This window comes from Vibrio sp. 10N.261.46.A3 (assembly GCF_041472995.1).
Lineage (GTDB): Bacteria > Pseudomonadota > Gammaproteobacteria > Enterobacterales > Vibrionaceae > Vibrio > Vibrio coralliirubri.
The window spans coordinates 1-47,335 of the sequence record NZ_JBFRRH010000014.1 but is presented as its reverse complement, the minus strand read 5'-3'; the positions used below and the strand labels follow the sequence as shown (position 1 = coordinate 47,335).

At 45.3% G+C, this 47,335-nt stretch carries 45 protein-coding genes and 1 other RNA gene; 13 read left to right on the top strand and 33 right to left on the bottom strand.

Annotated features, from left to right (window positions below):
• Positions 1–582: IS66 family transposase (tnpC, locus tag AB4484_RS04445; protein ID WP_372076609.1), on the top strand; the 582-nt coding region annotated here is incomplete at its 5' end.
• Between the two features lie 60 nt (positions 583–642).
• Here tnpC and AB4484_RS04440 read toward each other — a convergent pair.
• Positions 643–1,977: a tyrosine-type recombinase/integrase gene (locus AB4484_RS04440; RefSeq protein ID WP_372076608.1), complete on the bottom strand. Its 1,335-nt coding sequence runs from the start codon at positions 1,975–1,977 to the stop codon at positions 643–645.
• Positions 1,978–2,151: 174 nt separating this feature from the next.
• On the opposite strand from AB4484_RS04440, the gene mutS reads away from it, so the two are divergent.
• Positions 2,152–4,737 (top strand): DNA mismatch repair protein MutS, encoded by a 2,586-nt coding sequence (gene mutS, locus AB4484_RS04435; protein ID WP_372076606.1) that lies wholly within the window; start codon positions 2,152–2,154, stop codon positions 4,735–4,737.
• Between the two features lie 139 nt (positions 4,738–4,876).
• Here the strand turns inward: mutS and rpoS are convergent, their stop codons facing one another.
• The 13 genes from rpoS to rlmD all read right to left on the bottom strand — a co-directional run bounded on the left by rpoS (position 4,877) and on the right by rlmD (position 19,007).
• Complete coding sequence (gene rpoS / locus AB4484_RS04430; RefSeq protein ID WP_017059027.1) at positions 4,877–5,857, bottom strand: RNA polymerase sigma factor RpoS; 981 nt, start codon at positions 5,855–5,857, stop codon at positions 4,877–4,879.
• A gap of 98 nt (positions 5,858–5,955) precedes the next feature.
• The gene (nlpD, locus tag AB4484_RS04425) at positions 5,956–6,870 is read right to left on the bottom strand and encodes a murein hydrolase activator NlpD (protein ID WP_050634019.1); all 915 of its coding nucleotides are present in this window, start codon (positions 6,868–6,870) and stop codon (positions 5,956–5,958) included.
• Between the two features lie 34 nt (positions 6,871–6,904).
• Positions 6,905–7,531: a protein-L-isoaspartate(D-aspartate) O-methyltransferase gene (locus AB4484_RS04420; protein WP_017059029.1), complete on the bottom strand. Its 627-nt coding sequence runs from the start codon at positions 7,529–7,531 to the stop codon at positions 6,905–6,907.
• A complete protein-coding gene (gene surE / locus AB4484_RS04415) occupies positions 7,532–8,275 on the bottom strand; it encodes a 5'/3'-nucleotidase SurE (RefSeq protein WP_050644146.1) in 744 nt (247 codons plus the stop codon).
• An 81-nt stretch (positions 8,276–8,356) separates the two neighbouring features.
• A complete protein-coding gene (gene truD / locus AB4484_RS04410) occupies positions 8,357–9,403 on the bottom strand; it encodes a tRNA pseudouridine(13) synthase TruD (protein ID WP_372076603.1) in 1,047 nt (348 codons plus the stop codon).
• A 22-nt stretch (positions 9,404–9,425) separates the two neighbouring features.
• Positions 9,426–9,905, bottom strand: a complete 480-nt coding sequence (gene ispF, locus AB4484_RS04405) for a 2-C-methyl-D-erythritol 2,4-cyclodiphosphate synthase (RefSeq protein ID WP_004739053.1) — start codon at positions 9,903–9,905, stop codon at positions 9,426–9,428.
• Between the two features lie 2 nt (positions 9,906–9,907).
• Positions 9,908–10,609: a 2-C-methyl-D-erythritol 4-phosphate cytidylyltransferase gene (ispD, locus tag AB4484_RS04400; RefSeq protein ID WP_372076601.1), complete on the bottom strand. Its 702-nt coding sequence runs from the start codon at positions 10,607–10,609 to the stop codon at positions 9,908–9,910.
• Positions 10,609–10,890 carry a cell division protein FtsB gene (ftsB, locus tag AB4484_RS04395; RefSeq protein WP_010435786.1) on the bottom strand — a complete coding sequence of 94 codons (282 nt, stop codon included), beginning with the start codon at positions 10,888–10,890 and terminating at the stop codon, positions 10,609–10,611. Before ftsB ends, ispD begins: the two co-directional genes overlap by 1 nt.
• Positions 10,891–11,133: 243 nt before the next feature.
• Positions 11,134–12,432: a phosphopyruvate hydratase gene (gene eno, locus AB4484_RS04390; RefSeq protein WP_017059033.1), complete on the bottom strand. Its 1,299-nt coding sequence runs from the start codon at positions 12,430–12,432 to the stop codon at positions 11,134–11,136.
• An 81-nt stretch (positions 12,433–12,513) separates the two neighbouring features.
• Positions 12,514–14,154: a CTP synthase gene (locus AB4484_RS04385; protein ID WP_048605791.1), complete on the bottom strand. Its 1,641-nt coding sequence runs from the start codon at positions 14,152–14,154 to the stop codon at positions 12,514–12,516.
• 150 nt (positions 14,155–14,304) lie between these two features.
• Positions 14,305–15,102 (bottom strand): nucleoside triphosphate pyrophosphohydrolase, encoded by a 798-nt coding sequence (gene mazG, locus AB4484_RS04380; protein WP_048611394.1) that lies wholly within the window; start codon positions 15,100–15,102, stop codon positions 14,305–14,307.
• Positions 15,103–15,330: 228 nt separating this feature from the next.
• Positions 15,331–17,553, bottom strand: a complete 2,223-nt coding sequence (gene relA, locus AB4484_RS04375) for a GTP diphosphokinase (protein WP_050634022.1) — start codon at positions 17,551–17,553, stop codon at positions 15,331–15,333.
• A 134-nt stretch (positions 17,554–17,687) separates the two neighbouring features.
• Entirely contained in the window at positions 17,688–19,007 is a 1,320-nt protein-coding gene (rlmD, locus tag AB4484_RS04370) for a 23S rRNA (uracil(1939)-C(5))-methyltransferase RlmD (RefSeq protein WP_372076599.1), read from the bottom strand.
• Between the two features lie 165 nt (positions 19,008–19,172).
• Between rlmD and barA the strand changes: the two genes are divergently transcribed.
• Complete coding sequence (gene barA, locus AB4484_RS04365; RefSeq protein WP_372076597.1) at positions 19,173–21,986, top strand: two-component sensor histidine kinase BarA; 2,814 nt, start codon at positions 19,173–19,175, stop codon at positions 21,984–21,986.
• Positions 21,987–22,111: 125 nt separating this feature from the next.
• On the opposite strand, the gene acpS is transcribed toward barA, so the two are convergent.
• From acpS to rpoE, 11 genes are all read right to left on the bottom strand, one after another.
• Positions 22,112–22,492 (bottom strand): holo-ACP synthase, encoded by a 381-nt coding sequence (gene acpS, locus AB4484_RS04360; protein ID WP_372076595.1) that lies wholly within the window; start codon positions 22,490–22,492, stop codon positions 22,112–22,114.
• Positions 22,493–22,570: 78 nt separating this feature from the next.
• Entirely contained in the window at positions 22,571–23,308 is a 738-nt protein-coding gene (pdxJ, locus tag AB4484_RS04355; protein WP_048605801.1) for a pyridoxine 5'-phosphate synthase, read from the bottom strand.
• Positions 23,305–24,033, bottom strand: coding sequence for a DNA repair protein RecO (gene recO, locus AB4484_RS04350; protein WP_019826299.1), 729 nt, complete (start codon positions 24,031–24,033; stop codon positions 23,305–23,307). The genes pdxJ and recO overlap by 4 nt, the downstream gene beginning before the upstream one ends.
• A 102-nt stretch (positions 24,034–24,135) precedes the next feature.
• Positions 24,136–25,107, bottom strand: a complete 972-nt coding sequence (gene era / locus AB4484_RS04345) for a GTPase Era (protein ID WP_017059042.1) — start codon at positions 25,105–25,107, stop codon at positions 24,136–24,138.
• Positions 25,100–25,777: a ribonuclease III gene (gene rnc, locus AB4484_RS04340; RefSeq protein WP_017059043.1), complete on the bottom strand. Its 678-nt coding sequence runs from the start codon at positions 25,775–25,777 to the stop codon at positions 25,100–25,102. The genes era and rnc overlap by 8 nt, the downstream gene beginning before the upstream one ends.
• 26 nt (positions 25,778–25,803) lie before the next feature.
• Positions 25,804–26,700 (bottom strand): signal peptidase I, encoded by an 897-nt coding sequence (gene lepB, locus AB4484_RS04335; protein WP_017068697.1) that lies wholly within the window; start codon positions 26,698–26,700, stop codon positions 25,804–25,806.
• Positions 26,701–26,797: 97 nt separating this feature from the next.
• The gene (lepA, locus tag AB4484_RS04330; RefSeq protein WP_048615653.1) at positions 26,798–28,591 is read right to left on the bottom strand and encodes a translation elongation factor 4; all 1,794 of its coding nucleotides are present in this window, start codon (positions 28,589–28,591) and stop codon (positions 26,798–26,800) included.
• A gap of 137 nt (positions 28,592–28,728) precedes the next feature.
• Complete coding sequence (locus AB4484_RS04325) at positions 28,729–29,199, bottom strand: SoxR reducing system RseC family protein (protein WP_048605807.1); 471 nt, start codon at positions 29,197–29,199, stop codon at positions 28,729–28,731.
• Positions 29,196–30,158, bottom strand: coding sequence for a sigma-E factor regulatory protein RseB (rseB, locus tag AB4484_RS04320; protein ID WP_048605809.1), 963 nt, complete (start codon positions 30,156–30,158; stop codon positions 29,196–29,198). Before rseB ends, AB4484_RS04325 begins: the two co-directional genes overlap by 4 nt.
• The gene (locus tag AB4484_RS04315) at positions 30,155–30,778 is read right to left on the bottom strand and encodes an RseA family anti-sigma factor (protein ID WP_372076592.1); all 624 of its coding nucleotides are present in this window, start codon (positions 30,776–30,778) and stop codon (positions 30,155–30,157) included. Before AB4484_RS04315 ends, rseB begins: the two co-directional genes overlap by 4 nt.
• A 26-nt stretch (positions 30,779–30,804) precedes the next feature.
• Complete coding sequence (gene rpoE, locus AB4484_RS04310; RefSeq protein ID WP_008223963.1) at positions 30,805–31,383, bottom strand: RNA polymerase sigma factor RpoE; 579 nt, start codon at positions 31,381–31,383, stop codon at positions 30,805–30,807.
• Positions 31,384–31,772: 389 nt separating this feature from the next.
• Between rpoE and nadB the strand changes: the two genes are divergently transcribed.
• Positions 31,773–33,389: an L-aspartate oxidase gene (nadB, locus tag AB4484_RS04305; protein ID WP_019826282.1), complete on the top strand. Its 1,617-nt coding sequence runs from the start codon at positions 31,773–31,775 to the stop codon at positions 33,387–33,389.
• Positions 33,390–33,524: 135 nt separating this feature from the next.
• On the opposite strand, the gene AB4484_RS04300 is transcribed toward nadB, so the two are convergent.
• Positions 33,525–33,944 (bottom strand): protein YgfX, encoded by a 420-nt coding sequence (locus AB4484_RS04300; RefSeq protein WP_372076590.1) that lies wholly within the window; start codon positions 33,942–33,944, stop codon positions 33,525–33,527.
• Positions 33,892–34,152 (bottom strand): succinate dehydrogenase assembly factor 2, encoded by a 261-nt coding sequence (locus AB4484_RS04295; protein ID WP_004735374.1) that lies wholly within the window; start codon positions 34,150–34,152, stop codon positions 33,892–33,894. Before AB4484_RS04295 ends, AB4484_RS04300 begins: the two co-directional genes overlap by 53 nt.
• A 167-nt stretch (positions 34,153–34,319) precedes the next feature.
• Between AB4484_RS04295 and ygfZ the strand changes: the two genes are divergently transcribed.
• From ygfZ to AB4484_RS04280, 3 genes are all read left to right on the top strand, one after another.
• Positions 34,320–35,291 carry a tRNA-modifying protein YgfZ gene (gene ygfZ, locus AB4484_RS04290; RefSeq protein ID WP_372076588.1) on the top strand — a complete coding sequence of 324 codons (972 nt, stop codon included), beginning with the start codon at positions 34,320–34,322 and terminating at the stop codon, positions 35,289–35,291.
• Between the two features lie 4 nt (positions 35,292–35,295).
• Positions 35,296–35,757, top strand: a complete 462-nt coding sequence (locus AB4484_RS04285; RefSeq protein ID WP_048605859.1) for an aminoacyl-tRNA deacylase — start codon at positions 35,296–35,298, stop codon at positions 35,755–35,757.
• A gap of 562 nt (positions 35,758–36,319) precedes the next feature.
• Positions 36,320–36,526 (top strand): DUF1107 domain-containing protein, encoded by a 207-nt coding sequence (locus tag AB4484_RS04280; RefSeq protein WP_009847660.1) that lies wholly within the window; start codon positions 36,320–36,322, stop codon positions 36,524–36,526.
• Positions 36,527–36,637: 111 nt separating this feature from the next.
• Here the strand turns inward: AB4484_RS04280 and AB4484_RS04275 are convergent, their stop codons facing one another.
• From AB4484_RS04275 to AB4484_RS04265, 3 genes are read right to left on the bottom strand one after another with little or no spacing between them, the layout of a single operon-like run.
• Positions 36,638–37,861 (bottom strand): FAD-dependent 2-octaprenylphenol hydroxylase, encoded by a 1,224-nt coding sequence (locus AB4484_RS04275; protein ID WP_372076586.1) that lies wholly within the window; start codon positions 37,859–37,861, stop codon positions 36,638–36,640.
• An 11-nt stretch (positions 37,862–37,872) separates the two neighbouring features.
• Entirely contained in the window at positions 37,873–39,051 is a 1,179-nt protein-coding gene (ubiH, locus tag AB4484_RS04270; protein ID WP_372076611.1) for a 2-octaprenyl-6-methoxyphenyl hydroxylase, read from the bottom strand.
• A 24-nt stretch (positions 39,052–39,075) separates the two neighbouring features.
• Positions 39,076–39,651: a YecA family protein gene (locus AB4484_RS04265; RefSeq protein WP_050052683.1), complete on the bottom strand. Its 576-nt coding sequence runs from the start codon at positions 39,649–39,651 to the stop codon at positions 39,076–39,078.
• A 308-nt stretch (positions 39,652–39,959) separates the two neighbouring features.
• Here AB4484_RS04265 and zapA point away from each other — a divergent pair, with 308 nt between their 5' ends.
• The 5 genes from zapA to serA all read left to right on the top strand — a co-directional run bounded on the left by zapA (position 39,960) and on the right by serA (position 43,319).
• Entirely contained in the window at positions 39,960–40,268 is a 309-nt protein-coding gene (zapA, locus tag AB4484_RS04260; protein WP_004735366.1) for a cell division protein ZapA, read from the top strand.
• 11 nt (positions 40,269–40,279) lie between these two features.
• A non-coding RNA gene (gene ssrS / locus AB4484_RS04255) (6S RNA) lies at positions 40,280–40,463 on the top strand.
• Positions 40,464–40,469: 6 nt separating this feature from the next.
• On the top strand, positions 40,470–41,069 hold the full coding sequence (locus AB4484_RS04250; protein WP_372076584.1) for a 5-formyltetrahydrofolate cyclo-ligase: 600 nt from the start codon (positions 40,470–40,472) through the stop codon (positions 41,067–41,069).
• Positions 41,070–41,171: 102 nt separating this feature from the next.
• Entirely contained in the window at positions 41,172–41,828 is a 657-nt protein-coding gene (gene rpiA / locus AB4484_RS04245; RefSeq protein ID WP_372076582.1) for a ribose-5-phosphate isomerase RpiA, read from the top strand.
• A 261-nt stretch (positions 41,829–42,089) separates the two neighbouring features.
• The gene (serA, locus tag AB4484_RS04240) at positions 42,090–43,319 is read left to right on the top strand and encodes a phosphoglycerate dehydrogenase (protein WP_017059058.1); all 1,230 of its coding nucleotides are present in this window, start codon (positions 42,090–42,092) and stop codon (positions 43,317–43,319) included.
• A gap of 113 nt (positions 43,320–43,432) precedes the next feature.
• Here the strand turns inward: serA and AB4484_RS04235 are convergent, their stop codons facing one another.
• Together AB4484_RS04235 and AB4484_RS04230 are read right to left on the bottom strand one after the other, a co-directional pair.
• Positions 43,433–44,146, bottom strand: a complete 714-nt coding sequence (locus AB4484_RS04235) for an oxidative stress defense protein (protein ID WP_017059059.1) — start codon at positions 44,144–44,146, stop codon at positions 43,433–43,435.
• Positions 44,147–44,257: 111 nt separating this feature from the next.
• A complete protein-coding gene (locus AB4484_RS04230; protein ID WP_050621007.1) occupies positions 44,258–45,154 on the bottom strand; it encodes a LysR family transcriptional regulator ArgP in 897 nt (298 codons plus the stop codon).
• Between the two features lie 142 nt (positions 45,155–45,296).
• On the opposite strand from AB4484_RS04230, the gene AB4484_RS04225 reads away from it, so the two are divergent.
• Positions 45,297–45,926, top strand: coding sequence for a LysE/ArgO family amino acid transporter (locus AB4484_RS04225; RefSeq protein WP_372076580.1), 630 nt, complete (start codon positions 45,297–45,299; stop codon positions 45,924–45,926).
• Positions 45,927–46,022: 96 nt separating this feature from the next.
• On the opposite strand, the gene mscS is transcribed toward AB4484_RS04225, so the two are convergent.
• The gene (gene mscS, locus AB4484_RS04220) at positions 46,023–46,889 is read right to left on the bottom strand and encodes a small-conductance mechanosensitive channel MscS (protein ID WP_050621008.1); all 867 of its coding nucleotides are present in this window, start codon (positions 46,887–46,889) and stop codon (positions 46,023–46,025) included.
• Positions 46,890–47,335 lie beyond the last annotated feature (446 nt).

Here is a 47,335-nt window from a genome sequence, read left to right as displayed (position 1 = left end):
GGTGCCTATGATGGTCTTCAACAAGTAACCAATGTTGGCTGCTTGGCGCATGCACGGCGTAAGTTCATGGATGCTAAGAAGCTTCAAGGGAAAGGTAAGTCAGGCAAAGCAGATAAAGCGCTGGCCAAAATCCAGAAGCTCTATGGGATAGAATCGCGCTTAAAAGGTGCGAGTGTCGAAACACGAAAAGCAGAACGTCAACAGTATGCTAAGCCGATACTGGATGAGCTGTACAAGTGGATGACGACTCAACAAGTGCTAGCGTCTAGCTCGCTGGGCAAGGCGATAAAATACACGCTCGGCCAATGGCCGAAACTTATCCGCTATATCGATGATGGTCATTTATCTATCGATAATAATCGAGCTGAACGTGCAATTAAACCGCTGGTCATTGGCAGGAAAAACTGGTTGTTCTCGACTACTGCAAATGGCGCAGACGCGAGTGCGATGCTTTACAGCATCGTCGAGACTGCGAAAGCCAACGGCCTTATCCTCTACGACTACATGGTCAAGTGCATGAAAGAGCTAGCGAAAGCTGAGCCTGATATCGATGCGCTCCTACCTTGGAACTTCAAACATTAACAACATCGCCCCGTGGGTTCATGGGGCGTTTACGATAGAAAGTAAAGAGCCAAGTTAGAATTAGATGACCTCGGGAAACTGAACAATATTAGTCTTAACGTTTACTATCGAGTCTAACTCATCAGCCCAACGCTGTAGCCACTCTCGACACTCAGCTTCATAGTGGTGCAAATTATATGTTCCCTCAATGCCTTTAACACTATGCCCCAATACTGCTTCAGCAACTCCCGTAGGGCATCCCATACGTGCTAATTCCGTTCGTACTGTTCGTCGTAGATCGTGAGGAGTCCAAAGCGGCATATCAATCATTAATCCATCTCTACGCATTCGCCACGTATACTGAGTTAGTTGTTTTTGAACTACGTGGGAACCTCCTTTAGAAGTAGAAAAAACATAGATAGATTGAGGGTATGATTTAACCTCTTTCCACTTACGTAACCACTGAACAGCTTGAGAAGGCAGCTGAACATAACGAGAGTTACCATTTTTTGTTTCAGTTAAATAAATGGTGTTCTTATCAAAATCAATCTGCTGCCACTCTAAGTCGCAAACCTCTCCAGTACGACAGCCTGTCCACAGCGTCATTCGGAGAATACCTCTTATGTTTTTAGAAAAACTCGAATTCGGCAGCCATTTGATAAATCTAGATAACTCAGAATGGTCTAACACTCTCTTACCTTTATTATTAGTCAGCTTAACCTTACTCTTCTTAAACTTATTAATAGCCAACAGCGCTGGATTGACAAAGTTTTCAGGGAGATAATCCATACCAATAGCATACTCATAGGCACTGGATAGCTCTCGTAATACAGAGCCTGCTTGTACTGGCGCACCTCTATCAATGATCCCTTGAATTAAATACGTGATGTCACTTTTGCCGACTTCCATAACAGATCTATCTCCAAGAAGAGCGACAATATCAACATACAAGGTTCGTCTAACTTCTTTTTGTCCTTTTGCCTTACGAGCTCCTGAGATCACTCCACCAGAAGAAGTAAATCTGTCTTGAATATAATTTTCTAAATAATGATCGATCACATCTTTGAGAGTAATGCTATTAACACGCTCAGTCTTTAATAACTTACGCCGCTCTTGTTCTTGCCTTTCTAAGTCAGCCTTTGGACATATTCCCCGCTCTCTTATGGCCTTCATTTCGCGAAGCTTAATGCGAGCTTGCTCAAGTGACATATCAGGGAAGGTACCTAGCTTAATCTGTACAAGTTTACCACCTGACTCTGGGCTTCTATAACGATAGGTAAAAGTTTTCCTGCCCGTCTTTCCACAGGCTATTCTTAGCCCTCGGTTTTCTCCAGTATCAGACAAGATACCTTTCTTAGCCGTTAGCGCCTCAATTGTCTTATTCGTTATAGATTTGATATTCTTCTTATCAGCCATTTATCGGGGTCCCTTATCGCAATATTGTGCGGCGATTGTATTATCTAGTATAGGAAATAAAAAAACTACACTTTTACCTACACTAATGATCGCGCTGTAGTGAAATCCTTTGATACTTAGTGGGACTTGTTGAAGATCCCAAAAATCCATAACCCATTGATTTAAAGCAACTTAATGCAAAAAGAAACCACTAAAAACAAAGACATAAAAGCAGCGCATACACCTATGATGCAGCAGTACCTAAAACTGAAAGCAGAAAACCCAGAAATTCTGCTGTTCTACCGCATGGGCGATTTCTACGAGCTTTTCTACGATGATGCTAAAAAAGCTTCTCAACTCCTCGATATTTCACTGACTAAACGCGGTTCATCAAACGGTGAGCCGATTCCTATGGCGGGTGTTCCTTACCATGCCGTCGAAGGGTATCTTGCAAAGTTAGTGCAACTTGGTGAATCCGTAGCGATTTGTGAACAGATTGGTAATCCAGCAACTTCAAAGGGCCCGGTTGATCGCGCTGTCGTAAGAATTGTGACTCCGGGAACCGTAACCGACGAAGCATTGCTTTCTGAGCGTGTTGATAACCTGATTGCCTCTATTTACCACCACAATGGTAAGTTTGGTTACGCGACACTGGATATTACTTCTGGCCGATTCCAGCTATGTGAGCCGGAAACCGAAGAAGCTATGGCGGCAGAACTGCAGAGAACCTCGCCTCGTGAGCTATTGTTCCCTGAAGATTTCGAACCCGTCAATCTAATGGCAAGCCGTAATGGCAATCGCCGCCGCCCTGTATGGGAATTTGAATTAGACACCGCTAAGCAGCAATTGAATAAGCAGTTTGGCACTCGCGATCTGGTTGGCTTTGGCGTAGAAAGCGCGAAACTGGGTCTATGTGCGGCTGGTTGTTTGATCCAATATGTGAAAGATACCCAACGTACTGCCCTTCCACATATCCGTTCACTGACGATGGATAAACAAGATCACTCGGTGATCCTTGATGCTGCGACTCGACGCAATCTAGAGATCACGCAAAATCTTGGTGGTGGTACTGATAACACCCTTGCCGAAGTACTTGATCATACTGCTACGGCAATGGGCAGTCGTATGTTGAAGCGTTGGTTACATCAACCAATGCGCAATATCTCTGCACTTGATCAACGCTTAGATGCGATTGGTGAAATGAAAGATTTGGCTCTATTTACAGAGCTACAACCGACCTTAAAACAGATCGGTGACATCGAGCGTATTCTTGCCCGTCTTGCACTTCGTTCTGCTCGCCCTCGCGATATGGCACGACTTCGCCAAGCGATGGAATATTTACCAGAGCTTGCAGAGACACTGACGCAACTTAAGCATCCGTACCTAACTCAACTTGCTCAATATGCTTCTCCTGTGAATGAGGTTTCTGAACTGCTTGAGCGTGCAATCAAAGAGAACCCACCGGTGGTTATCCGTGACGGTGGTGTGATTGCAGAAGGCTACAATGCCGAGTTAGACGAATGGCGCGACCTTGCAGCAGGCGCAACCGAATTTCTTGATAAGCTTGAACAAGAAGAGCGTGAGCGCCATGGTATCGACACGCTTAAAGTTGGCTACAACAACGTACATGGTTTCTTCATTCAAGTAAGCCGTGGGCAAAGCCATCTTGTGCCGCCACACTATGTTCGTCGTCAAACGCTGAAAAATGCTGAGCGTTACATCATTCCTGAGCTAAAAGAGCACGAAGACAAAGTACTTAACTCTAAGTCGAAAGCACTCGCTATCGAGAAACAGCTGTGGGAAGAGTTGTTTGACTTACTACTGCCGTATCTAGAGCGCCTACAAAATATCGCCTCTTCAGTATCTCAGCTTGATGTTCTACAGAACTTGGCTGAGCGTGCAGATACCCTTGATTACTGTCGTCCAACCATGACAGAGTCTGCTGGCGTACAAATTCAGGCCGGTCGTCACCCTGTTGTTGAACAAGTGATGGACGAACCTTTCATTGCTAACCCTATCGACCTGAATGAGCAACGTAAGATGCTGATCATCACGGGTCCCAACATGGGTGGTAAATCGACCTACATGCGCCAAACGGCACTCATCGCATTGATGGCTCATATCGGTTGTTATGTTCCTGCAGAAAGCGCAACCATCGGCTCTATCGACCGTATCTTTACGCGTATTGGCGCATCCGATGATTTGGCTTCTGGTCGTTCAACCTTCATGGTTGAGATGACAGAAACCGCAAATATCCTGCACAACGCGACACCAAATAGCCTAGTGCTAATGGATGAAATCGGTCGTGGCACCAGTACTTACGATGGTCTGTCTCTGGCTTGGGCAAGTGCAGAGTGGCTAGCCAACCAAATCAATGCGATGACACTGTTTGCAACGCACTACTTTGAGCTAACTGAATTGCCTAACCAACTTCCAACACTGGCTAACGTACACCTAGATGCGGTTGAGCATGGTGACAGCATTGCCTTTATGCACGCAGTTCAAGAAGGTGCAGCAAGTAAATCTTACGGTCTAGCGGTTGCAGGTCTAGCTGGTGTACCGAAAGCGGTGATCAAGAATGCTCGTGCGAAGCTGACTCAGTTAGAAGCGTTAAGTATCGAGTCGCCAACATCGAAGCCAAGCGGTGTCGATATCGCAAATCAACTGAGCCTGATCCCAGAACCAAGTGAAGTGGAGCAAGCGCTAGCGAATGTTGATCCTGATGATCTAACTCCTCGCCAAGCATTAGAAGAACTTTACCGCTTGAAAAGGCTGCTTTAGTTTCTTACCAAGTAGCTTGTTATTGCCGTTTGTGATTTTGATTAGACGGCATGAAATAACAAAGCCACAAACAAAAAAACGCTGACTTTAAGTCAGCGTTTTTGTTTGTCTTCTATTTAGAGAAGCATCATCCGTTCAATTAGTCGTTTTCTACGTTGAACAGGTTTTCCATATTCAGACCTTGCTTGATAAGAATCTCACGTAGACGGCGAAGACCTTCGACTTGGATTTGACGAACACGTTCACGAGTCAGGCTGATTTCGCGGCCTACTTCTTCTAATGTTGACGGTTCATAACCCAGTAGTCCAAATCGACGTGCAAGCACCTCTTTCTGCTTAGGATTCAGCTCATCAAGCCAGAAAATCAACGAATTCTTGATATCGCTATCTTGAGTTGAAACCTCAGGATCTGAATTGTTGATGTCTGGAATAATATCCAACAGCGCTTTCTCACCGTCACCACCAATTGGCGTATCAACAGAGCTCACTCGTTCGTTTAGACGAAGCATCTTGCTCACATCACCAACCGGCTTATCTAGCTTAGAAGCAATTTCTTCTGCCGTAGGTTCATGGTCAAGCTTTTGTGATAGCTCTCTTGCTGTACGTAGGTAGATGTTCAGCTCTTTCACAACATGGATTGGCAAACGGATAGTGCGAGTCTGATTCATTAACGCACGTTCAATGGTTTGACGAATCCACCATGTCGCGTAAGTTGAGAAGCGGAAGCCACGCTCTGGATCAAACTTCTCTACGGCGCGAATTAGACCTAGGTTGCCTTCTTCGATTAGATCGAGAAGTGCAAGGCCGCGGTTGCTATAACGACGTGAAATTTTTACCACCAAACGCAGGTTACTTTCGATCATGCGTTTACGTGCTGCTTCATCACCGCGTAGAGCTCGACGTGCATATAGCACTTCTTCTTCAGCGGTTAGTAGTGGTGAGAAACCGATTTCGCCTAAGTAGAGTTGAGTGGCATCTAAACTTTTAGACGTAACTTCAACTTCTTCTTTCGCTTCGGTTTTCTTAGTGACTGTTCGTTTTGCTTTTCCAAGAGCTTCCGGTTCCGTGGTTGCTTGGTCAAGATCGAACTCTTCTTTGGTTACTGCATTGCTTATACTCATAACGCCTCCCCCTGGCGAAATTAGCATGACATTACAACTTCATATGTCGCTAAATAACTATGTCACTCCATACAATACGTAATTTTTGCATATTGTATTTAAGGTAAATATCGTTTTGGATTAACAGATTTACCTTGGTAACGAATCTCAAAGTGCAGCCTAACACTGCTGGCTCCAGAGCTTCCCATTGTTGCAATCTTCTGCCCTGGTTTCACACTTTGCCCTTCAGATACTAATAGTCGGTCGTTATGCGCGTATGCACTTAAGTAATTATCATTGTGCTTCACAATCACTAGATTGCCGTAGCCTCGTAGTGCATTACCCGAATAAACAACCGTTCCCCCTGCAGTAGATACTATTGGCTGACCTCGCTGTCCTGCTATGTCTATGCCTTTATTTCCTTGTTCGCCTACAGAGAAATTCTTGATTACTCTCCCTTTAGTTGGCCATAACCATTTGGATACTTTATCACTTGTTGGTTTGGTGGACGGTGTAACATTCTGTTTACCTTTAGAACCAACATACTCCTTTGATTTGGATTGTTCAACCTTCTTTGGTGGATCTTTTTTCACCACTTTGGTGGTAGTTTGAGCTGGAGCCGGTTTAGAGTTTTTGCTCTTTTGTGGTGTGGTTTTTGGTTTACTTGCCGTAGATGACGTTGTGGATGCGGCGACAGGCGCAGCAACTGCTGCTGCCGCTACCGTTGACTTACCATACGCTGGCGCATTATAGCTAGGACGCCACAACTTAAGCTTCTGCCCTGGGTGGATAGTGTAAGGAGCAGACAACTTGTTATAACCGATGAGGTCTTTAACGTCTTTATTGGTGACATAAGCAATGAAGTAAAGGGTGTCGCCTTTTTTAACTTCATAGTAACTGCCACGATAACTACCACGATCAATCGATGAGTAATTCTTGTTTAGGCTTGAAACGGGCGCAGGCGAATTCGCTGCACACCCAACAAGGGCACAGCTAAGCAGTAAAGTACTTCCTTTTAACAACTTCGAACGCATCGACTCTCTATCCACCTACACCATTAGTCTTTTATTAAGCTAGCTCACCAGGAACAAGAGGTACAAATCTCACCATCTCGATAACACTCGATAAAAACTCATCGCCGTGTCGAACGATCTTCAATAGTTGCTGTTCGTCATCACCGACTGGAATCAGTAAACGACCGCCATCTTTCAGCTGTTGTAGAAGCGCTTGAGGAATCGACTCTGCAGCAGCGGTTACAATAATCGCATCAAAAGGGGCTTTTGAAGACCACCCTTGCCAACCATCACCATGCTTAGTTGAGATATTGTAGAAATCGAGTTGCTTCAACCTACGTTTCGCATCCCATTGTAGCGACTTTATTCTTTCAACCGAATACACATGATCAACAAGTTGAGCCAATACCGCAGTTTGGTAACCAGAACCCGTTCCGATCTCCAATACACGGCTATCTTGTTGTAATTCAAGTAGCTCGGTCATTTTAGCAACAATGTATGGCTGTGAGATTGTCTGACCCTGACCGATAGGCAGCGCATTATTATCATAGGCTTGGTGATACATCGCCTGTGATAAAAAGCTCTCTCTCGGCAGTTGGTAAATCGCATCAAGAACCTTTTGATCCTGAATACCATTTTCAATCAGGAAAGTAATTAAACGCTCAGCTTGCGGATTACTCACTTACTTCTCCCCTAACCATGTGGCCATCGCGCCCAACGACTCATGCGCCGTCAGATCAACCTGCAACGGTGTTACCGATACAAAGCCATGCTCAATCGCGTAAAAATCTGTGCCTTCACCGGCATCTTGCTCTTTACCCGGAGGTCCAAGCCAATAGATATCGTGACCACGCGGGTCTTTTTGCTTGATCATATCTTCAGCGTGATGACGAGCACCTAAGCGCGTCACCTGAGTACCAGACAATTGTTCTAAGGCTAAATCAGGAACGTTTACGTTCAACAAGCGGTTGGTCGGGATTGGATTTGCTAAATGTTGTTCGACAATACGACGAGCAATCGCTGCCGCTGTCTTAAAATGTTTTTTTCCCACCAGAGAAAACGCTACCGATTGAACGCCTAGAAAGTGCCCTTCCATTGCTGCAGCCACCGTGCCTGAATAAAGCACGTCATCACCCAGGTTAGCACCGTGATTAATGCCCGTTAATACCAGATCTGGCATGTCATTCTTTAGCAGTTCGTTTAACGCAAAATGCACACAGTCGGTCGGTGTTCCTTGTACCGAATAGGTATTTTCAGCAATCTCTTGAACACGCAGAGGCTGTTCTAAAGTTAATGAATTTGACGCACCCGAGCGATTACGGTCAGGGGCAACAATGATAACTTCAGCAAGATCACGTAGCTCATTTGCCAGCTCATGAATACCTTGAGCGTGCACACCATCATCATTGCTGAGTAAAATCTTCATCTTGTATCCTTTCTTTTGTTCCCATGCTAAGCCAAGTCACTTAAATTCCAATATCAAGTGACCCAGCTCCAAGCAGAATCGTTATTGCTCGTAGGTTCTCTCTACGTGTACTTCTTCAACCAACTCTCGAACGATAGCAGTTGCGAAACAACCTGCGTCTAGAGAGAACTTAAGAGTGATATTATCTTCGTTCACTTCCCAAGTTAAATCGGTTGGTTTTAACGATGCTTCACGACGGTCATGGCGCATGCGGTTACCGCGAATCAGCGCCATTAGGTCAGGTTCAGAATCAAGATGTTTTTGCTCTAACGCTTGAGAATCATCAGTCGTTGGCAAAGCATTATCGCCAGCCAAAGCAACAGTAACCCATGCAGCGCCATTCAGGATGTCTTGGTTTACTGCTTCGATATTGTCCGTAGTTACCGCTAGTTGAGCGCCGTCTTTCATGACAATATCGCCAACCAATGCCGATGCAAACGCATCTTGCTCAATACGGTCTGACAGGATCAGGTTGTAAATCCACGAGCGAGCCGCAGAAAGGTACAAGCTGCGCTTATTCTGGTTACGAGTACGAACGTTATCACGGCCCCAACGACGAGCTTCAGATAAGTTGTTACCTTCATTACCAAAACGCTGAGCACCGAAGTAATTTGGCACGCCGACTTGAGCGACTTTTTCCAAACGTTTTACGACATCATCACAGTCTGTTACTTCAGACAAAGTCAGCTCGAATTGGTTGCCAACTAAATCACCCGGACGTAACTTTTTGTTGTGTCGTGCTGTCGCCAAGATCTCAATGCTTGGGTACTGTGCTAAGAAAGCTGAAAAGTCAGGCTCACCTTTTGGTAGGTGCACACTCAACCACTGCTCAGTTACTGCGTGACGGTCTTTTAAACCTGCCCAGCTCACGTCTTTCGACTTAACACCGCAAGCTTTAGCCAGCTCGTTTGCCACAAAACTCGTGTTTTCACCAGTTTTACGAATACGAACCATTAGGTGCTCGCCTTCACCAGTAAACTCAAAACCCAAGTCTTCATTAACGACAAAGTGTTCGGCTTTTGCTTTTAGTTTTGCTTTCGCAGTTGGTTTACCGTTTAGATAAGCCAATGAAGATAAAATATCTGACATGCTGTTCTTTTCGTGTTGGTGCTTACGCACTTTTAGTAATTAGGACAACCGCTTCACATGCGATGCCCTCTTTGCGACCTGTAAAACCTAAACGCTCAGTGGTCGTCGCTTTTACATTCACATTGCTAATGCTGGTTTCTAGGTCTTGAGCAATAGCTTGGCACATAGAGTCTATATGAGGCGCCATCTTTGGAGCTTGCGCCATGATAGTAATATCGGCATTACCAATCACGTAACCTTGTTCTTTTACTCGACGGTAAACATCTTTCAGTAGTTCACGGCTATCCGCGCCTTTCCATTCGTCGTCGGTATCTGGGAAATGACGACCAATATCACCCGCAGCAATCGCACCTAATAGAGCGTCACACAACGCATGAAGGGCAACATCACCGTCTGAGTGTGCAATAAGACCTTGCTCGTAAGGGATGCTTACACCACCAATAATTACTGGGCCTTCACCACCAAACTTATGAACATCAAAGCCATGGCCAATACGAATCATCATTATTCCTTATTCTGACTTAAATAGAACTCAGCAAGCGCTAAATCTTCAGGCTGAGTAATCTTAAAATTATCTGAGCGCCCTGCTACTAAAGCGGGCGATAAACCTTTCCATTCAAAGGCTGAGGCTTCATCAGTAATTGAAGCGCCTTGTTGCAACGCCTCACTTAATACCTTCCACAGAGGCTTTGCTCTGAACATTTGTGGCGTAAGTGCATGCCATAAATCGGCACGCTCAACGGTATGTTCAATCTGCCCTTGGGCACCGCGCTTCATCGTGTCACGCACTGGAGCCGCTAAAATAGCGCCCACATCATGGCTCATCGCGCCGGAAATTAGCTTGTCGATATCACTTAGCTGGACACAAGGTCTTGCCGCATCGTGAACCATTACCCAATCACTAAGCTGCTGTTCAGCGATATAGTTTAGCGCAGAGAGTACAGAGTCTGCTCGCTCGCTTCCGCCAGACACTCTGATCACTTTTGGGTTCAGGTTGAGAGCTAGCTCTGGGTAGTATGGGTCATCATCGCTGACCGCAACGACAATTTGAGCTACTTGAGGGTGAGACAGTAATTTCTCAACGGTGTGCTCTAAAATTGTTTTGCCGTGAATCTTAAGATATTGCTTAGGGCGGTCTGCCTTCATTCGGCTACCGACGCCAGCTGCAGGTACAACGGCAATCACGCTTTGAAGTTGAGTCGACATTAATGGGATTCCTCACCAATGATGCGATAAAACGTTTCACCTTCTTTGACCATTCCAAGTTCATGACGTGCACGTTCTTCAATCGCGTCTAAGCCTTGGCGTAGATCGTCAATTTCAGCAAACATTTCTGCATTTCGAATATGCAGCTTTTCATTTACTTGCTGTTGAACTTGGATTTCGTTGTTCACACCGTAGTAATCAGAGATACCATTTTTACCGAGCCACAGTGTGTGTTGTAGCCAGCCAAACACTATGAGCAGTACTAAAGCAAAAATTCGCATAACACCTTTCGCCGGTTGAAAAAGAAGGAACTAGAATAAGGCACATATATACCATAATGAGCTTATTGGTGCGAGATATGTGGTGTCAGGGAATCAATAAGTCGGGGAATTATTGTTATTCGAAACCTATGTGAGATTCCCTATTCCTTCCTTCGTCAGTCTAGGGAATGACGAATTTTAGGCAAAAAAATGCCCCGCATAAGCGAGGCATTTAAAAAGCTTAGATTAACAATTCGCTAGGAATTATTGACCTTTAACTTCTTTAAGACCGTTGTAAGGAGCTTTAGAACCTAGAGCTTCTTCGATACGGATAAGTTGGTTGTACTTAGCAACACGGTCAGAACGGCTCATAGAACCAGTTTTGATTTGACCTGCAGCTGTACCTACCGCTAGATCAGCGATAGTTGCATCTTCAGTTTCGCCAGAACGGTGAGAGATTACTGCAGTGTAGCCAGCGTCTTTAGCCATCTTGATAGCAGCTAGAGTCTCTGTTAGAGAACCGATTTGGTTGAACTTGATAAGGATAGAGTTAGCTACGCCTTTCTCGATACCTTCAGCAAGAATCTTAGTGTTTGTAACGAACAGATCGTCACCAACGATTTGAAGCTTGTCGCCTAGAAGTTCAGTTTGGTGCTTGAAGCCATCCCAATCTGACTCGTCAAGACCGTCTTCGATAGAAACGATTGGGAAGTTGTTCGCTAGCTCAGCTAGGTAGTGGTTGAACTCTTCAGAAGTGAAAGTTTTACCTTCGCCCTTCATGTTGTAGATGCCAGCTTCTTTGTCGAAGAACTCAGATGCTGCACAGTCCATAGCAAGAGTAACATCTTTACCTAGTTCGTAACCAGCAGCTGCAACAGCTTCTGCGATAACTTCTAGAGCTTCAGCGTTAGACTTAAGGTTAGGAGCGAAACCACCTTCATCACCAACTGCAGTGCTGTAGCCTTTAGACTTAAGAACTTTAGCTAGGTTGTGGAATACTTCAGCGCCGATACGTAGACCTTCTTTAAGAGTTTTAGCGCCAACTGGTTGGATCATGAACTCTTGGATGTCAACGTTGTTATCTGCGTGCTCACCACCGTTGATGATGTTCATCATTGGTAGAGGCATAGAGAACTGACCAGCAGTACCGTTTAGCTCAGCGATGTGCTCGTATAGAGGCATGCCTTTCGCAGCAGCAGCAGCTTTTGCGTTAGCTAGAGATACAGCTAGGATAGCGTTCGCGCCGAACTTAGACTTGTTATCAGTACCGTCTAGGTCAAGCATGATTTGGTCAACGTCAGCTTGTGCTTTAGCGTCAGTACCAACTAGAGCTTCAGCGATTGGGCCGTTTACAGCTTCAATAGCTTTAAGAACACCTTTACCTAGGAAACGTGATTTGTCGCCGTCACGTAGCTCAAGAGCTTCGCGAGAACCAGTAGATGCGCCAGATGGAGCAGCAGCCATACCTACGAAACCGCCTTCTAGGTGTACTTCAGCTTCTACAGTTGGGTTACCACGTGAATCGATGATTTCACGACCTAGAACTTTAACGATCTTAGACATTGAATGTTTCCTTCTCGTTGAATATATAAATGTCAAATTTAAAGGTAGCAGCACAACTTACGCAGCTACCTGTATTCCTTTTTACTTCTCTAACTCGCCGCGCTGGAACTCGCCAGCCGCTTTAACGAAACCTGCAAACAATGGGTGACCATCGCGAGGTGTTGAAGTGAACTCTGGGTGGAATTGAGCAGCAACGAACCATGGGTGGTTCGGGTTCTCAATAACTTCAACCAGTTTCTTGTCCGCAGATAGACCCGATACTTTTAGGCCCGCTTTTTCGATTTGTGGACGAAGATTGTTGTTCACTTCGTAACGGTGACGGTGACGTTCATGGATCGTCGCGCTACCGTATAATTCGTAAGCTTTCGTCCCTTTCGCTAGGTGACAAAGCTGTGAACCAAGACGCATTGTGCCGCCAAGGTCAGATGTTTCTGTACGCTCTTCAACTTTACCTTCGCCATCAGTCCACTCAGTGATAAGACCAACAACTGGGTACTTAGTTTCAGTACAGAATTCAGAAGAGTGTGCCCCTTCCATTTTCGCAACGTTACGAGCGTACTCGATAAGTGCTACTTGCATACCTAGACAGATACCTAAGTACGGTACTTTGTTTTCACGAGCGTATTGAGCAGCAAGAATCTTACCTTCAACACCACGGTCACCAAAGCCACCAGGAACTAGGATTGCATCTAGGCCTTCTAAAACTTCTACGCCACGAGACTCAACGTCTTGTGAATCTACGTATTTAATATTAACGCTTAGGCGGTTTTTCAAGCCTGCGTGTTTTAGCGCTTCATTTACTGATTTGTATGCGTCTGGTAGTTCAATGTACTTACCAACCATACCAATCGTCACTTCACCCGTTGGGTTAGCTTCTTCGTAAATTACTTGTTCCCATTCAGACAGGTCTGCTTCTGGAGCTGTGATGCCGAAACGCTTACATACAAGTTCATCAGTGCCTTGAGCTTTAATAAGCTGAGGGATCTTGTAGATAGAGTCAACATCGCGCATAGAAATAACTGCATTTTCTTGCACATTACAGAACAGAGCAATTTTCTTACGCTCGTTCGAAGGAATGTTGCGGTCTGAACGACAAACTAAGATGTCTGGCTGAATACCAATAGACAGTAGCTCTTTTACAGAGTGTTGCGTTGGCTTAGTTTTCACTTCGCCCGCAGCTGCTAGGTATGGCACTAGAGTAAGGTGCATGAACATTGCGCGTTCACGGCCTAGTTCTACTGCTAGCTGACGAATCGCTTCCATGAATGGTAGAGATTCGATATCACCAACCGTTCCACCAACTTCAACGATCGCGATATCGTGGCCAGATGCGCCAGAAATTACACGCTCTTTGATAGAGTTAGTGATGTGTGGGATAACCTGAATAGTTGCACCTAGGTAATCACCGCGACGCTCTTTAGCGAGTACGTCTGAGTAAACACGACCTGCAGTGAAGTTGTTACGCTTAGTCATCTTGGTGCGAATGAATCGCTCATAGTGACCAAGGTCAAGGTCTGTTTCAGCGCCATCTTCCGTAACGAACACTTCACCGTGCTGAGTCGGGCTCATAGTGCCTGGATCAACGTTGATGTAAGGGTCAAGCTTCATCATAGTCACTTTAAGACCACGAGCTTCTAAAATAGCCGCAAGAGATGCTGCAGCAATACCTTTACCTAGAGAGGATACAACCCCGCCAGTAACAAAAATGTAATTTGTCGTCATGTTTAACCTGAAATTGGTTGAATGAGGGAAATGGACTACTTCTGGACGGGATGAAAATATACCAGAAGCCCCTTATCGCCACAACGTGAAATCTATCACACTGCTATTTTTTATTTTTTGCTTCAAATCAATTCATGATAAAAGCTTTGGTTATCTTTTCTCCGCCACCTTGACTTCATCCCACATGGAATCAAGCTGTTGTAGTGAAAAATCGGTCAAAATTTTATCTTGCTGACGAACTTTTTGTTCCACCCCTTTAAAGCGACGTGAGAACTTCAGATTGGCTTTATTGAGCGCCGACTCTGGATTTTTACCCAAATGTCGCACCAAATTGACCGTCGCAAACAGCAAATCACCCAACTCTTCTTCAACCAAATCTTCATTTGGCGTCACTTGGAGAGCTTCTTCCAACACCTCATCGACTTCCTCTAAAACCTTATTAGCCACTGGGCCAATAGAGTCCCAATCAAAGCCATATTTCGCTACCTGTTTTTGAATCTTTGTAGCACGTGAAAGCGCAGGTAGAGAGTTTGGTATTGAGTCTAGAATACTTTCTTGAGTTTTGCCTGCCTGAGCTTTTTCTTTGGCTTTTTCAGCTTCCCAGTTGGCATTAATTTCTTCATCGCTCGCAAACTCGGTATCAGAAAACACATGCGGATGACGGCGTGTTAGCTTCTCATTAATGCCATCGACCACATCAGAGAACTCAAACAGTCCCTGCTCTTTCGCGAGCTGGCTGTAAAAAATCACCTGAAATAGCAGGTCACCCAACTCTTCTTGTAGGTTCGGCCAATCTTTGTTGTGAATCGCGTCCACCACCTCGTAGGTTTCTTCGATAGTATGCGGCACAATTGTTTCAAAATTTTGTTTCAAATCCCAAGGACAGCCACCTTCAGGATCGCGCAGCTTAGTCATGATCTGTTCAAGTTGTTCAATCGGGTGATTCATCGTTTTCTTCCTATTCACTGTCTTTGACTTTAAATTTATAACGTCTTCTAAAACTAAAAAAGGTGAGCAGCCAAAACCACTCACCTTTGTTGATACTGTCTAATTCTCTAAATAATTGAAACTGTGGCTAGGCGACAAGCAAGCGAGACTCCTGAGCATAGCTTGCCTATGTGATTGAGCGAGTGCGCGCAGGCAACAACGCCATCAGCTTTAAGTATGACGAGAATTTTAGCCTAAGCGTTTAACACTCATGACATCTTTGATTTGCTCGACTCGGCTGGTCACGCGACTCAGAATTTCAATATTAGTCACTTCCAAATCGAAATCCATTACCGATAGCTGACGCTTGTAGTCAATACGGCTCTTCATTGTGGTCACGCTGATCTTTTCATTCGAGAACAGTGAGGTGATGTCTTTCAACAAGCCATTACGCTCTAGCGCTTCAACACGCAGCGTTAGGATGTATGAACCGACAAAGCCATTGCCCCAAACAGTATCAATGATACGTTCTGGCGCATGCACACTTAGCTCGCCCAGTTGTTCACAGTCAGCGCGGTGAACCGAAATACCACGACCTTGAGTGATGTAACCTTTAATCACATCACCTGGAATTGGCTGACAGCAACGCGCTAGGTGCGTCATTAAGTTATCAACGCCCTCAACCACTACTGCATCTTTCTTCGGACGGCTCTGTTGTGCTGGCTTGTTTTCCGACTCAAGCAGTTTCTCTAGCGCTTTCTTGTCTTCTTCTTCTGCCGTAGGCTTATTCACCAACGCATTAATGTGATTAACCACTTGGTTAATACGTAAGTCGCCACTGCCGATACCAGCATAGAGCTCATCTGGCGTGTTGACGTTAAAGCGTCTCAGAGCGTATTGGTCTGCATCTTTTAAGGTTGCACCCACTTTCGCAAGTTCCGCCTCAAGGATGTCTCGACCCGCTTCTAGGTTCTTCTCACGACTTTGCGCGCGGAACCATGCGTTGATTTTCGCGCGAGCACGACCTGAATGAACAAAACCTGTGGTTGGGTTTAACCAATCACGTGATGGGTTCGGCTCTTTCTGCGTGATGATCTCGACTTGGTCGCCCATTGATAGCTTATGGGTGAATGGGACGATACGGCCTGCCACTTTGGCACCGATACAACGGTGTCCAACCATCGAGTGGATGTGATAAGCGAAGTCCAACGGAGTTGCACCCATTGGTAAGTCGACCACATCACCACGCGGCGTAAAGGCATATACGCGATCATCGAATACTTGGCTACGAACTTCATCCAGCATCTCGCCAGAGTCCGACATCTCTTCTTGCCAATCGATAAGTTTACGCAACCAAGTGATTTTCTCGTCGTAGCCACTGCGTCCGCTTGAAGCACCTTCTTTGTACTTCCAGTGCGCAGCGACACCCAACTCAGAGTCTTCGTGCATCTGCTTGGTACGGATCTGAATCTCAATGGTCTTGCCTTCAGGGCCAAGAACCACGGTGTGAATAGACTGGTAACCATTTGGCTTAGGGTTTGCCACATAGTCATCGAATTCACTTGGTAGATGTTTGTATTTGGTGTGAACCACACCTAAGCCGGCATAGCAGTCTTGAAGCTGGTCGGCGATGATACGTACCGCACGCACGTCAAAAAGCTCATCGAAGTCCAAGCCTTTCTTCTGCATTTTACGCCAGATGCTGTAGATGTGTTTTGGTCGACCGCTGACTTCCGCATTGATGCTTGAACGATTCATTTCCGCCGTTAAGTCATCAACGAAGTCTGTGATGTATTGTTCACGTACGATGCGACGCTCAGACAGCTGTTTAGCAATCTGCTTGTAGGTGTCTGGCTGTTGGTAGCGGAATGCGTAATCTTCGATTTCCCACTTAAGCTGACCAATACCCAAACGGTTAGCAAGCGGCGCGTAGATGTTAGAACACTCTTTTGCTGCTGCGCGACGCACAGCATCAGGCGCTTTTTTCACCTCAATAAGGTTACAGATTCGTTCAGCGAGTTTGATGACTACGCAGCGGAAGTCGTCGACCATCGCCAGTAGCATGCGGCGAACGTTATCAACTTGACCCGAGGCAGCACTGCCTTCAAGAGTCACGTTTAACTGGCCTAAAGCCGCCATTTCTTCAACGCCATCGATCAACTTTACGGTTTCTTTACCGTAGCTTTCTTCAAACGCTTCGCGCTCAAAAACGCCGCTTGAGACGACGGGGAAAAGTTGCGCTGCAATTAAAGTGGCACGGTCCATAGACAGCGTAACCAAGATTTCGATCATCTCGCGGCCACGCCAAAGCAAGAGCGATGCTTGCTCGTGATCTTTTAAAAGTTCTTCACAGTGACGATAAACTTTAATCAGTTTATTCGAGGTTTTTGCGTCTTGATTCAATGACGCAATCCAACTTTCTAGCTCAAACTGTTCGCTTGGGTTTAAATGTGCGCTTCGTACCGCAACCATCATGCCTTCCTAGTTATTATGTTTTATACCCAATTCAATATGACTAACTGGTTCCAAGTTAGTTCGACCATATTGATATCAGCGCAGGCTTCCCTGCGCCTTTGTGATTCATTTGAAGCCTTGTTTAAGGGCCTCTAAGCCTTGATAAAGAGAGCCATCGATTCTAGATGACTGGTGTGTGGGAACATGTCCAACATACCCAGTTTGGCTAATTGATAGCCTTGTTTTTCTAAGCTCTCAGAATCTCTAGCTAGAGTAGCAGGATTACACGAAACATAAACCACACGCTTCGCTCCTAACGCTGAAATTTGATCAACGATCCCACTCGCTCCCGCACGTGCCGGGTCAAGCAATACTTTATCGAATTTCTCTTTTGCCCAAGGCTGTGAAGATAAGTCTTCTTCAAGGTTAGCTTGGTAAAATTCTGTATTGCTTAACTGGTTTAACGCTGCGTTAGATGTGGCTTGCTGAACCATTTCATCAACGCCTTCCACACCAACCACAAACGCCGATTGTTGCGCGATAGGTAAACTGAAGTTACCTAGGCCACAAAATAGGTCGAGCACTCGCTCATCCGCTTGAGGCTCTAGCCACTTAATAGCTTGAGCCACCATCTGCTGATTCACTTTCTGGTTTACTTGGATAAAGTGGTTTGGTTCAAAAGGTAACGTCACGCCAGTTTCGCTATAAGAAGGTGCATCGCCGACTAAGCGAACCAACTTATCGGCTTCAGGCATCGAATACAGCGTAGCGCCTTCTTCTTTTGCTAACGCAATCAGCGCTTGCTCATCTTTTTCAACCAAAGGCTTAAGGTGACGTAGCACCATTACAGGGCCAGTATCGCCCAACACCAATTCAACGTGTCCTAAAGACGTAAGGTTGTTGAAAGTGTTCAGTAAATTTTTCAGTTTTGACAGCAATACATTGAGGCGAGGATCAAGCACGGCACAGTCGGTGATATTTTCAATCTGCTTACTCTGCTTCTTGCGGAAACCGAATTGAAGCTGCTGTGTCTTTTTGTCAACAAATAGGCTAATACGTGCGCGACGTCGATAACCGGTTTCATCACCGACAATAGGTTGTGCAACTTCAGTGTTAGCTGTTTGGTATTGGCTCATCAGGTGGGTCAGAGATTGCGATTTATGCTCAACCTGAGAAGAGTAACCAAGGTGTTGGAGGTGACAGCCACCACACTGATTAAAGTGCTTACAAAACGGCTTTAAACGCTGCTCGCTCGGCTTCAATAACTTGATGAGCTTAGCTCGCGAAAACTTACTTTTGCTCTCAGTCAGTTGAATAACCACCTGCTCACCGGGCAATGCGCCATCAATGAAAACCGGTTTATTCTTTTGATAAGCGATGCCAGCGCCATTGTGATCCATTCGTTCAACCAAAACCGATTGATGCTTGGTCTCGAGTTGAGTTTTCTTTTTTGGTTGGAAAAAACGTGCCATTGCTTGTGCCTAATGTATCTTTTAATAAGTAATTGGTATCCAGGACTCACTATTCTGTCTTGGAATCATTGTCGAACGTCACGGCTTTGATTAAGCTTACCGTTCACTTAACCGCCATTGTGTGCGTTATTTTCCCATATCCAGACCTCGATGTAATTAAAGAACATGACCAGATATGGCTTAAGAGCCCGTGTAATTACCTTAACTCTAGCTCCAACCCTGATTATTGGGTTGCTATTGAGTGCATTTTTCTCATTTAACCGCTATCAAGACCTTGAGGGTCAGGTGGTTAACACTGGTACTAGCATCATTGAACCACTTGCGATTGCGAGTGAATCAGGCATGAAGCTCGAAAGTCGAGAGTCTGTTCGTCAGCTTATTAGCTATGCGCATCGAAAGAATTCTAAGCTGGTGCGCAGTATCGCGGTGTTTGATGAACGTCATGAGTTGTTTGTAACCTCAAACTTCCACCCCGATTTTGAAAGCCTAACCTACCCCAAAGATAAACCGATCCCGCATTTAAGCTCATCGAATCTGCTCGATAACACGCTGATCCTGCGGACACCTATCATCGCCGAAGGCCAGTACATCAACTCAGCCAACGGTCAGTCTCAAGCCAACCAAGCGATCGGCTACATTGCGATTGAATTAGATCTTTCATCACTTCGATTGCAGCAATATCAAGAAGTGTTCTCTGCATTCTTAGTGTTGATTCTCGGGCTTGGTTTATCGGGCGTGTTTGCGTTCCGCTTAATGCACGACGTAACCCAACCGATCACGCACATGAAAAACATGGTCGACCGCATTCGTCGTGGTCACCTAGATGTACGTATCGAAGGTAAGATGCATGGTGAGCTAGACTCACTGAAAAACGGTATCAATGCGATGGCGGTATCGCTATCAGAATATCACGTCGAGATGCAGCACAGTATCGACCAAGCCACATCAGACTTGCGTGAAACCCTTGAGCAACTAGAGATTCAAAACGTTGAGTTAGACATTGCGAAAAAACGCGCTCAAGAAGCGGCTCGTGTTAAATCTGAATTCTTAGCGAATATGTCTCACGAACTGAGAACGCCTCTGAACGGTGTGATTGGCTTTACTCGTCAGATGCTCAAGACTCATCTATCGAACAGTCAAACCGATTATCTGCAAACTATTGAACGTTCGGCAAATAATCTGCTTAGCATCATCAACGATATCTTGGACTTCTCGAAACTTGAAGCCGGTAAGTTAGCGCTAGAAAACATTCCATTTGAATTCCAAGCCAGCCTTGAAGAGGTAGTAAACCTTCAAGCAACCAACGCTCATGAGAAAGGCCTAGAGCTGACACTGAAGATCGATCCTAAAGTACCGCCAGGCGTGGTGGGTGATCCACTGCGTATTCAACAGATCCTGACTAACCTAGTCGGTAACTCAATCAAGTTTACCGAGCGCGGTAACATTGATATCAGCGTTGAGCTGCGTTCACAAAGCGAAGACAACATCGAGCTGCAATTCATGGTTCGCGATACGGGTATTGGTATTTCGGAGCGTCAACAAGCCCAGCTTTTCCAAGCATTCAGTCAAGCCGATGCAAGTATCTCTCGTCGTTATGGTGGTACAGGCTTAGGTCTGGTTATCACCCAAAAACTGGTCAGCCAAATGGGCGGAGAGATCAGCCTAACCAGTCGTCTGCACCAAGGTTCCACCTTCTGGTTCACCTTGAGACTATCAACGACTGACATGCCTATGACTGAGCTGATTGAGACGCAATGTCTGCAAGACAAACAACTGCTGCTTATCGAGCCAAACATGCAAGCGGCATCGATTACTCAGCAAATCCTAACTCAAGAAGGCTTAGTGGTAACGTATCGTTCGGTGATGCCAGACGAGACCACCTCGTATGACTACGTTCTGCTGAACCTCGCCGCCAACCAAGAATATCAATTTGATACTGTAAGTGGTTGGGCGATCGGTGCGAAGAAGATTGCTCAAAACGTGATTATTGGTACACCAAGTACCGAGCTAGCGTTAGGTGAGCAACTAATGAAAGAGGTCGATGTTCAGTGCATCACTAAACCTCTTTCTCGTAAGAAATTACTGCAAACTCTGGTATCGAATCAGGCACCAACCTTGATTGCACCAGCGATTGAAACACATTCAGAAGAGAAGCTTCCGCTTACGGTATTGGCGGTCGACGACAACCCAGCCAACCTAAAACTGATCACCGCACTGCTCAAAGAGCGAGTAGAAACCGTCATCAGTTGTACCAGTGGTCAGCAGGCGATAGACAAAGCGACAGAGACGCCATTTGATATCGTCTTCATGGATATTCAAATGCCACAGATGGACGGTGTGACCGCTTGTCAGAACATCAAAAAACTGGCGAACAATGCGAATACACCTGTAATTGCCGTGACCGCACATGCCATGATTGGCGAACGAGACCGACTGCTTGAAGCAGGCATGGATGACTACCTAACCAAACCTATTGAAGAGCATGTTTTACAGCAGGTTCTGATTCATTGGAGCCCGACCTCTGAGGTTGAGCACATCGAAAAAATAGATCCAGACCACCCAGCGGTCTCTGCTGAAGTCGACAATAGTCCAGTGTCAGAAACTGAAGCCAGCGTGCACACAAACATCATCATTGATTGGCAAGCGGCGATGAAACAAGCCGCCAATAAAGAAGACCTCGCACGCGATATGCTGCAAATGCTCGTAGACTTTATTCCAGAGGTGTATGAGGCAGCAGACAAAGCGATAGAAGACAGTGACTGCCCAGTTGAAGAGCTGATACACATCATCCACAAGATGCATGGCAGCAGCTCGTACAGCGGCGTACCAAGACTAAAATCGGTATGTGCGACGATAGAGAAAGAGCTGCGTTCAGGCACGTCTGTTGAAGACATTGAACCGGAGCTTTTCGAGCTTCAGGATGAATTAGATAAGGTTCAAGCAACCGCGATTCATTACTTGAAACCGGTGAAGACTTAGCGGGTACTTGTTACTCACCAATATTCATTCGACGGTTTACCCGCCAATAAAAAAGCAGAGCTCATGAGCTCTGCTTTTTTCTGTCTAGAGCCAAGAGCACTAGATATAAAGTAGCGATAATCTGTTTACGATTCGAGTAACACCGTTGCCACTGCGTAGTGACGCTCATCCGAGATAGTCAAATGAATCGATGTTGTGCCATTCGCCTCTGCGATTTCACGCGCTTTTTTATGCAGGCTCAGAACTGGCTTGCCGTGCTCATCGTTTGAAATCTCAAAGTCGTGAAAGGTCACACCCAGCGCGATACCCGTGCCTAACGCCTTAGATGCCGCTTCTTTGGCAGCAAAACGTTTTGCAAGGTAACGCCCTTTTTGCTTGAGTTGCTGGAATACTTCAAATTCAGAATCGGTCAAAATACGCTGAGCAAAAGCGTCACCACTTCGTGACAACGCCTTTTCAATACGTTCAATTTCTGCGATATCTGTACCTAATCCAACAACAGCCATGCTTACCCTACTACTAAACTTCTATCTATTAATTCTACTAATTCGTCGCTTACGACTTAACGCTTACTGTTTAGGAAATTAAGCGTTGTTGCGTGCTGTTTCCATCACGGCTTTCATGTCTGCAACGGCTTTGTTCAAACCATCAAACACTGCACGTCCCATGATCGAGTGACCGATGTTCAGCTCGTAGATCTCAGGAAGAGCCGCAATCGGTGCAACGTTGTGGTAAGTCAGACCATGACCCGCATTGACTGTGATACCAAGATCGTCCGCGTAGCTTGCGCCTGCAGCGATCTTTTTCAGCTCGTCTTGTTGGTCTTCCTCTGTTTTAGCATCGGCGTAATGACCAGTGTGCAGTTCAATGAACGGTGCGCCACACGCTTTTGCTGCGTCGATTTGCTCACGGTCAGCATCGATAAATAGAGACACCTTAATGCCAGCAGCAGACAGTTTTTCCGTCGCAGCTTTGATCTTTTCAAGTTGACCAACCACGTCCAAGCCACCTTCAGTGGTTAGCTCTTCACGCTTCTCTGGAACCAGACAAACAAACTCAGGATTAGTATCGAGGGCAATTTGAACCATCTCGTCCGTTACTGCCATCTCCAAATTCATACGAGTTTGAAGTGTTTCAGCCAGAATACGTACATCACGGTCAACGATATGACGACGGTCTTCACGCAGGTGAACAGTAATGCCGTCAGCACCCGCACGTTCAGCAATTTCAGCTGCGTGTACTGGATCTGGGTATTTAGTACCACGTGCATTACGTAGTGTTGCAATATGGTCGATATTAACGCCTAAAAGGATTGAGCTCATTTTCCAATACTCCGTGCTCTAGAGAGGGCTATTGTTGGCATAAATAGCTCTCTACTTTTTAATGGTTTGCCGCCAAGATACGGCTTTAAGGCTATGCGTGTAAAGCGTTTTGCCGCTTTTAACTGCTCTTTAGTGATAAACCTACGTTCACTGATTGCGATAAGTTCATCGCCCATAAAAGTCAGGTTGTCTCGACGCACCGAAGCGATGAAACCTTTCTGCTCTCGATAGCGATAAGTCATGCTCGGATCGATCGCTTCGCCAGTGCCCGCGCAGTGTAAAAAGTCGACGCCATAACCCATAGCGGATAATAGAGCCAGCTCAAAGCGACGCAGTGCTGGCTCAGGGTTATCATTATGCGCCAGCTCTGTTAAAGCATGAAGATAGTCGTGAAAAAGCGCAGGCATCGGTACTTCTGCCATCAATACGCGACCGATAAGCTCGTTCACGTACATGCCTGAATACAGATTAATACCGGCGAGAGGAAGCCCCAAGCTAATCGGTTCAGCTTGGCGTAAGGTTTTCATCGAACCATTACCAGACCACTTAAGCAGTAGCGGCGTAAAAGGTTGTAATGCACCTTTCAAATTGGAACGCTTGCTGCGAGCGCCTTTAGACATCAACGTCACCCGACCGAACTCTTCGCTGAAGACGTCCAAGATCAGGCTCGACTCACTGTATGGTCGACGGTGCAACACAAAGCATCGCTGTAACCCTTCGCTCAATCACTTACCCTTATTACAGATACAAAAAGAGAGAGTTCGCACTCTCTCTTGGATTTATCTTCAGTTCAACTTTCTTAATCTCAGAAAGTGACGTTCAATATATTATAGATCGTCGATGTAGCCTAACGAGCGAAGTGCACGCTCATCATCAGCCCAGCCAGATTTAACCTTGACCCAAGTCTCTAGGTAAACCTTACGGCCGAATAGCTCTTCCATATCGATACGCGCTTCACGACCAATCGTTTTGATCTTCTCGCCCGCTTTACCAATCACCATTTTCTTCTGACCTGTACGCTCAACAAGAATCAGTGCATTGATGTGGAAGCCATCGTTATCTGGGTTGTAATCGAAACGTTCGATTTCAACCGTTACCGAGTAAGGTAGCTCATCACCTGTAAAGCGCATCAGCTTTTCACGGATAATTTCAGAGGCCATAAAACGTTGCGAGCGATCAGTCACGTATTCTTCAGGGAAGTGGTGTGTCGCTTTAGGTAAATGTTCACGTACGTGCTTACGCAGTACATCAATGTTTTTACCTTGCTTCGCTGAGATTGGCACTACATCAATGAAGTCCATCTTCTTAGAGACTTCCATCATGTGCTGCATCACGTTAGTACGGTCTTGAACGTTATCTACTTTGTTGATGCAAAGTACAACTGGGAAGTCAGTCTTCTTCAGTTTGTTCAGAACCATCTCATCGTCGTCAGTCCAGTGAGTACCATCGACAAGGAAGAATACTAGGTTCACATCACTCAGTGAGCTGTTCGCCGCACGGTTCATCAAGCGGTTGATGGCACGCTTTTCTTCAATATGAAGTCCAGGAGTATCAACAAAGATCGCTTGGTAATCACCCTCAGTTTCAACACCCATAATACGGTGACGTGTCGTCTGTGGTTTACGTGATGTAATAGAAATCTTCTGACCCAGAATATGGTTCAGAAGCGTCGACTTACCTACGTTTGGGCGACCGACAATAGCGATGAAGCCACAGTGTTGGTTTTCCGGTAGGCCTGTTTTTTTGCTATCAGATGAAAAGAATGCATCGATATCGAAATCTTGGTTGTTATCAGACATTGCTTAATTGCTCTAATGCTGTTTCAGCAGCCGCTTGTTCTGCCTTGCGGCGGCTAGTGCCTTTACCGATAACAGGTTTATCCACACCTGCCACTTCACACTCAACCGTAAACTCTTGGTTGTGTGCTTCACCTTTAATATTAGTCACTGTGTAGACAGGTAGAGGATTTCTTCGACCTTGCAAAAACTCTTGTAGGCGAGTTTTCGGATCTTTTTGAGATACTCCAGGCTGAATAGCATCTAGGCGAGATTGGTACCAGCTTAAAATAATGCCGCGAACCGTCTCGGTATCACTATCTAAATAGACAGCGCCGATGATCGCTTCAACCGCATCCGCTAGAATAGAATCACGACGGAAACCGCCACTCTTCAACTCACCTGGACCTAATTTTAAGTAATCTCCTAGTTCGAATTCACGACCTAGTTCTGCCAATGTATGACCACGTACTAATGTTGCGCGCATGCGGCTCATATCACCTTCGTTTACCTTAGGAAAACGGTGGTAAAGATCATCAGCGATAACAAAACTTAAAATTGAATCGCCCAGAAACTCAAGACGTTCGTTATGTTTACCTGCGGCGCTGCGGTGAGTCAGCGCCAAGTGGATAAGATCGGCATCATTAAACTGATAGCCAATCTTTCTCTCTAGTTTATCAATTGGAGAATTCATGCTCTCTCGATGTGTTATGTGATCGATTAATGAATCCCACCGATGCGATTAAAACGCACACCAGTAGGAATCCATGTTGGAAGTACACTGTCTGAACCGCGTTCAAACTCGAAGCTGATCCAAATAGCAACGGCCTTACCAACAAGGTTTGCTTCAGGGACAAAGCCCCAGTAACGGCTATCGGCACTGTTGTCACGGTTATCACCCATCACAAAGTACTGGCCTTCTGGAACGACCCATTCGTTAACACCATTGCGAGGCTGATATGCTTGCACACGATCACGGCGTAATGGGTTAACTAAAATCTGGTGCTCTACGTCTCCAAGCTGTTCGTTCAGCTGAATCAGAGGCACACCATCTTGAATAAATTGGCTCTCTTCAACATTACTTAGTTTCACTGGTTCACAGCTACTTGTACCCTTCGCCTGAATACAGATTTCTTTACGACTGCTGTAGCGAATCGTGTCACCAGGCATACCAACAACACGCTTAATGTAGTCGATGTTTGGCTGAGGTGGGTACTTAAATACGATTGAATCACCGCGTTCTGGCTTGCCTGTTTCTACCAATTGAGTGCGCCATACTGGGTCTTTTAGACCGTACGCGTACTTCTCTACCAAGATGAAATCACCAACCAAAAGGGTTGGCATCATCGAGCCAGAAGGGATTTGAAACGGTTCATAAATAAATGAACGCAGAACCAAAACAAATGCAATTACCGGGAAAATGGACACACTGTTCTCAACCCACCAAGGCTGAGCCGTAACTTTTGCGCTGGTTTCAGCGTCTAGGCCATTCGATTGTGCTTCAACGTCAGCAAGTTTTTGCTGGCGCTTCTTCGCCCACACAAACTTTTCCAACGCCCATACAATGCCGGTCACTAGAGTTACGATCACTAAGATAAGCGAAAATGTATTAGCCATTGATATCCCTTAAATTTCATTTCTTTAAAAATAACGAAAGTGAAAGAATAGCGAGCTACTCTTCCACTTTCAATTATTCGTTTAATGCTGGATAAAGTTAGTCTTTACCAACATGAAGAATTGCTAAGAATGCTTCTTGAGGCAGTTCAACGTTACCGATCTGCTTCATACGCTTCTTACCTTCTTTTTGTTTCTTAAGAAGTTTCTTCTTACGACTGATATCACCACCGTAACATTTTGCGATTACGTTCTTACGCAGTTGTTTCACTGTAGAACGAGCAATGATGTGGTTACCAATCGCTGCTTGAATCGCGATATCGAACATCTGACGAGGGATGAATTCTTTCATCTTCTCTACCAGTAGACGACCACGAGACTGAGCAATATCTTTGTGCGTAATGATCGCTAGTGCATCAACCGTTTCGCCATTCAGCAATACGTCTACACGTACCATGTTTGATGGCTCGTAACGTTGGAAGTTGTAATCCAATGATGCATAGCCGCGAGACGTTGACTTCAGACGGTCAAAGAAGTCTAGAACAACTTCTGCCATAGGAAGGTCATACGTCACAGCAACTTGGTTACCGTGGTAAACCATGTCGACTTGCACGCCACGCTTCTCAACACACAGTGTGATTACGTTACCTAGGTAATCCGAAGGTACCAGAATATTACAGCGTGCAATTGGCTCACGAATTTCTTCTAGGTCATTAACCGCTGGCAGTTTAGCCGGGCTATCAACGTAAAGAACCGTTTTATCTGTTTTTACAACTTCATACACTACTGTTGGAGCTGTTGTGATTAGGTCTAGGTCGTATTCACGCTCTAGACGCTCTTGGATGATCTCCATGTGAAGCATTCCTAAGAAGCCACAACGGAAACCAAAACCAAGTGCTGCTGAACTTTCTGGTTCAAAGAACAGTGATGCATCGTTCAGGCTTAGTTTGCCTAACGCATCACGGAAGTTTTCGTAGTCATCAGATGAAACAGGGAATAGACCAGCGTATACCTGAGGCTTCACTTTTTGGAAACCAGGTAGACGTTCAGTGCTGCCGCCTTTTGCAAGCGTCAACGTATCACCAACTGGTGCACCTAGGATGTCTTTAATACCACAAACAACCCAACCTACTTCGCCAGTATTTAGCTCTGTAGTATCGATTTGCTTAGGCGTGAAGATACCTAAACGGTCAACACCCCATACTTGGTCTGTCGACATTACTCGAATCTTGTCGTTCTTCTTCAGCTTACCGTTTTTAATACGAACCAAAGAAACTACGCCAAGGTAGTTATCGAACCAAGAGTCAATGATCAACGCTTGTAGAGGCGCTTCAGGATCACCTTCCGGTGGCGGGATTGCCGTCACGATGTTTTCTAGAACATCATCAACACCCAAACCTGTTTTCGCAGAACAGCGAGTAGCTTCCATCGCATCGATGCCAACGATCTCTTCGATTTCTTCAGCAACACGTTCTGGTTCAGCTGCAGGTAAGTCAATCTTGTTCAAGATTGGCACTACTTCCAGTTCCATTTCGATTGCTGTGTAACAGTTTGCTAGAGTTTGTGCTTCAACACCTTGGCCAGCATCCACTACAAGTAGTGCGCCTTCACAAGCCGCCAGAGAACGAGATACTTCGTAAGAGAAGTCTACGTGTCCAGGAGTGTCGATAAAGTTAAGTTGGTAAGTTTCACCATCTTTAGCTTTGTAATCTAAAGTCACACTCTGCGCTTTAATTGTAATACCACGCTCGCGTTCTATATCCATAGAATCGAGGACTTGAGCTGCCATCTCACGTTCACTTAATCCTCCACAAACTTGGATTAAGCGGTCAGAAAGGGTCGACTTACCGTGGTCGATGTGGGCGATAATCGAAAAATTACGAATGTGCTTCATAGGCTTGGTGTGACTAAACTCTTTGAATAGGGATAATAAGAAAGCCGCGACGCGTCCAATCTACAGTCAGCATTGGTGGCGGCATTTCAATCAAGTTGGCAGATTCTACCCAATTTAAGGGCAAGAAGCATCATAAATTAGACGAGAGACTCACCTAGGATTCGAATCAAGACGACTTCTTGCTTGGATTTGTCTTCCATGGGTTTGGCTAACCGCTTCGCTAAGGCAATTCCACCAGCAGTAAACAGTGCTGCACTTAAGATAACAATGCCCTCGCCCCCTTGGAGTAAGGGTTGTAACAAGAGTTGTCCAAAACCAGCACCAATCATCAACATGAAAAGTGGGATGAGATAAACAATGGCTGCCGATTGAAGTAGGCTTTTTTCTGGAAAGCCAATTTCTACGATTTGCCCTGCTTTGACTAAGCTTTTGGTTTTAAGCTGCCAAAACAAAGATTTATTGCCAACAGCCTTGGTCACAATACCGGTGCCACAGCTTTTTTGAGAAGAACAGCTACTACAACTGGTTTGTTGTTCGCAGCTCAGTTGAACAAAGTATTGCTTACCTTTTTGTTCAACCGAGCTAACGGTCGCCAACGCGGTCATCATTGCGCTTGTACCGATTTATTGAATGTAACTGACTGAGCAATACGTTTCGCAGTTGCTGGCGGAATGTCACCAACCACAGAGATCTCTTTGTCGCCAATCACTAAGCTGTGCAAGGTTCTACGCCCTTGACGCACTAGCTGCCCTTTCAATGAATGTTCGTCTTTTTCAGCAATATAAACCGAAAAGCTAAACAGTCCATCACTGAAAAGCTGACTTTCAACCATTTTATCGGTCGCAGCCATTTGATAGCGGCTAAGCTCTTTTGACTTAAACCCTTCAGGAATCCACGAGGCTTGCCAGTTAGTTTCACTCACTAAGCCTTCCGGCAGTGATAAAACTTTCGGCAATTGAGCTTGGTTCAAGCCCCCCATTGCCTCAGCAATCTTATCGTTCACCACGTAAGAGATAGTGCGGTACTGTTCAAGCACTTCGCCATCACGATCCAAAAGGTCGGCACGCAAAGGAAGACTCGTTTTTTCATCGACCCAAACCACGTAAGAGTAGCGAAGGCCGTCTTTCGGCACGACACGTAGCACTTGAGTGGTGCTGCCCGCTTCACGAGAGCGCCCAACTTTCACAAAGTCGTAGTACTGATTCAGAGATTCGATATCTCGATTAATCATCGGAATAACAGGTGCGACCATGCTGCCAGACTGAATCGTAAATGGCTCTGTACCCGGTTCGATGTAGCTAACTTCGTTGCCACGTCGAATGACTTCACGAACAGGGCCGCTTAGATAAACAAGGTGTGCAAGTTGTTGGTCGTCGTTAACCGCATGGCGATAAACAAGAGGCTCAATACTGCTCTTCTTTATCAAAATGTAGGAGAGTTCGTAATTTAGATGCTGACTGGCCTCGTTCATTTGATGCAACAACGCCTTTGCAGTGGTTTCCTCTGCAAAGGCTGTTGGAGACATCAAGCTGAACAGTGTCAGTGCACTGACCAGGATTTTCTTCATTCAATGTCCGATTCTAGATGTGCATCTTGCATTGGCGATGCATCACTGTTTAATCTTAGCTGCAGCTCATAATCTTCTAGCATTGCATGAACGCGTTTGCGCTGCTCTTGCAAGTTAGCTTCAGATGCTGGTTTCTCAACAGAGTCACGCGTTAAGCTTACTGGTTCCGCAGAACCCGCAAATGGAATCGTCTGGAGTACAGGCAACTGCTCTGGTGCTGCAGGATCGCTGCCACCATATTGTTGAACACCTAGTACAACGGCTAATGAAACACACGCTGCCACGGCAACTTGTCCAAACTGTTGTAACCACGCCGGAAGCTGACGCTTCGCTTGCTGAGGTTTAGGTTGCTCTTCAATTGGAGCAACAGTAGGTTCAACATTCGCTTGGTGCAGGTTCGACATTGAACCATGTGCAGGCTCGTTCTCAAGCGCTGCCGCTACACTATTAGCAATGTTCCACTCTGGAGTTTCTGGCGCATCCCCACGCATAACATCACCAATTAAATGGTAACTCTGCCAGGTATCCATGCTTTCTTGATCGGATTCGAGATCTACAATGAGAGCTTTATCGATCGTTTCACCATCCATGAGTGCCGAAAGCTTTTCTTTATCAGCCATTATTTTCACCATAATTATTACAAGTTCTAGCGTTGCAAAAGAGGTTTAATTTTCTTTTCCACCGCTTCACGAGCTCGGAAAATACGCGAACGTACGGTTCCTACAGGGCAATCCATTACTTCTGCAATCTCTTCGTAGCTCAAACCTTCGAGCTCTCGCAACGTCATTGCAGTTTTTAAGTCTTCTGGTAGCGCTTCAATCGCTCCAAAAACGACTTGTTTCAATTCTTTTGACAGCGTTAAGTTCTCAGGGTTCGATATTTCTTTTAACGCGCTGCCTGTTTCGTAATATTCTGCATCTTCTGCATCTACATCTGTTGCTGGCGGCCTACGGCTTTGGGCAACGATATGATTTTTAGCGGTGTTCACGGCAATTCGGTACAACCATGTATAGAAGGCACTCTCGCCACGAAAGTTAGGTATCGCGCGGTAAGCTTTAATAAAAGCTTCTTGTGCTACATCAGGTACATCACCGGAATTATTCACGTATCGAGAGATAAGATTACAAACTTTGTTTTGATACTTAACCACTAGTAAGTTAAATGCCTGCTTATCTCCACTCTGAACTCGCTCAATCAACACTTGATCGGTTAGCTGCTCGTTCATTCGAGCGGGTACTCCTATTGTTATAACCCTCACCTTCACAGATATGGGTACTAATTATGCGAAATGTAGTATTGACACCACCGTCTACAAGAGCACTATTGTGACTAAGCCAAATACCGAAAGTTCCAACTTTCTTAAAATTATTTGCCATTATTGTTTCACAATGTGATGTAATAAAAATAGCTATCCCTATCAATTTGGGGAAACTTGAGCAAAAGCAATGGTATTGAGCAATTAAATATTTCTAGATAGCTGTCTATATATTGATTTTGCATAGCGTTTAAGGATGACTCTGGAGAGATTATAACAGTCTTACCCAAACTCCTAAAACAAGACAAAGTCAATTGAGAGTGGACAACTCGACTATAGCCCGGGATTTAATAAGTTTTATGAACGCAAACCGTGAACATCAGTGTGATGTATTAGTGGTAGGAAGTGGTGCGGCAGGCTTGTCATTAGCCTTACGCGTAGCAGAACATGCAAAAGTAATTGTATTAAGCAAAGGACCACGCAGCGAAGGATCGACGTATTACGCACAAGGTGGTATCGCCGCGGTGTTCGATGAGTCGGACAGTATTGAGTCTCATGTAGAGGATACTCAAATAGCTGGGGCTGGGTTATGCGAAGAAGATACAGTTCAATTCATTGCTGAAAATGCGAAAGAGTGTGTGCAATGGCTGATTGATGGTGGTGTTCCATTTGATAAAGATGAGAACAGCACAGAAGGCCAACCAAAATATCACCTCACTCGTGAGGGTGGTCACAGTCACCGCAGAATTCTGCACGCTGCCGATGCAACTGGCATGGCGATGCAAACCTCACTACAAGATAACGTCAACAACCACCCAAATATCGAGATCTTCGAGCGCCACAATGCGCTGGATTTGATTACTGAAGATAAGATTGGTGGTTCAAAAGACAAGGTGATCGGTGCCTACATTTGGAACCGTAACCAAGAACACGTTGAAACCGTGCGCGCTAAATTTGTTGTATTAGCAACAGGCGGCGCTTCAAAGGTTTACCAATACACCTCTAACCCAGATGTTTCTTCAGGTGATGGTATTGCTATCGCTTGGCGTGCGGGTTGTCGTGTGGCAAACCTTGAGTTCAACCAGTTCCACCCAACTTGTTTATTCCACCCAGAAGCGCGTAACTTCCTACTAACGGAAGCACTGCGTGGTGAAGGTGCTTACTTGCGTCGTCCAGATGGTTCTCGCTTTATGAAGGACTTCGATGAGCGCGGTGAACTGGCGCCACGTGATGTGGTTGCTCGTGCAATTGACTTCGAAATGAAGCGCTTGGGTGCCGACTGCATGTATGTTGATATCAGCCACAAACCTGAAGAATTCATCACAACGCACTTCCCGATGATCCATACTCGCTTGATGGACTTGGGCATCGATATGACCAAAGAGCCGATCCCTATCGTGCCAGCTGCTCACTACACTTGTGGTGGTGTCATGGTGAATAAGCAAGGTCAAACCGACCTAACGAACTTGTATGCGATTGGCGAAGTGAGCTACACCGGCTTACACGGTGCAAACCGTATGGCTTCTAACTCACTGCTTGAGTGTGTGGTTTACGCATGGGCAGCAGCAAAAGATATCGTTGAGAACATCGACCAATCTCAACTGTGCGCTGAACTGCCAGCATGGGATGAAAGCCAAGTCACCAACAGTGATGAAGAAGTTATCATTCAACACAACTGGCACGAACTGCGCCTATTCATGTGGGATTACATGGGCATTGTTCGAACGGATAAACGACTAGAGCGTGCATTGCGTCGTATTCAGATGCTGCAACAAGAAACTCATGAGTACTACAGCTACTTCAAGGTTTCGAATAACCTATTAGAACTGCGTAACTTGCTACAGGTCGCAGAGCTAATGGTTCGTTGTGCAATGCAACGCAAAGAGAGCCGCGGCCTTCACTACACGTTGGATTACCCTGAACTTGCAGAAGACAGTGGCCCAACGATTCTGACGCCAGAGAAACGCCAATCATAATAATTGGTTAAACGTACTTAGCGAATTAGCCGTCAGCGGAAAATGATTAAACGAAAGGGAGCCGAGTGCTCCCTTTTCTTTTGTCTAACGCTTTCTTTTATCTAATACTTTCTTTCATCGAATAGTTTGGCTTCTCTAGCGTGCTCGTTGTAAGTTCGCCAGAAAATGACGATATTCGCGCTCGCAACAACTGTCTCGCCAAAGCAGTACCGAATACCCGCATTCAAACTGCAATTTAACGAAAAACTGCGCCCAGATCTTATCAACGGACTTGAGTCGGTAAGTTCGGTTATTGAGTCGAATATCACCATCCTCTTTGTAATCAAAACGCCCATAGGCACTATTTAGAATCACACGGTTGTTTCTAAATAAGCGGATCATTAAAGCTAAGCAATAAAGGCTGGCGGCAAGTGGAATAGAAGACAGGACGATGAAAAACAAAAGGCACCCAAAAATAGTGCCTTTTGCAAATAATGCGGAATACGAAGGGTTAAGCTGAAGCTTAACGAACCTTGCTGAGGTTGTGTGCGACAATTTTATCAACCATTGATGCATGGCCTAGGTTTTCACTGCGTCCGTGTCCCATTACCCAAGTAAACAAATCTGGATCATCACACTCTAATAGAGAAACAAACTCGCGCTGTTCCTGCTCTTGCAATGAATCAAAACACTCTTCGAAAAATGGCATGATGACTACATCAAGTTCTAACATGCCGCGACGGCAACCCCATTTAATTCGTGCTTTCTGCTCTGCAGTGTACATTGGCTATCCTCACCTATAATTTTTCTTTCTCGGAGTGTAACAAGTCATACGCCCTGCAACTACTGTGTGAGTCACAGTCCCTATCTAAGCTCACAAAAAAACCTAGGCTGACAAAGAAACAGAACCGGATTAACATAGAGCCAAATAAAATTCTTAGGAAAGATAAAATGGATTGGAAAAACACATTTCAGCCACTCGCTCATACGCAAAATGAATCGCTTCCAGAACTGATGATGACACACGTGTCAGACTGGAGCGCAATCACCATGATAGGCGATGACAAAAAGTCGTACCTACAAGGTCAAGTAACGTGCGATGTCGTCACTCTTCCTAATGATGAATCCACGTTAGGCGCGCACTGTGATGCAAAAGGAAAGGTATGGAGTATCTTCCGCCTGTTCCATCACAATGGCGGTTACGCGCTCATGCAGCCTAAATCTGCGATTGAAGTAGAACTGGTCGAAATCAAAAAATACGCCGTGTTCTCTAAGGTTGATATCGAGCAAACGACAGATGTTGTTATCGGTGTGATGGGCGCATCTGCGGATCAATACATTGATTCAATTTCAGAAAACCAAGGTAACGTGCGTGCTATCTCTGGTGGCACAGCGGTTAAAGTCTCTGACAATCGCTGGGTGTTGCTTATTACGGAAGAAGTTGCTGCAACTTTAGTCTCAAGTAGTTCAGCAGAAAAAGTATCAGAAGCACTTTGGCAATATCATGAAATTCTAGATGCTCAGCCTAACCTATCGAAAGCAGAGCAAAACGAGCACATCCCTCAAGCGCTTAACCTGCAAGCAATTGGTGGAATCAGCTTTTCAAAAGGCTGCTACACAGGTCAAGAAACGGTAGCTCGTGCCAAGTACCGTGGAATGAACAAACGTGAGATGCGTATTGTTTCAGGAACGACAGCAGAAGTATTGTCTCTAGAGAACCCAATTGAACTAGAACGTAGCGTGGGTGAGAACTGGCGTGGCGCAGGCCGACTATTAAACGTCTATCAATTTGCTGATAACCAAGCGATTGGTTTGATGGTACTGCCAAACAACCTTGATGACGATGTTAAGCTTCGACTGACCGCGCAGCCTGATCAAACATGGAATATCCTGCCACTGCCGTACAGCCTTGACGACGAGTAACCACGTGGAAACGCTGATTACACAATGGCTGGATCAACAGCAGGTGAACTATCGCCTGCTGATGCAAAGCAAGCCAACCACCAGCATTGAAGAAACCGCACAAGAGCGAGGCATCGACGCCTCTCAAATGGTGAAGTGCATCCTGCTCAAGGATATGGGCAACCAGTATGCGTTAGCCTGTACTGCTGGCGATCGCTCTGTCGACCCCAAGAAAGTACGCTCGGTATTGAATTGCCGTCGAATGACCTGCGTGTCGCTCGCTGATGTTGAAGCGATCACTGGCTTTAAAGTGGGTTGCGTTGGCCCGCTTGCTCTCAAGAGACACATGCCGATCATTTTTGATCCTTCCATTCAAAACAACTCGACCGTAACCATTAGTTCCGGCGACCGAATGGCTGGCGTTGCGTTGGATCTCAATGATCTTATGGCGTTATGTGCACCGACCGTCGCGGACATCAGTCGATGATCGTTTCGATCAGATCATGCTTCGCAAACTTCATTTGAATATTTCATTGAGTACATTTTTAGTGTGAACTTCGTCATAAGAAGAACACACCATTAATAAATAGTTACTCAAAATAAAAGCATAAGTAGTCACAAAGTTAAATTTGCGTTATTGTAAATTTACTGACTAGCTATTAAGCAAATCAGTGCAAGTGAATCCACTGAGTAACATCAGTATCCACTTTTGTGTAATGCATCTGTGACTATTCGCCCGTTTTAGACGGGCTTTTTTTTGTCCGAAATTTACAATTTGATTACACAAACCAAAAAATCCCGCCTATTCTTATACTTGTAACATTATCACTGCTTAATACCGAACAGGAAAGTTCACGGCAGTTCACTACTCAGTATTATTTTGGGGAGGAGCTCACGTAAAAATAGATATTTACTGAAGAAAGTGCTTAGAACAGCACAAATATCTAATTAACGTCAACTCTACTGCATATAACTCCATGCTTATCACAATTATTATCTCGGAGTTTTTCTATAATATGCAGGCTAGGTAAATATAAGGATAATTAAGAATGAGACTGTTTAAGCGCTATACACCGAGTATGATTGCTAAACATGTAAGTCGACTTTTCAAAGGACGAATCTACATTTACGGCGTAGGAAAATTTGAGTTTGATAACGGTAAGCTAGTGCTACCAGACCGAGCAGAAAAACGTCACTTTCAAACAGTGAAAGAAATAAATAGTGAAATCATGAAACTGCGCTGCGCGTACGCATGACCTAATTATCTACAGAATTAAAAACAAAAAGGGTTGGCATTATGCCAACCCTTTTTTCGTACCAAGTTTCGTATCAATGATGATTCGATAAATCACCAGAACACTATGTCATTATCGATGAATCACTGGACGCTTAGCTAAGTCAGGAAGATTGCCTGACAAACCCAATGCGCGCTTCATGATCTCATCTTTCGCACCCGGTAATTGTCCCGCAAGCTTCATACCAATGCCACGAATCAGCTTCTTGGCTGGGTTATCGCCTTCAAACAGATCTTTAAAGCCCTGCATTGAAGCAATCATTTTCGCCGCCTCTGCTTTTCTCCAGCGCTCGTAGCCGCGAAGATTACGCTTGGTGCCAATGTCTTCACCCGCAGCCCATAGCTTTAACAGCTCTTGCGCTAAGCTTGCTGCGTCTAATAGGCCAAGGTTCACGCCCTGCCCTGCTAATGGGTGAATGGTATGAGCAGCATCACCAACCAAAGCCACACGCTCTACCGCAAAGTCACGGGCATAACGCATGCGCAGTGGGAAGGCAAAACGGTCACCAACCACTTCGCACAATCCAAGCTTTGAGTCGAACTCTGCCGTTAGCTGCTTATTAAAATCAGCATCCGACATGGATACCAGCTTCTCGGCACGGTTTGGTTCCGTAGACCAAACAATCGAGCTCATGTGGCTTGGTTGCATTGGTAGGAATGCCAATGGACCTTGAGGCGTGAATATTTGACGAGCAACGCTGTGGTGCGGCTCTGTGGTTTTGATGTTCGCGACAATCGCACTGTGTCCGTAATCCCAATGTGTTAATGGGATATCTTGCTGCTTACGAACCCAAGAGTTTGCGCCGTCTGCTCCAACAACTAACTTAGCTGTCAATGCTTGACCATTATCTAGCGTTAACCATGCTTCGCTTTCACCAATCGCCATCGTTTTACACGTTGCGGGCATATACAGGCTGACGTTGTCTTGCTTCTTAACCTGATCAAGCAGCGCTAATTGAATCACACGGTTTTCAACGATATGGCCAAGGTTAGGCTGAGCCAAGCGTGTCGAGTCAAACTCAATACGAGCAAAGCTGTCTTGCTCCCACACTTCCATCGCTTGATACGGTGCAGCGCGTCTTTGTTCGATACCTTGCCATGCACCTAGGTTACGAAGAATCACTTCACTAGAACGACTCAACGCGGATACACGTACATCAGGCAACTCACTCAGCCCTTCGCTGGGAGCTCTGCCTTCAATGACAGCAATTCTTAAGTCACTGTCTTTTAGGGCAGCAGCGAGCGCTAGGCCAACCATGCCACCACCAACAATCGCGATATCAACACTTTGCATCATTATTTATTACCTTATCTTTCTACTAGGCCAAGCGTATGACGCAAAAGTGGACCTTTAAGTGGTGGAAGGTTATCTATTACGGCTAACCCAAGATTACGCCCAATGCGAGCGGTCATATAATCGTTTGAGAACAGGTGAACTAGGCTTGAAGTCAACGTAATCGTGGCTTCTCTGTCTTGTTCTCTACGCTTTCTAAAGTTAACAAGACCACGGTAACGACCCACATCATCTAACTGGGTACACAACTCTTCTGCCAAGGAAGCCACATCTCGGATACCTAGGTTAAAGCCTTGCCCCGCAATGGGGTGAAGCGTTTGAGCAGCATTACCAACAATGGCAAATCGATGAGATATATTTTGCTGTCGGTGACGAAGAATCAGAGGGTAGCTCGCACGCTTGCCTACTTTCTCTAATCGGCCAAGTCGCCAGCCAAAGTCACTCTGCAGCTGATCAAGAAACTCATTGTCGTTTAGCGTCATCACTTTTTGTGCTTGCTCTGGTGTTAAACACCAAACCAGCGATAAACGGTTGTCACTCATCGGTAATAGAGCAACTGGCCCATGATGAGTAAAACGCTCAAATGCGCGACCTTGGTGGGGCTCACTCGAAACGATATTGGCAATCACAGCGACTTGCTCAAAGTCGTGCTCACTCAATGAGATATTGAGCTGTTGGCAACAGGTTGAGATTGCACCGTCAGCTGCAACCAATAACTTGGTGGTTACTGTTTGCCCACTTGTCAGTTCAATCGTCGTCAACGCATCTTCACGTTCAACTTTACTGACAGACTCAGGACAAAGCATGGTAATGGCCGCTTCTGATTCCAGCTTCTGTTGATAGATTCGACCCACATCTGCTAACTCGACCACGTAGCCAAGCGCATCTACAGCAAGCTCTTCACTGTAGATGTCTGTCATTCCGGCATGCCCGCGATCCGAAACATGGATATCTTTAATCGGGGTCGCGACCGGAGCGATAGATTGCCACAACTGCAAAGAATCCAGGATCTGCACCGTGCCATAGGACAAAGCGATCGAACGAGAATCAAACCCTGGGTGAGCTTGATGATCAACCTGATAAGGCTCCACTACCGCAATCGACAGTGAGCCTTGGCTTAGGTGATTCAAAGCAAGGGCTAAGGTTGCCCCTGCCATTGCGCCACCAGCAATTACAACATCATACTGAGCCATCATAACCTCAAACCGGCCAACGAATTAATGAATGGTAGGCGCCGCATCTTCAGATGGGCGAGCACCAAATTCAGCATGAATCGTTAGTGCACACGCTTTTACGTGCTCAATAACGTGTTCTAGAAGCTGCGCTTGCTCTTCCATATCATCTTCTTCGTCAATGCCAAGCTTTGCCATCTCTTCAAGATCAGCTAATGCTTCTTTGGTGCTGTCAGACGCTTTGTTCAATTGAGCGCCAACCAAGCCTAAGCCAGAAATGAAATGGTTAATCCAATCAGACACACCGTCAGCCAAGTCAAACAGGCTTGCGCTTGCGTCTTCGTCAGGCAGCAACATAGACAGTTCCATGCCTGAACCTGTGATTTCACTGGTCGTTACTTTCAGTGTCGCTTCCGCTAGCGTTAATGCGCGATCTGGCCAACCCATGCCTTCATTGGTGTAATCGAAGATCAGTGGTTGCCAGCTTTTATCTGCAAGGCTTAAGCCTCCGCTTAACATACCCGTTAATAAACCGTGCATCTCAGCAGGGGTTACGGCTAGACTTGCCGATTGAAGTTCAGTCGCAACCGTTAGGTAGTCAGGTAAAGTAGTTTCGCTCATCAGATAGCTCGCTCAGTTATTCTTTATATCGATAGTATAATCGTACCACTTCACCCCAATTCTGGTAAGCATCGATCCCCAGCAATTGAAGGATGACTGACTACCAATTGTTCAATTTGCTGAATTACTGTGTGCTCAAGCTCTCATTTACAAACAGTCACTCTGAAAAGCTTGAATCTTAATAGCGGTTTACCTATAGTTTCTCCCTCAGAGGAGATTGCTTCCTCATCGGTACTTGCACTTTTTCTTTCTCAAAAAATGGCGAAGGGCAACAGCCTTAAAATAGCGCGTTAAAGAGTTCATCCATCATGAGTAATCAAGCGGTAGACGTTGAAATATTAGGAAAACTGACTCGAGTGAATTGTCCACCAGGGCAAGAAGAGTCATTGATTGCAGCGGCGGCCGATCTTGATAATCGATTGAAAGAGATGGCTGAACGTACTAAGGTAACCAATGAAGTGAAGCTGCTGACTATCGCAGCTCTGAATATTTGCTACGAATTACAAACCAAGAAGTTTGAAGCAAATGATGAACAAAACGCACTGACCGAGCGAATGGAACAGCTCACGACATCACTTTCAGATGTCCTCAGTAAAGTTAAGCACGGACAGCAATAGCGTACACAAAATTTACCCTGGAGTGTTTGTCAGAGGATTCACGTCCCCGAGCCGATAAGCAATCCCTAAGGGTTAGTACTTGAGTGCTATTGAGCATGCTCGGCCCGACCGAGAAGCCTACGGTAATCATTGCTGATCCGCCTTGAACTCGCTGGTTCAAGGGCCATCTATTCTCAACGGCACTTTGGGGTATCCCTTCTTATGAAGACGCTCACACGCAGCGAATTTCGCAAACAGATCCGTATCAAGCGCAATGCCTTATCTGGCGACCTGCAAACTCAATCCGGTATAGATTTAGTTAAACAGTGTTCTCAGCTCAATGAGATTCAGTCAGCTCAACATATTGCCCTTTATATTTCGATTGATGGCGAGCTCGATACCCAGCCTTTAATCGAATGGTTATGGGCGCAAGGTAAGCAAACTTATTTACCAGTATTGCACCCCTTCTCTGCCGGGCACCTGCTGTTTCTGCACTACTCACCAACCACACCGACGGTCTTGAATAAGTACGGTATTGTCGAACCTCAGCTCAATCAGATGCTGGTTAAACCTTGTCAGCAACTCGACCTTATTCTTACGCCCCTTGTCGGATTTGACTCTCATGGCCATCGCTTAGGTATGGGCGGCGGATATTACGATCGCACCTTAGCGAAGTGGTTCGAGACGGGCGAAGGCGCAACTCCTATTGGTTTGGCTCATGATTGCCAACATGTTGGTACCCTACCGATTGAAGAGTGGGACATTCCGTTACCTAAAATCGTGACTCCGAGTAAAACTTGGCAATGGGAAAACAACCATTAAAGCGCTATAATCGCGCCGCAAACGTTAACCTCGATATATAAACGTTAACTTCAATACGCGAACGATTAATTCAAAGCGCAAGACCTTATTCAGGAGAATGGCATGACTCAAGATGAAATGAAAAAAGCAGCGGGCTGGGCAGCACTTCAATATGTTGAAGAAGGCAGCATTGTAGGTGTAGGTACTGGCTCTACAGTAAATCACTTCATCGACGCACTTGGCACAATGAAAGACAAAATCAAAGGTGCGGTTTCAAGCTCTGTAGCCTCTACTGAAAAACTAGAAGCACTAGAAATCAAAGTATTTGAGTGCAACGACGTATTCAAACTAGACATCTATGTTGATGGCGCAGACGAGATTAACGCTTCACGCGATATGATCAAAGGCGGCGGCGCTGCTTTGACTCGTGAAAAAATCGTAGCAGCTATCTCTGACAAGTTTGTGTGTATTGTTGACGGCACTAAAGCAGTTGATGTGCTGGGTAAATTCCCACTGCCTGTTGAGGTAATCCCAATGGCACGTTCATACGTGGCACGTGAGCTGGTTAAGCTTGGTGGTGACCCAGTTTACCGCGAAGGCTGCACAACCGATAACGGCAACGTGATCCTAGATGTGTACGACATGGCGATCGAAAACCCGAAACAACTAGAAGATATCATCAATGGTATCGCTGGTGTTGTGACGGTTGGTCTGTTCGCTCACCGTGGTGCCGATGTGGTTATCACCGGCACGCCTGAAGGTGCAAAAATCGAAGAATAAATAATAGAAGATTGAGTTTTTCTGTTACTTCATTACATACGGTGCCCTAGGGCGCCGTTTTTTTTGCTTTATTGCTGTAAAATTATGTCTTATTCCGTAATTTTCTTACCCAAAACATTTTTTTTTTGTTACTTTATTGTTCAGAAGACGCACAGGGAAAACGTTTGTCTCCTAACAAAGTGGTGAATTTGTTCCCCTTTCAGCCATTTTGTAGCACGTGCGCCGCATTTGCCCAACCTTTCCATTTTAAGGACGAGAACAATGGCCAAAGTTTCACTGGAAAAAGAAAAAATAAAAATTCTACTTCTAGAAGGTCTTCACCCTTCTTCTGTAGAAGTACTGCAAGCCGCTGGTTACACAAACATTGAGTACCACAAAGGCTCGCTACCGGAAGATGAACTTCTTGAAGCAGTTAAAGATGCCCACTTCATTGGTATTCGTTCTCGCACTAACATCTCCCAAGAAGTTATTGATGCAGCTGAAAAGCTGGTTGCCGTCGGTTGTTTCTGTATTGGTACTAACCAAGTCAACCTTCAAGCAGCAGCAAAACGCGGTATCCCTGTGTTCAACGCACCGTTCTCAAACACTCGAAGCGTTGCTGAGCTCGTTCTTGGTCAGGTTCTATTGCTACTACGTGGCATTCCAGAAAAGAACGCTCTTGCACACCGTGGCATCTGGAAGAAGAGTGCCGACAACTCTTACGAAGCTCGTGGTAAACGTTTAGGTATTATTGGCTACGGTCACATCGGTACTCAGCTGGGTATTATTGCTGAAAACCTTGGCATGCGTGTTTACTTCTACGACATTGAAAACAAACTGTCTCTGGGTAACGCAACGCAAGTTCATACCATGACGGAATTACTGAACAAGTGTGACGTAATCTCTTTGCATGTACCTGAAACCAACGAAACAAAAGACATGATGGGTAAAGAAGAGTTCGAGCGCATGAAGCCTGGTTCTATCTTTATCAACGCAGCTCGTGGCACGGTAGTCGATATTCCAGCTCTGTGTGGCGCTCTGGAGTCTGGTCACCTTGCAGGTGCGGCTATTGACGTTTTTCCTACAGAACCAAAAACCAATGCAGACCCGTTTGAGTCTCCATTAATGCAGTTCGATAACGTGATCCTAACGCCTCACGTGGGTGGCTCAACTCAAGAAGCACAAGAAAACATTGGTGTTGAAGTGGCTGGTAAGCTAGCGAAATACTCTGATAACGGCTCTACGCTATCAAGTGTTAACTTCCCAGAGGTATCACTACCGCTACACACGGGCACGTCTCGTTTGCTGCACATTCACGAAAACCGTCCAGGCATCCTAACTCAGATCAACACCATCTTCGCTGAAGAAGGGATCAACATCGCGGGTCAGTACCTACAGACTGCGGCTGATATGGGTTATGTCGTTATCGATGTAGAAGCCGATCGCTCTGAAGAAGCGCTGCTTAAACTGAAAGAGATCGAAGGCACAATCCGTGCTCGTCTTCTTCACTAATCATCGCACTCAAAATGCATAAAAAAAGGCTCTCATTATGAGAGCCTTTTTAGTATTTGGCCTATCGTAGGTAATTAGATCACTATGATCTAAAACCTTTTATAGCGTTATCATTACTCTTCGATCTGGTAGATCACATTCACGCGATCACGAATAGTGATCGTTGAGTCTTCATAAGAGTTCGACTCTGTTCTTGCATCCATTGCCATTGAACGCATGAGTACTGGCTGAGAAGATTGGGCGTTGTAGTCCACGCGCCATACATCACCCAACTCACGTTCAAAACCACTCGCTAATGATTTAGCTTTTGATGTCGCATCTTTAATGGCTTCTAAACGCGCTTGCTCTTGATATTTAGCTTGGTCGCGAACTTGCAGCTGTATGTTGTCGATCTGATTAATGCCTTCTCCAATAGCAATATCCATGTACTCATTAAGATTGGCTAGCTCAGTCACTTGAACGGTCACATTACGTGAGGCGCGGTAGCCAACCAGTTCCGGTTTGCCATCTTTCGGGTAATGATATTGAGGAGATAGATACAGGTTCGAGCTGTGAACACTCGCCTCATCAACACCTGCTTGATGCAGCTTATTTAGAAAGCCTGTCACGACTTTATCAACGGTATTTTTAGCCTGTTCAGCAGTCATCGTCGATTCCACGACTCTCACAGAGAATGTCGCCATATCAGGTGTCGCGATCACTTCACCATAGCCTGTCGTTGAAATATGAGGAAAGGATGGAGAGTCAGCCAATGATGGAAAACTCACAGCACTCAACGCCGCAGTAAGAGTAAGAGACGTTGCTAACATCTTTGGTACAAGCTTCATTAGGTATGACCTATGCTAAACAAATGTACTTTCATCATAGAGCAATTTATCGCTTAGCCAATCCAGAGCACGCACTTCTAACAGAACTTTGACGCTGAAAAAACCAACAATTTACTGAGGTAAGTGATTGTGAGCAAAACTCAATATTGCTTGGGATACCTCTTTTAATACCCCACTCTCAAGCTGCCAATGGTGCCAATAGATGCGATAAGAGAGCAGAAAGCCAGGGGTAATATCAATCAGAGCACCAGACTCGAGCTCATCGATAATCTGTAATCGAGGAATCAAGCAATAGGCGACACCCGACAACGCTAAGCGCACAAACGCTTCTGAACTGCCGACTGTATGATTGATCACACTGTCTCTCGGGACGTTAAAATGATCATGCAGAAACTTCTTATGCAGATCATCGTATTGATCATAGGAAACCGCAGGCGCTTTGCTTAAGGTGGCGTAGTTTACGCCCTCTGAGAAATAACGCTGATGAAAGCCAGGGCTAGCCACGCACACATAATCCATCCTACCGAGATAGTCAGCACTGCAGCCAGGAATCGCTTGAGACTCCAAACTGATTGCACCGGCCACCTCGCCACTTTTTATCTTTTCAATGGTTCTCGACTCACCATGAATCGCGAGGTTCAACTCGACTTGGCGAGATTTCATCACATCCGACAAAGCCGGTAGCAGCCATGTCGCCAAACTATCAGCGTTAGTGGCTATGGATATCGATAGTGGCTGAGTTCCCTCTTCATTCATCAACTCAGGCACAAGTTCGTGCTCTAACAAACGAACACGACGATATAAGCCCAGTAATTTTTTACCCGCAGGCGTTGGCCTAGGCGGGCTTTCTCTCACTAAGGCAGGCTGAGCCAACCACTTTTCCAGCTGTTTGATGCGCTGAGATACCGCCGACTGGGAGATATATAACTGTTCAGCAGCCCTTTCGAAGCTACGTTGTTTTACTACGGCATCCAGTGCTTCTATCCATTTATAATCCAATCCGCGCATCAATTTGCTTCCTTTTTAAGCTAACTCCCCACCACATTAGCAACTCTAATAATGGATTAAAATCATTAATTATACTTATTTGAAGGGTCGGAGTATCTTCGCCATATAGCACGTAAATATCGTTAAATAAGTGGAGGTTAAAATGAGTTTTTTGGTTTTATTACAAGGTTTTGGTCTAGGGGCAAGTATGATTATCCCTATTGGCGCTCAGAATGCGTACGTCCTAAATCAAGGGATAAAACGCAATCATCATTTAACGACAGCAACGATTTGTAGCCTGCTCGATACTCTGTTTATCTCATTAGGTATTTTTGGCGGCGGAGCGATCTTGTCGCAAAATGAATTACTACTGACCTCCGTAACATTAGGTGGCATCGCTTTTCTGACTGTGTATGGTTTGCTATCACTACGCAGTGCATTCAAAGTGCGCACCAGTGATGAATCGAAAGGTGAGATATTGGCGCGTGGCAAGCGCACCGTTATTTTAGGGGCATTGGCAGTAACAGTATTAAACCCACACCTCTATTTGGATACCGTGGTAATTCTTGGTTCGATTGGTGGGCAATTTGAAGGCAACGACAGAATTGCGTTTGCTATGGGGACTATACTGGCTTCGTTCGTCTGGTTTTACTCCTTGTCACTGGGCGCTGCAAAGCTAGGCCCGACGCTATCTAAACCTAAGGTTAAGAAAGGCATTGATATCGCAGTAGCAACCATGATGTTCGCCATTGCAGCAGTGCTTACCAATGGACTGATTGAGCAATACTGGTAAATCTATTTAGCTTCATGAAACCAACAAAAAAGGCGGATAACCTAAGTTATCCGCCTTTCCTTATAAAAGCTTATAGCTATAAAAACTAACTAAAAATTAAGCTTCTACTTTATTCATGTGTACATCCATTTGCGGGAATGGAATTTCGATACCTTCGTTATCCAAGCCTTCTTTGATTGCTTGCATAAGGTCAAAATACACATCCCAGTACTCTGCTGTGTTAACCCATGGGCGAACAACAAAGTTTACTGAAGAGTCCGCTAGCGTGTGAACACCAACTTGAACGCCTGGTTCTTTCAACACGCGCTCGTCAGATTCACAGATCTTAGTCAGAAGTTCTTTGGTCTTTTGCAGATCAGCGCCGTAAGAAACACCGATCATTAGGTCGATACGACGTGTGTCATGACGAGAGTAGTTAGTAATTGGGCTACCAATAACGCTACCGTTTGGTACCACTACCATTTTGTTATCTGGCGTTGTTAGAACAGTTTGGAAGATCTGAATTGAATCCACTGAACCTGCTACACCACCAATTTCCACATAGTCACCAGACTTAAATGGACGGAATGCAACGATAAGTACACCAGCAGCAAAGTTAGATAGTGAGCCTTGTAACGCTAAGCCTACCGCTAAACCAGCCGCACCAATAACAGCAACTACAGATGCCGTTTGAACACCTAAACGACCTAGTGCAGCAATTAAAACAATAACAAACAATAGGTAGCGAACTAAGCCGTGAATAAATTCCACAACCGCTCGGTCCATTTTCTTCTTCTGAAGAACCTTAGACACGCTATTCGCTACTGCTTTAACAATAAGGTTACCAATAAATAGAATTATCAGTGCTGAAATGATATTTACGCCATATTGGATAAATAAATCTGAATTATTTGTTAACCACTGCTCTGCTTGAGACAAACCATCCACAAGTGGAGTCTCAATCGCTGTCGAACTATCAGCCATAATGTGCATCCTCTATATAATATGCTATGGGCTAAACTGCCTTAAGCCTAATTTACTCTGCAATATAATAAACAGTTTAATGACCGTTAAGTCATTGTGTTCAAAGTAAATTAAAGCCAAGTCCTTTTTATAAACTGAACCAAGTTCAGTTTTTCGGCACGATATCCTATCTTTGACAGATTGCAAAGTCATATTTATGTAAGCTTTTGAATTACTAAAACTTACCGATAAACACAAATACCGATAACTAAAAGACTACGAAATTTATTCACCGTAGGCTAGGTTTTTCACATATTTAATAGAACCGGCGACGTTGTCGCCTGAGCGGCCTACGGCCGAAAACAAAGAGACTCAACCGACTAGGCCGCTTTGCATGAATCGTTTATCCTATAGCAATTTGAATCAAATTGCACATAGGCTGCATTTGTTTATTCCTGTTGGTGCGG

Bases quoted from the DNA above. Each gene is read 5' to 3' on its own strand.
- AB4484_RS04235 (WP_017059059.1), bottom strand. From the start codon at position 44,146: ATGAAGCTTGTACCAAAGATGTTAGCAACGTCTCTTACTCTTACTGCG.
- AB4484_RS04315 (WP_372076592.1), bottom strand. From the start codon at position 30,778: ATGGCTGATAAAGAAAAGCTTTCGGCACTCATGGATGGTGAAACGATC.
- rlmD (WP_372076599.1), bottom strand. From the start codon at position 19,007: ATGGCACGTTTTTTCCAACCAAAAAAGAAAACTCAACTCGAGACCAAG.
- ygfZ (WP_372076588.1), top strand. From the start codon at position 34,320: ATGGATTGGAAAAACACATTTCAGCCACTCGCTCATACGCAAAATGAA.
- ispF (WP_004739053.1), bottom strand. From the start codon at position 9,905: ATGATTCGTATTGGCCATGGCTTTGATGTTCATAAGTTTGGTGGTGAA.
- nlpD (WP_050634019.1), bottom strand. From the start codon at position 6,870: ATGCGTTCGAAGTTGTTAAAAGGAAGTACTTTACTGCTTAGCTGTGCC.
- lepB (WP_017068697.1), bottom strand. From the start codon at position 26,700: ATGGCTAATACATTTTCGCTTATCTTAGTGATCGTAACTCTAGTGACC.
- ftsB (WP_010435786.1), bottom strand. From the start codon at position 10,890: ATGCGAATTTTTGCTTTAGTACTGCTCATAGTGTTTGGCTGGCTACAA.
- nadB (WP_019826282.1), top strand. From the start codon at position 31,773: ATGAACGCAAACCGTGAACATCAGTGTGATGTATTAGTGGTAGGAAGT.
- ispD (WP_372076601.1), bottom strand. From the start codon at position 10,609: ATGTCGACTCAACTTCAAAGCGTGATTGCCGTTGTACCTGCAGCTGGC.
- rnc (WP_017059043.1), bottom strand. From the start codon at position 25,777: ATGAATTCTCCAATTGATAAACTAGAGAGAAAGATTGGCTATCAGTTT.
- rpoE (WP_008223963.1), bottom strand. From the start codon at position 31,383: ATGAACGAGCAGCTAACCGATCAAGTGTTGATTGAGCGAGTTCAGAGT.
- truD (WP_372076603.1), bottom strand. From the start codon at position 9,403: ATGTCAGATATTTTATCTTCATTGGCTTATCTAAACGGTAAACCAACT.
- AB4484_RS04225 (WP_372076580.1), top strand. From the start codon at position 45,297: ATGAGTTTTTTGGTTTTATTACAAGGTTTTGGTCTAGGGGCAAGTATG.
- mscS (WP_050621008.1), bottom strand. From the start codon at position 46,889: ATGGCTGATAGTTCGACAGCGATTGAGACTCCACTTGTGGATGGTTTG.
- ubiH (WP_372076611.1), bottom strand. From the start codon at position 39,051: ATGGCTCAGTATGATGTTGTAATTGCTGGTGGCGCAATGGCAGGGGCA.
- rseB (WP_048605809.1), bottom strand. From the start codon at position 30,158: ATGAAGAAAATCCTGGTCAGTGCACTGACACTGTTCAGCTTGATGTCT.
- AB4484_RS04325 (WP_048605807.1), bottom strand. From the start codon at position 29,199: ATGATGACCGCGTTGGCGACCGTTAGCTCGGTTGAACAAAAAGGTAAG.
- zapA (WP_004735366.1), top strand. From the start codon at position 39,960: ATGAGTAATCAAGCGGTAGACGTTGAAATATTAGGAAAACTGACTCGA.
- acpS (WP_372076595.1), bottom strand. From the start codon at position 22,492: ATGGCTGTTGTTGGATTAGGTACAGATATCGCAGAAATTGAACGTATT.
- AB4484_RS04280 (WP_009847660.1), top strand. From the start codon at position 36,320: ATGAGACTGTTTAAGCGCTATACACCGAGTATGATTGCTAAACATGTA.
- rpiA (WP_372076582.1), top strand. From the start codon at position 41,172: ATGACTCAAGATGAAATGAAAAAAGCAGCGGGCTGGGCAGCACTTCAA.
- mutS (WP_372076606.1), top strand. From the start codon at position 2,152: ATGCAAAAAGAAACCACTAAAAACAAAGACATAAAAGCAGCGCATACA.
- AB4484_RS04300 (WP_372076590.1), bottom strand. From the start codon at position 33,944: ATGCATCAATGGTTGATAAAATTGTCGCACACAACCTCAGCAAGGTTC.
- AB4484_RS04295 (WP_004735374.1), bottom strand. From the start codon at position 34,152: ATGTACACTGCAGAGCAGAAAGCACGAATTAAATGGGGTTGCCGTCGC.
- AB4484_RS04275 (WP_372076586.1), bottom strand. From the start codon at position 37,861: ATGATGCAAAGTGTTGATATCGCGATTGTTGGTGGTGGCATGGTTGGC.
- eno (WP_017059033.1), bottom strand. From the start codon at position 12,432: ATGTCTAAGATCGTTAAAGTTCTAGGTCGTGAAATCATCGATTCACGT.
- barA (WP_372076597.1), top strand. From the start codon at position 19,173: ATGACCAGATATGGCTTAAGAGCCCGTGTAATTACCTTAACTCTAGCT.
- AB4484_RS04230 (WP_050621007.1), bottom strand. From the start codon at position 45,154: ATGCGCGGATTGGATTATAAATGGATAGAAGCACTGGATGCCGTAGTA.
- AB4484_RS04250 (WP_372076584.1), top strand. From the start codon at position 40,470: ATGAAGACGCTCACACGCAGCGAATTTCGCAAACAGATCCGTATCAAG.
- era (WP_017059042.1), bottom strand. From the start codon at position 25,107: ATGTCTGATAACAACCAAGATTTCGATATCGATGCATTCTTTTCATCT.
- pdxJ (WP_048605801.1), bottom strand. From the start codon at position 23,308: ATGAGCTCAATCCTTTTAGGCGTTAATATCGACCATATTGCAACACTA.
- AB4484_RS04385 (WP_048605791.1), bottom strand. From the start codon at position 14,154: ATGACGACAAATTACATTTTTGTTACTGGCGGGGTTGTATCCTCTCTA.
- serA (WP_017059058.1), top strand. From the start codon at position 42,090: ATGGCCAAAGTTTCACTGGAAAAAGAAAAAATAAAAATTCTACTTCTA.
- rpoS (WP_017059027.1), bottom strand. From the start codon at position 5,857: ATGAGTATAAGCAATGCAGTAACCAAAGAAGAGTTCGATCTTGACCAA.
- mazG (WP_048611394.1), bottom strand. From the start codon at position 15,102: ATGAATCACCCGATTGAACAACTTGAACAGATCATGACTAAGCTGCGC.
- AB4484_RS04440 (WP_372076608.1), bottom strand. From the start codon at position 1,977: ATGGCTGATAAGAAGAATATCAAATCTATAACGAATAAGACAATTGAG.
- lepA (WP_048615653.1), bottom strand. From the start codon at position 28,591: ATGAAGCACATTCGTAATTTTTCGATTATCGCCCACATCGACCACGGT.
- AB4484_RS04265 (WP_050052683.1), bottom strand. From the start codon at position 39,651: ATGAGCGAAACTACTTTACCTGACTACCTAACGGTTGCGACTGAACTT.
- surE (WP_050644146.1), bottom strand. From the start codon at position 8,275: ATGAAGATTTTACTCAGCAATGATGATGGTGTGCACGCTCAAGGTATT.
- relA (WP_050634022.1), bottom strand. From the start codon at position 17,553: ATGGTTGCGGTACGAAGCGCACATTTAAACCCAAGCGAACAGTTTGAG.